Here is a 42,844-nt window from a genome sequence, read left to right as displayed (position 1 = left end):
GGGTCGGGGCGGACCGGGGGGGGCCGGCCGGCGCCCAACCCGGCGCGGCCCCCCCCCCCCCCCCCCCCCCACCCCCGACCCACCACGCGGCGAGCCGCGCGCCGACCGGCCGGTAGAGTGCACCGACCGGCCGGTAGAGTGGCCAGGTCATCACCACGCCCGTACGGGGGGAAGCCGGTGCGAATCCGGCGCTGACCCGCAACCGTAAGCCGCCGTGCCCCACGCGGCGGCGAGCCGGACTGCCCCGTCGGACGTGTGTGGCTCCCGTCGCCGCCCCGGCGACCGGCACCGTCGAGGTAACGGAGCCAGAGCCCGGTGCCTTCGCTGGCCCGTGCCCGGCTCCCCGCAGCAGGAGAGGCACCCGCCCGCATGAACGTTCGCCGCAGCGCCACCGCGCTGGCCGCCACCGCCGTGCTCTGCGCGGCCACCGCCCCGGCCGCCGTCGCCGACGACTCGCCGTCGCCGTCGCCGTCCGTAAGCCTCCCCTCGGGCCTGTACGGCGACCAGGACCCGCAGTACGACGGCGTCTTCCGCCAGTCGTACGCACTGCTCGCGCAGGACGCCGCAGGCGTCAAGCCCGCCGCGAAGGCCGTCGACTGGCTGGCCCGCCAGCAGTGCGGCAGCGGCGGCTTCACCGCGTTCCGCGCCGACCCGACCGAGCCGTGTGACTCCAAGACGGTGCTCAGCGTCGACCAGACCGCCGCCGCGGTCCAGGCGCTGAGCGCGGTCGGCGGCCACGTCGACGCCATAAAGAAGTCCGTGGCCTGGCTGACGACCGTCCAGAACGAGGACGGCGGCTGGGGTTACGCCCCCGGCGAAGCCAGCGACGTGAACACCACCAGCATGGTGGTCGGCGCACTGGCCGCGGACGGCCGGAAGGCGAACACCGTGGCGTCGTCCAAGAGCAAGACGGCGAACGACGCGCTGCTCGCGCTCTCCCTCGACTGCGACAAGGGCGACGGCGCGTTCGGCCTGGCGGACTTCAAGACCGGCGAGCTCGACGCGAACGCGCTCGCCACGGCCGCGGGCGTGCTCGGCGGGCTCGGCAAGGGCCTCGGCGCCGAGGCCGGAGAGCAGCGTTCCGCGCCGAAGTGCGCCAAGGCGGACACCGCGGAGCAGGCCGCCCTGAACGGCGCCGCCTACCTCACCGAGGCGCTCGCCAAGGACGGCCACCTGACGTCGGCCCTCGCGGGCGCCGACGACCAGCCCGACTACGGCACCACGGCGGACGCCGTCGCGGCGCTGGGCGCGGCCGGTCTGGGCGACCAGGTCGAGAAGTCGGTGACCTGGCTGGAGCAGAACGCCGTCTCCTGGGCCAAGGAGTCCGGCCCCGCCGCCTACGCCAAGCTGATCTTCGCCGCGCGAGCGACCGGCGGCGACCCGCGCGACTTCGGCGGCACGGACCTGGTGAGCGCGCTCAACAAGACGGGCCCGGCGCCGCAGGCGGCCGAGGCGACCCCCAAGGACGAGGCGAAGGGCGACGCGAAGGACGACGCGAGCGCCGACGCCAGCGAGGACTCCGACGACTCAAGCTCCGTGTCCACCTGGTGGATCATCGGAGTCGGCCTGATCGCGGGCGTCGGCATCGGCTTCCTGATGAGCTCCCGCAACAAGAAGAAGAAGTAACCGCAGCCGTGAGCCACTCCGCGCCCCGCCCCCCGCGCCGCTCGCGCCACCCGCGCCGACCGGCGCTCGGCGCCGTACTGCTCGGCGTCCTGCTCGCGGTGGTCTGCGCCACCGCGAGCCCCGCGCAGGCGGCCGGGTACCGGTACTGGTCCTTCTGGGACCTGGACGGCGACACCTGGACGTACGCCCAGCAGGGCCCGTCGACCGCGCGGCCCGATGACGGGGACGTACAGGGCTTCCGATTCTCGGTGAGCGAGAACTCGCAGGACGCGGCGAAACCGCGTACCGGATCGGGCCCGGCCGACTTCGCGTCGATCTGCGCGGACACCCCCGCGCGGGACGGCCGCAAGCGGGTGGCGCTGGTGATCGACTTCGGCACGGCGCAGGACGCGCCGGAGGGCGAGGCCCCGCCCCGCCCGCGTACCGTCTGCGCGCGGGTCGCCCCCGACGCGACCACGGCGGAGGCACTCGCGCAGGTCGCGAAGCCGCTGCGCTACAACAGCAGCGCGCTGCTGTGCGCGATCGCGGACTACCCGAAGACAGGCTGCGGCGACAAGGTCACCAGCGACAACACCACCGACGACAGCACCGACAACGCCACCGGCACCGGCACCGGCACCGGCACCGGCACCGGCACCGAAGTCGAAACACCCCCCGCCCCCGACGCCTCATCCGACAGCGGCCCCTCCGCGGGCCTGCTCGCGGGCCTCGCCGCCGTACTCGCCCTGGGCGCGGCCGCCGTCTGGCAGGCTCGCCGCCGCCGCGGCTGACGCCGGGACACGAGATGACCCACGACGGCGAAGACACACCCACCCCACGCGCACCCACACGGGCATCCACACGGGCACCCGCACCCGTGCCCGTGCCCGTGCCCACGCCCGCACCCGTGCCCGCGCCCGCACCCGTGCGCGGCGACGCCCTCCACTCCGGCGCCTGGTGGGTATGGGCGCTGGCCCTCGGCACCGCCGCGTCCCGTACGACCAACCCCCTGCTGCTCGGCCTGCTGATCGGAGTAGCGGGGTACGTGGTCGCGGTACGGCGTACCGACGCGCCCTGGGCCCGCAGCTACGGCGCCTTCGTCAAGCTCGGCCTCGCCGTGATCGCGATCCGGCTCGGCTTCGCGGTCTTCCTCGGCTCGCCGATTCCCGGCACGCACATCCTGTTCACGCTGCCCGAGGTACCCCTGCCCGACTGGGCCAAGGGCGTCCGGATCGGCGGGCGGGTCAGCGCGGAGAGTCTGGTGTTCGCGCTGTACGACGGGCTGAAGCTGGCCACCCTGCTGATCTGCGTGGGCGCGGCGAACGCGCTCGCCAACCCGGTGCGGCTGCTGAAGTCGCTGCCGGGCGCGCTGTACGAGGCGGGCGTCGCCGTGGTCGTAGCCATGACGTTCGCGCCGCAGCTGATCGGTGACGTACAGCGGCTGCGGAAGGCGCGGCGGCTGCGCGGGCGTCCGGACCGCGGCGTACGCGGACTGGCCCAGGTCGGGCTGCCGGTCCTGGAGGGCGCGCTGGAGCGGTCCGTCGCGCTGGCCGCCGCGATGGACGCGCGCGGGTACGGGCGTACCGCCCAGGTGCCCGACGCGGTACGCCGCACCACGGCCGTGCTGACGCTCGGCGGACTGCTCGGCGTGTGCGCCGGAACGTACGGGCTGCTGGCCGCCGAGGGCGCGGGCTTCGGGCTGCCGGTGCTGCTCGGCGGGCTCGCGGCGGCGCTCGGCGGGCTGTGGCTCGGCGGGCGGCGCTGCGTACGCACCCGGTACCGGCCCGACCGCTGGGGCGCGCGGGAGTGGCTGGTGTCGGGGTCCGGGGCGGCCGTGGCGGGGCTGATGATCTGGGCCTCGTCGTACGACCCGGCGGGGCTGCATCCGGGGGTGATCCCGCTGACCGCGCCCGAGCTGCCGCTGTGGCCAGCCCTGTCCGTACTGCTCGGCCTGCTCCCCGCGTGGATCGCGCCCGCACCTCCCCCCGCGCCCGCGCCTCCCCCGGCCCCCACTCCCACTCCCACTCCTGCTCCCGCTCCCGCTCCCGCGTCGAAGGAGACCGAGACCCCGTGATCCGCTTCGAGAACGTCACGGTCACCTACGACGGCGCGGCGGCCCCGACGCTCCGCGGGGTCGACCTGGCCATCCCGGAGGGCGAACTCGCGCTGCTCGTCGGCCCTTCGGGAGTCGGCAAGTCGACCCTGCTGTCCGCCGTGAGCGGCCTCGTCCCGCACTTCACGGGCGGCACCCTGAGCGGCAGGGTCACCGTCTCCGGCCGGGACACCCGTACCCACAAGCCACGTGAGCTGGCGGACGTCGTCGGCACGGTCGGCCAGGACCCGCTCGCGCACTTCGTCACGGACACGGTCGAGGACGAGCTGGCCTACGGCATGGAGTCACTCGGGCTCGCCCCGGACGTGATGCGCCGCCGCGTCGAGGAGACCCTGGATCTGCTGGGCCTGGCGGAGCTCCGCGACCGTCCGATCGCCACGCTGTCCGGCGGCCAGCGGCAGCGCGTGGCGATCGGCTCGGTCCTCACCCCGCACCCGAGCGTCCTGGTGCTCGACGAGCCGACGTCCGCGCTGGACCCGGCGGCGGCCGAGGAGGTGCTCGCCGTACTCCAGCGCCTGGTCCACGACCTCGGCACCACGGTCCTGATGGCCGAGCACCGCCTGGAACGGGTCGTCCAGTACGCGGACCAGGTCGTCCTCCTCCCCGCTCCCGGCGAGCCTCCGGCCATCGGGGCGCCCGCCGACATCATGGCCGTCTCGCCGGTGTACCCGCCGGTGGTCGCCCTGGGCCGCCTCGCCGACTGGTCGCCGCTGCCGCTGTCGGTACGGGACGCGCGCCGCCGGGCCGGGGCCCTCCGGGACCGGCTGGCGGACACGGACGCCCCCACACCTGCCGGTACGGCCACCACCACCGCCACCACCGCCGCCCCACCCACCACCGCCACCACCGCCGCCCCACCCACCACAGCCGTCGAGGCCGCCGAAGACACCGCACGGCGCGACACCCGCCCCACGGCCCGCCCCACGGCCCGCCGCTGGTTCCCCCTCCGGGGCCGCAGGCACCGGCCAGTCCAGGCCGGTACACAACCGACCGACACGCAGCCAGGAGACGACGCCGAGCCCGTCGCCGTCGCCGTCGCCGTCGCCGCCGCCACGGTCGACTCCCTCTCGGTGCGGCGGGGCCGGGTGCAGGCCCTGCGCCGGGTGGACCTGACCGTCGTACCGGGCGAGACCATCGCCCTGATGGGACGCAACGGCGCCGGAAAGTCGACCCTGCTCTCCACGCTGGTCGGCCTGGTCGAACCGGCCGGGGGCTCGGTCCGGGTCGGCGGCGCGGTCCCGCACCGCACCGGGCCGCGCGAGCTGATCCGCCGCGTCGGCCTCGTACCGCAGGAGCCGCGGGACCTGCTGTACGCCGACACGGTGGCCGGTGAGTGCGCGGCCGCCGACCGCGACGCGGACGCCGCGGCGGGCAGCTGCCGCGCCCTGCTGTCCGAGCTGCTGCCAGGCGTCTCGGACGACACCCACCCGCGCGACCTCTCCGAGGGCCAGCGGCTGACCCTCGCCCTGGCCGTCGTCCTCACCGCCCGCCCCCCGCTCCTCCTCCTGGACGAGCCGACCCGCGGCCTGGACTACGCGGCGAAGGCCCGCCTGGCAGCCGTGCTGCGGGGCCTCGCCGCCGAAGGACACGCCATCGTGCTGGCGACCCATGACGTGGAGCTGGCCGCCGAGCTGGCTCACCGGGTGGTGATCCTGGCCGACGGCGAGGTCGTCGCGGACGGCCCGACCCCGGACGTGGTCGTGTCGTCCCCGGCCTTCGCCCCGCAGGTCGCCAAGGTCCTGGCCCCCCTGCCGTGGCTCACCGTGTCCCAGGTACGCACGGCCCTGGCAGGCTCGCGATGACACACACACCGCACACGAAGCAGCCGCCACAACCGCCGCAGGCAGTACGAGCAGTACGCCTAGGACCCCGATCGGTGACCGCACTGGCCCTGGTCAGCGCGATCGGCGTCGTCGCCTTCGGGTGGCCGCTGCTCGCCGAGCAGGGCTCCGGCCTGACCGCGCACGCGCAGGACGCGCCCTGGCTGTTCGCCGCGCTGCTGCCGCTGCTGGTCGGGGTGGTGGCCGCGACCATCGCCGAGAGCGGGCTCGGCGCGAAGGCCGTGGCGATGCTGGGCGTCCTGGCGGCGGTGGGCGCGGCGCTGCGCCCGCTGGGCGCGGGCACCGCGGGCCTGGAACCGATGTTCTTCCTCATGATCCTGGCGGGCCGGGTGCTCGGCCCCGGCTTCGGCTTCGTGCTCGGCTCGGTCACGATGTTCGCGTCCGCGCTGCTGACCGGCGGCGTCGGGCCCTGGATGCCGTTCCAGATGCTGGCGATGGGCTGGGTCGCGATGGGCGCGGGCCTGCTGCCGGGCCCGGAACGGCTGCGCGGCCGCGCCGAGCTCGGGCTGCTCGCGCTGTACGGGGCCGCGGCCTCACTCGCGTACGGCACGGTCATGAACCTGTACGGCTGGACCCTGATCCCCGGACTCGGCTCCGGGATCTCCTTCCAGGCCGGTGACCCGCTGCACGAGAATCTGGTGCGCTTTCTCGCGTACTGCCTGGCCACGTCGCTGGGCTGGGACCTGGGCCGGGCGGCGGTGACCGTGCTGCTGACCGTGGCCGTCGGCGGCACCGTACTGAAGGCGCTGCGCCGCGCCACCCGGCGGGCGGCTTTCGAGGCGCCGGTGGACTTCACCCCCGTGACGGCCGCCACAAAACACCCAACACGACCGTAAAGGGTCACTGGCTGTCCGTTACATCCGGGCCTGTCCGGGGTGAACCGGCCCACAGGACCTTGGTCCTCCACTACCCGGAATAGGAGGCCGCCGGACGGGATCCGCGACCGCGACGGGACGCGGCCGCTCAGGGGCCGTTGGAGGAATCTCCATGGGGGCCGTTCGGTCCCGGTCCGAGGCCGCCTAGTAGAAGGGGTCATTGCGGCGAGGTAACGGCCCTGCTCCACTGGAGTCATCGCAGGGCGCCGCCCGGCCTTCACGGCCGACGGCGCCTCCGCATTGCCCCCGCCGCTCGCTGAGCGGCACCGGCGTGCCCGCGACACCCCCGTCCCCTACGGAAGGTCTTCCGTGCTCGTGTCCGCCCCGTCCGTCTCCCGTCTCCGCCGTATCGCCACCGTCTCGCCGAAGAAGGCCGTCGCCACCGCGACCGTGGGTCTCGCCACCGCCGGCATGCTGTTCGCCGCGGGCCCGGCCGCCCAGGCCGCCACCCCGGCGAGCGCCACCCCGGCGAGCGCCACCGCCGCCGCCCCGACGGCCGTGAAGAGCGTGAAGGCCGCGAAGACGAGCAGCTCGGCCAAGGCGATCGCACGCAAGCTGATCAAGAACGACGCCCAGTTCGCGGCGTTCAGCAAGATCGTCAAGCATGAGAGCGGCTGGGACCACACCGCGACGAACTCCTCCTCCGGCGCCTACGGCCTGGTCCAGGCGCTGCCCGCCACCAAGATGTCCTCGGCGGGCTCGGACTGGAGGACCAACCCCGAGACCCAGATCAAGTGGGGCCTGAACTACATGAACGAGCGCTACGGCAGCCCGGTCCAGGCCTGGAACTTCTGGCAGGCCAACGGCTGGTACTGACCAGCACCGCACTCCCCCGCGCCACCCGAAGGCGGCCCCCGCACAGCGGGCGGCCGCCTTCGCCGCGACCGGGGTCAGGCCCCGGTCGCGGATCCGTCCCCCTCGATCTACGGCCTACGGCAGCAGCGTGAGCGCGGGGACGTGCTTCGGCTTGACGATGGCGAAGTGCCGGTGGTCGATGGTAGCGATCCGGTCGGCTCCGTAGCGTTCGGCGACCGTGACCACGGAGGCGTCGACCGCGCCGAGGGGCAGGTCGGCATACCGGGTGATCAGTTCGCTGACCCTGAGCAGATCCTCCGGGGCTAGGTTGACGAGCTCGAAGGTGCCCTTGGCGACGTGCTCGATGAAAGCGGCCTCAAGGCGCGGCCAGTGCTCCAGCTGCCAGCTCACCTCTGCCAGGACCGTGGAAGGCAGCAGCTTGCGGCCCCTCAGCTGGGAAAAGAATGCGGCACAGCGGGTGTGGTGCTTGTCCTTGGCGTTGAAGAACGCCACCAGCGGGCCGGTGTCGAGGACGGTCGTGATCACTCAGCGGAGCCCCGCTCGCGCTCGCCACGCTCACGGATGTAGTGGTCGTGGTTCTCCGCGTAGTCGGCCGGTGCTTCGATGCTGCCGCACAACGCGAGAAAGCTGTCGGGCAGGAGATCACCCGCGTCCTCCTCCGATGCCGCCTCTCGGTCGGGCAGGGCGTCCGCGAGTTCCTCGTCCTGGCTGATGATCAGCCGCAGCCTCCGCGCCTGCTGCGGGCTGAAGTGCTCCAGCGCGTATCGCAAGTCCTCGAAGTCGTGTGCTGCCGTCATGGCTCAAGTTTGGCATGCCTTCCCGTTGCCGTCCCCCATCCTGGGTCTTCGGCCGTCCGCCCAGGGGCTCGGCCGGGTGCCCGTCGCGAAGGTCCGGGAGACCGAGACCGGGGCCGGGCTCAGGTCTCCCCTCCCCCTCAGCCACACCAAAGGCGACCGCACCACAGCGAGCGGCCGCCTTCGCCGCGATCGGAGTCAGGTCCCGATCGCGGGCAGGGTGGCCCACACCGTCTTGCCCGCGCCGAAGCACCGACCAGCCACCCTCTCGCGCTACGAGGATCGACAGTCACCCGACGCAAAGATGATCACAGCCCCTCGGTTTGGTGCTGCCTGAGCCTGCACCTCCTCCGGGACCGGTCCCACCCCCACAGTGGTTGACCATGAGTCCGCCTCCACGAACGCCACATAGTCCGTCAGCTCACCGTCAACTTTCCAGCCTCGCTTCTGCAGACGGCTGACAGCGAGCCGAAGTTCGGCCTCTCCCGGAACTTCACGCGTAGACACTACGACGCTGACCTGACATGCCGGTGCGCTCACTGGAGTGACCTTCAATTGCCCCATGTCTTCAGCGGCAAAGCGGATGTCTCGGAGCACCTGATCACGGGTGTTCTCAGGAGCCGTCGAGGCCGATGCCGCCGCAGGAGTCGAAGGGGTCGTAGGACCCTGCTCCTTCGCTGCCACTGAAGCGCCCGCGCAGCCGCTGACCAACAGCAACGCCGCCACAACGCCGCCCACCGATGCGAACCCAGGCCCTCGCACCGCCCCACCCCCAGTAGTCATGTCGCCGGCATCGAGAACCAGCTCAGCGGCGAACCCTAACAAGCGAGAGCCGCCGGTCGGCCCGGCCGACTTCCTGCGAGACGTCGCGGCCGGCGTCTACGAGCCGGTACCCGTGACCTCCTCCGGCGTCAGCCGGGCCGCTGACCGCAATACCGTCGAACGGGCGATCAACAAGCTCAAGCAGGCCCAGGCGGTGGCCACTCGCTACGACAAACGTCGCTACGTCTACCTCGGCACCGCCACGGTCGCGGCCCTGACCATCTGGCTCCGCACCTGATGGGTCTGCGGAAGTGCTAGGCGACGCTTTCGGCTGCCAGGACAACACGGGTCCGTTCCAGATCGACGGCGACTATCCGCACCAATATTGTCTGGCCCTCACGGGCACTCTTCGCAATGTCCGCGACCGGCTCGGTGAGCGGAACGAGCCCTTCGACGCAGTCGGCGATGCGCACGAAGAAGCCGATCGACGCGATCTTCGTGACACGTCCGGTGACAGCCTGACCGACACGCTCCTCGAACCGAGGGAGCAAGTCCTCGTGCTCCGCCCGCTCACGGAGCAGGATGCCCACCTGGTGATTGTGCTCGGCATGCCAGACCACCTCGCCGGTGACGAGCTGTCCTACAGGCGGCAGTTCCATGCACCTGGGCATCCTGTCGACTCTGGCCAGGCCAACGGCTTCAGGCCGGCCGTCAACGGAGAGGAAGACACCGAAGGGCTGTCTACCGATGACCTCACCGGTGATCGAGGCACCGACAGGCAGAGAGCGAACCGTCTCAGGCCAGGCCGCGGCGGCACCGGCTGCTCGGCATCTGCCGTTCTCGGAAGGCCACGAGTACTCGCTCATGCGCTGATCATGTCACGCAAAACTGCCTCCCGAACGTGTCGCGAGGCGCCGGTCATGATCGGCCGGACAGTTCCTAGCCGCGAACAGCCTCGGTCCGCCGGAATCGACGGACCGAGGCTCTCCAGTGCCCGTCAGGCCTTGCGCTGGATCACGAATCCCCGCACGGGCCTGGTCTGCCGCGGGTCACGCGATTCCGGCTGCCGCGCACGCTTCCACGCAGCGACCAGTTCCGCGTACCGCGGGTCGATCCACTCGGCCATACGCCACCTCCAGCCCTCAGGCTACGGGCGGCTGGGGGGTCGGCATGGGGCGGATCGTGCACTCCGGCGCGTGCTGGCACTGCGCCGCCACGGAAACGAGTGTCTCGTCTGAGGGCGGCCCCCACAGCTCCGGGTCCGCCACGTACCCCAGCTCCGCGATCTTCTCGCGCGTGCGGTCCAGGATCGGCGGGTCATAGTGTGTCGGATCCCAGCCGGGGTAGTGGTGCACAAAGCAGCCCAGCCGCTCGCATAGCTCGGCATACAGTGCCGTGTGCAGGATCAGGGCGTGCCAGCCCTCGTCGACAATTCGCGACGGGGCCAGGCCCACGCTGGGATTCTTCGCGCAGGCCGCGACGAACTTCAGGCCCTCCTCGACGATCCGGCTGGCCAGCTGCTCGGCCATGCCGGGGTTGGCGTCCATCACGGTCTGGCGGCAGCCGGTGAACTGCTGGTCGGTTAAGAGCAGTCGGGCCATGGCAGGGATGGGACTGCCGGGTGGGTCCGGCGGAGGTACGCTCACGGTGATCTCCTCTACTCGATGGGGATTTGACCCGACCCGGCCGTGGTCCTGCCAGGGGTAACGGTCGGGGCGGGGTCTGTTCGGGGTGTCTGCGTCCCTTGCTCACCGTCACGCAGGCACCCGTCCGAGGCTCGGCCTCGGGGGTTCTGCATCGGTTTCGGGCAGGGGTAGCGGTGGGCGTACACCACCAACGGCACCCCCGTGGCCCGGTCGTGGACGTGACGGTTGTACGCCTCGTCCGGCCTGATGGCGCGGTCACAGCGGCAGCAGATCCTCACGAGACCTCCCCAGCGGCCTGCGCCAGCCAATGGCAGTACCGCGCGAGCTGGTGCACCCGCGTCGCCGCTGACCGGAGCCCGGTACCGAGGTCGCTCTCCAGAGCGTCCCGCGCGCCGTCGAGAACGCTGCGCTGGGTGTACCAGTCGGGTGCGCCGCGCCACAGCGTGTCCACGTGGCGCTGCACGATGGGCACCAGCCGTGTCAGCTCGGCGCGCAGCGCCTTGTCCAGTTCGGCGAGGTGTTCGTACGGGGGGAGGATCCCGGTCGCGTCCAGGCCCTCGGCGATCAGCTCGGACATGCGGGGCGATGTCGTTGATGTGCTGGTGTCGTGGACAGTGGCCATCCGATGCCTCCGCAGGCAGCCGAGGCGTGGTGCGCTACCTGCAACGTCTTGGTGACGGGACAGTCAGATGGTGCTCCGGCGGAAGGGCGACAAGTGACACATCATGTGTCACCCGTCAATCCGGTTCAAACGGCACCGATCCACTCGGCGAAGTTCGTCAGCGACTCGGCGTCGGCGCGCTTCAACCGGCGTAGTGTGGCGGCGTCTTCCCGCGCCCAGGGGTGTTCGCGGGTGTGCTGGGGGGCGATGCCGCGGGCGGCCTTGAGGGACTCGAAGGCGTCGTCCAGCAGTCCTGCCCAGAGCTGGGCGCGGGCGAGTTCGATGGAGAAGCCGGAGCGGCGCTCGGCAGGCATGTCCTTGGACGGCTTCCATTCGCTGGCGACGTCGAGGGCGCGCTGAGCGTGCTCGCTGCCGAGGCTGACGGCGACGGAGACCTCGTGGATACGGACGCTGTCGGGGCCGAACGCGGTGCCCCGGTAAATGCCTTCGGGGATGCGGTCGCCGAGGGCGCGTGCTTCGCCCAGGTGGATGTCGGCTGCCTCTGGATCACCTGCCCGGCCCGCGACGACGGCGGCGCGCATGTGCAGCGCGCCTTTGGCGGCCACGGTCTGCCGACTTACGGGGGCTGGGGCGGCGTCGACGGCCTGTTCGAGGACGCGCAGGCCGTGCGTGTGAGCACGGGCGGCGAAGAACGTCTCGGTGCGGACGTAGGCGACCGTGGCGTCGAGGAGCGGGGCCTCGGCCTGTGGTGCCGCCCAGCGCATGAGTTCGATCAGCCTCGCTGAGAGGTCGCGTGCCCCGCACTTGTAGGCCACGGCATCAGCGGAGCGGTACGCGGTGACGAGGAGGGTGGCGAGTTCGGGCCGCTGGCTGAGGGGCGCGGTGTGGTAGGCGCGGGACAGTTCGGTCAACAGGTTGGGGATGTTGCGGGCGATCTGCGGGTACTGGGCGGCCAGTCGCCACGTGACGGTGTCTGCGACGGCGGAGTGGAGTTCGGTCAGCGGGCGGATGGGACCGTCTTCAGGGAGGTCGTAGATGGCGATGGCGGCGGACAGGTCGGGGAGTGCGTCGCGGACACGGGTGTCGATGCGGGCACGGCCGGTCAGGAACCGGGAGGGGTCGACTCCGAGGGCGGCGGCGACAGCGTCCAGGGTGTCGTCGCTGGGCATGCGGACACCGCGTTCGACAGCGCGGATCATGCTGTGGGAGACGTACGAGGCACGGGCGAGACCGGTCTGGGTCATGCGGCGGGCTCGGCGGGTCGCGGCGATGCGCTGGCCTACCTCGCGCATGGTGTGGGCGGGCATACGGGCTCCGTTCGCGGTGTCCACTCCGAACCGTACCCGCGCGGTAACGCACAGAATGCGCGAACGGCCCCGCCTGCCGAGGCACTTGCAGGTGGGGCCGCCGTAATATCGCTCAGTCAGCGACGAGCGCGGTCAACTCAGCCAGTGAGTCGATTCGCCAGTCCGCCGTGGCCACCACCTCGGGGCTGTCGGCCCACAAGCAGCCCCACGGGCCGCGACGCACATGCGCGACCCGTAGGCCAGCGGCCTTCGCCGGGTAGAGGTCGTTAGCGGGGTGGTCGCCCACGTACACGGTCTCGTGTGGGGCAGCCCGCGCGACCTCAAGGACGCGAGCGAAGAAGCCCGGTTCCGGCTTGGCGACACCCCACTCCCCGGAGGTGGCGATGAGATCGGCGGGAAGGTTCAGGCCGCGTAGCAGCTCGCCCGCTTTGACCGTCTGGTTCCCTGCGATGACGACACGGACGCCGAGCTCGCGCAGGCCCGCGAGCGTGGGCCGCACGTCGTGGTAGAGGTCGCCGTCATCGAGGGTTTCGCCGCGGCCTGCGGCTTCACGCGCCTGGTATTCGGCGCTGATGTCGACGCCGGGTCTGGCGAGGCGGATGGCGTCGGCGTTGTCGCGGCCCTGTGCCACCACGGCACCGACGAGTGCGGACAGGGTGTGGCGGGGGATGTCGAGCCAATCCGCCCAGGATGCCCAGTAGCGGTCGTCACAGGTGAGGGTCTCGCCTACGTCGAAGACAATCGTCTCAATCATCGTGCGAAGCCTACGGACCTCGCCGAACCTGCCGGATGTCAGCTCCGGTGCGGGCTTCGCCTTGAACCGTCACCACGCTGTCGTCGAGGACCGTGTCCGCACGAACAAGGCGATGGGCCTGCACAACCGCCCTCGAATTCCTCGACCGTCAACGCCGACTGGATGCTGGCCTGCAACCTCGCGGCCGACCTGGACGCCTGGCCCCGCCTGCTCGCCTGCCTCACGGGCCGGGTGGCCCCGGTCGCTGGACAGACGTAAAGCCCCTGGCAGAACAGGTCTCACCACAAGATCGTCTGCTGAACCAGAGGCTTCACGTTGGTCATCTACGTTGCCACGCTTGATGTCCCGCGCCATGCTGTGGCGACACCGGCATCTCCCAGGCCACCGGCTAGCGCTACCTCCACGAAGGCATCGACGTTCTCGCCGAGAAGGCCCCGGACCTGCACGAAGTCCTGGACCACCGCCGACGCGAAGGCATCACACGACGCGAAGATTGAGAGCCTACGCTATTGGCACTCCATTGAGACATGAGCCTCTAAACGCAGGAACCTCGATCTCTTCAGGGTCCACACAGAACTCATCCTCTCGCCCTTCCAGGATAAAACCAAAGAATTCCCTCAGGGCTTCATTTCCGAGGTCAATCGGATGAAACGGAAGTGCATAGTTCACGTCGTGACACACTGGCCGATCACCTCCCCAGAATGGAATCTCGAAGGGTAGACGTTCGCCTACATCCTCGATGACCCCGACACCAGGCTTAACACTCAGCGCTCGGACTAGCCCTTCACTTGACCAGACACCAAGAGCAGCCCAGTCCTCAGCACTGTGCATAAATACACCGTAGGCGTTCCGCCCGTCCGCCATACGTGAAATCCATTCGGTCAGAGCGCTGGGGTGCTCCCGCGCAAGTTCGCGGGAGCAGATGACTTGGAAGTCAGAAAAGTGCGCCGCGCACACGATCCCTGCACCGGGCCAAACTGCGAGGTCAAGAGGGAGAGGCGCCAGCTCCTGCACTGAAGCCTTGACGGCCTTCTCAGCCAGAAATCTCGACTTTACGCGATCGGCCCCTGCACCCCCTTGAAACACCCCCCTAGGATCCACGTCGGTGAAGATGACAACAGCCGCTTTCGATCCCATCCGATGCCCCTATACTCTCCAGACTGCGTACGTCACCAAACTTCCGCTATGGATCGCACGCCGGACAGCGCCACAAATCAACTTCTATGCCCATCTTCACCGTAGAACCCTTACTCAGGCCCGGCACCCTGCTGGTATTCAGCACTGCACCGGTGTGACCGAGTTCAGCATACCCCAATTTCTGGTTATCTGTGAGGGATGCACCCTTGCCGGTCTTCACCTCGATTGCCACCCAATTACCTCCGGAATTCTGCGCAACAAAGTCAGCTCGGAATACATCGCCTCTACTGTTCTTGAATCTGACCTCGCTTGTAATATTCGTGTAACCCGCACTTTGAAGCCGTGCGCGTGTAGCAGCTTCACCGAGGGCGCCGTGAGGAAGTCCGTCGACCGGACAGTTTCCGGCATTGTGCACCAATATCGGCGTATACCCCGCCAGCACATAGTACGTGTGGAGGTCGTCGACGGTGAGGTTGTACGTGCGAGCGTGCTTAGTGAAGGGCCTGTTGGCTGTGACGATGACCGTGTCGCCGTCGTCGGTCAGCAGGGTCATGCCTGCTCGGAGATCGTTAGCGTCGATCCAGTCGGCCTTGGATGGGGACCAGAAGGGGTGCTCGTAGGTCGCTGTGAGCTCTTCGACGCCTTCTTTGGTGGCTATGGAGAGTTCGTTGAAGTGCTTGTCATCTTCCGTGACGATGGTTGCTGTGACGTCGCGTTCACTAGTCTCGCCTGTTTCAGGGTCGCTGGCCAGGACCTTGTCGCCGAGTTCGATGTCCTCAATCTTCTTGGTAGTGCCGTCTGCCATGAGGACTTCGGTCCCGGCCAGGAAGCACTTGCAGCCACCGGTTCGAGAACTACGTCCCCCGCGAGCAAACCCCTTTTCCGCCGCACTGACCCCGAAAAGGCCCGCCATGATCGAACCAATCCTGGATCCATCAGGGCAACCACGGCCGTAGACCTCACGGCAGGCATAGTTCCGGGTGGATGCAAGGGTTACCTGGGTACCGGCCATGCTCAGGTCGCCATAGCAGTCCCGATAGTCACTCAGGTAGCAGAGCGTGCTGAGCTTTTCTGTGAAGGCACGGGCGATCGCCTTGGTGTTCTTCCACTTCGCGGGAATGTCCACGCCCTGGATCAGGACCACCCGGCCGTCGCCATTCCGGTCAACGCCGTCCGACTCATCTCGGATGTGCCCGCCGAAAGCGCCAGTCGCCTTACCCGCAGCTACCTTCGCGTCGGCAGCGGCCGCTGCCTTGGTGTAACCGGGTTCATTGCCTCCGTGGGCTCGGTTGTTCTTTGAGCGGGCGCCGCTGGAGTCGGTGACGACGTTGTTGCCGCAGCCCTCCATGGCACCTCCGCGGCCACCACAGGCGAGACCGAGACCGGTGGGGTCGGTGAAGGAGAGGGGGTTTTGGGCAGCGTAAGTGTAGCCATTGAGGGTTTGAGGGTGGATGAGTTCCAGGAGGGGGTCGACCGAGAGGAAGCGACCGGTGGTGGGGTCGTATTCGCGAGCCCCGAGGTGGGTGAGGCCGGTGCTAGCGGTGTCATCGGTGCCGCCGATGAAGCCCTTGGTGCCGGGCCAGGACGCGGGTGCCTTGCCTCGGGTGCCTCCGAAGGGCAGGGTGCGGCGCTGGGTGATGGCCAGGTCAGCCGTGTTGATGGCGAGTTGGCCGGTGCCGTTGGGGTCGGCGAGGGTGAGGCTGACTGTGCCGTCGTCCTCCTTGATGGCCTGGTGGCCGCCGCCGAGCGGGGTGTAGCGGGTGGCCTTGGCTTTGGTGGCGCCCTTGGGGAGGGTGACTTCGGTGTGGCCGAGATAGAGAGTTGTTTCGGTGGGGGTTCGGCTGATCAGGCGGTTACCGGCGGGGTCGTAGAGGTATTCGGTGACCTTGTCCGGCTTGCCCTCGACCGGTTCGGTCACCTTGGCTACGTGGCCTTCGGCGTCCCAAGTCAGGGTCTGGGTAGTGCCGTTCAGGTTGCGGGCAGTGGTGTTGCCCGCCTTGTCGTAGGTATACGAGTCGCGGGTGGTGGTGCCGCCGGGCAGCTGGCTGGTGACCGAGGTCAGGGTGTGCGGCTGCGGCTGGCCGGGCTCGGGGTAGGCGTAGGTTCGTTTGGTGTCCTTGGCGCTGTCTCCACCGAGGTCGTGGAGGGTTTCGGTGAGGCGGTTGCCAACCTTGTCGTAGGTGTAGGAGTGCGAGTACGGGGCTGGGCCGCCGATCTGTGCCCCGGTTTGCGAGTCTGCGCAGGTCTTGTCACCTTCGGTCCAGGCCTGGGTGAGGCGGCGCAGGTGGTCGTAACGGAAGCACTGGGTGTCGGTGCCGGTGCGGGACACGTCCGAAGCTGACAGGACGTTGCCGACCTGGTCGTAGCCGTACGTGGTGTGCTGGTCGACACCGTTCTGCTCTTCGCGGTCGACGCGGGCGGTCTTCAGGCGCTGGGTGCCCCACTCGTAGGTGTTGGTGGCCCAGGTCTTCTTCCCATACGTGGCGCCCAGCTCGTACTGGAGCAGCTTGCCGGTCAGTGAGTACGTGGCGTCCGCGCGCACACCACCGCCGAATACCGCGGTGGGCCGCAGCGTCTCCTTGTCGTACGAGTAGTTGTAACTGCCGCCTGGCAGCGAACCCGCCTTTGAGTAGCTCACCGCGCCGACCAGACCGGAGGGCCGGTAGGCGGTACCGGTCTGGTAGATGCCTGCGAGGGCGCCCTCACTCTCGGGAATCACAACGGCGGTCCTGACCGGCCGGTAGAGGCGGTCGTACTGGGTGACCTTGGAGGTGTAGGCGTTGCCGTCCTGGTAGCGCGTGGATTCGGCGAGCTGGCCCTTGGCTCCATAGATCGTGTCGTAGACCCACTTCGCGCGCAGGGTGCCCGTCTTGCTGTCCTCGCGCAGCTCGGTGGGGCGGCCGAGGTTGTCGTAGACGTGGGCCAGTGTGGTGCCGCGGGCGTCAGTGGTGCTGGTGAGCTGGCCGCGGTCGTCGTAGGTGCTGGTGGTGGTGCCCTTGTCCGGGTCGGTGGCTTTGGTCTGGCGCCCGAGCTGGTCGTACGTGTAGGTCCAGGCGTTGCCCGCCTGGTCGGTTACCTTGGCGAGCTCACCGGCCGTCGTGTAGGCGTACTTGACGGTGTCGTAGGCCGCGGTGACGTTGCGGGAGTGGTGCTGGCGAAGCTCGGTGGTCTGGCCGCGGGCGTCAGTGAGGGTGGTGGTGGCGGTTCCGCCCTCGGGCGGGACGACGGTGGTGCGGTCGCCGCCGTGGATCGTCTTGGTCGTGGCGAGTACGGTGCCGCCGTCGCCGTTTCCGGCGACCTGGCGGGTCTCGGTCTCGCGGCCCAGTCCATCGTAGGTGTGACGAGTCTGGGACTCCACACTCAGCGCGTTGTCCGGCGTGAACAGGTTCCGGCTCGGCGCGCCTTCGGTGTAGTACGGGGCGAATATCTTGGTAGTCAGGCCGCGTTCGTCGTAGAAGACGTCGGTGAGGATACGGCCGCCGTCCGGGCCGGGGGTCTGTGCCTGGCGCTCTCGCAGAAAGCCGTCGTAGAGCGTGTAGGAGGCGATCTGCCCGCCGTTGTTGTTCAGCGTCTGGGTGCGGACTGTGACCGGCTTGCCCTCGTCAACGTAGTAGGCGAACTGGTAGCTGGGCGTCAGGTCGGTCGGGCGGTTGGCGAGCCACACCTTATGCGAACGACCCAGCGCGTCATAGGTGAACGTGGTGCGCTTGTTGTTCGTGTCGACGGTCGCGGTCGGCTGGCCGCGCAGCGGCTCCAGTTCGGTCACCGTCGTCTGGGCGGTGGCGCTGTCGCCGTCCTTGGCGGGCGGGGTGGTTGCCGTGAGCTTGCTCGGGAACCCGGTGGCCGGGCTGTAGGCCGTGGTCGCGGTGCGGCCGTCAGTGCGTGCGGTGCGTACCGGAGTGCCAGTGTTGGTGGCGGTGACGTTCGCGGTGAGATCGGTGGCGGTCAGCACACGGCCGTAAGCGTCGTAGGTCGCGCCGGACTCCAGGTAGGTGCCGGTGGTGCCGTCGTGCTTCTTCAAAGTCGCGGTCGCGGTTACGTCACCTTTGGTGGGGGCGATCCCGTATGCCTTGCTGTCGTAGGCGGTGCGGACATCGGACAGAACGTCCTTGGTCCGGTCGGGGGTATCGGCACACTTGACCGCGACGGTCTCCTCTCGTGCAGGGAAGTTGAGAATGTTCTTGGCGGTGTTCGTGGCGTAGGTGGTGCGGGTGCACCGGTTATCGGCCGCGGTGGCGCTGTCGCCGTAGTCGTCGACCTCAGTGACCCGGCCCGCGACGGTGTCGTGCTTCGTCGCGGTGGAGGTGACGCGCCAGTTGGCACCAGCGCCGTTGTCCAGAGAGGTCCAGGACTTGGTGTGGGATATACCGGTGAAGTTCGCGGTGAGTGTGCCCCAGTCGCGGACCTTCTTCGCGGTTTCATGGTGCCAGGGGCGGTTCACCTGTTTACCGAGGACCTTGCCTCCAGGCTTGTCGTACGTGACGGTCTTGTAGCCGAAACCAGCCGTGGAACGGTGATCGGTGATCGGGTCGCCCTCGCCGCTGCCAAGACTTACCGAGACGGTCTTGGTGCCGCCGGTGGTGTCCTTGCGGTCTCCGTGCATGCCGCGCAGGAAGTAGGAGTCCTGCTGGGACTTCAGTGCAGTCGCGCCGCCCTGGCCACCGCTCTTGACGCGGACGTGGCCGTAGCCGCGCCACTGGGACCAGGTCTTGAACTTCTCCTTGGTCAGGCCGTTGTCATCGTCGTAGTGCCAGGCAGCGCCGCCCTTGTACTCGTAGGCGGTCACGTTGTCCGGAGCTCCGCCGGTGCGGTCGGTGGTGACAGTGGAGGTCACCACGTACTTGTTGAACCACTGCCGCTCCCTGTCCGCCGTGTGGGAACCTCCGATGTATTGGGGGAAGCAGCGGGTGGTGTTCGATTCGGGGGTCGGTAGCGCGTCCCAGGAGCAGGCAGGGGCCGAGTAGTTGACGTCGACCTGGCCGCCTGACTCGTCGGCGATGGTGGACAGGCGGGCCTTGATGAAGGGGGCATATCCGGGCTTGGGGAACATCGGTACAGCGGTTGGCGCTGAGAACGATCATGGACAGTGGGCGGTGGACTTCTAGCACGGGTGGTCTGCTTCCTGGGGCCCTTCGGCCAAAGATCCACGTTCTGTAGCGGCGGGTGGTTGGCTCCGCCTCATGCCGGTGGAATTTCTGACGGATGACCAGGCCGAGGCGTACGGGAAGTTCGTCGAGGAGCCGACGCGTCCGGAGCTGGAGCGCTTCTTCTTCCTGGACGACGTGGACCGCGATCTGATCGCGCTGCGGCGTACGCAGTTCCACCAGCTGGGCTTCGCTCTGCAGATGTGCACGGTGCGCTACATCGGCAGGTTCCTCCCCGACGATCCGTTGAGTGTGCCGTGGCCGGTGCTGGAGCACCTGGCCGAGCAGCTCGGCATCGAGGATGCGTCGGTCGTGAAGCGGTACACCGAGCGGCCGAAGACCGCGTACGAGCACGCGTGGGAGATCCGGGACGCGTACGAGTATCACGAGTACGACGACCCGGAGTGGGGGCGGAAGTTCCGGACGTTCCTGCACGGTCGGGCGTGGACCGCGCATTCGGAGGGGCCGAAGGCTCTGTTCGACTATGCGGTGGGCTGGCTGCGTAAGCACCGGGTGCTGCTGCCCGGGGTGTCGGTGCTGGCGCGGCAGGTGTCCGAGGTCCGCGAGATCGCGGACAAGCGCCTGCACACCACGGTCGCCAGGGCGGCCTGGCGGGCGGACCGATCCCTGCCCGCCGACCTGGTGGCGTTGCTGGAGACGCCGGAGGGCAGGAGGTACTCGTACCTGGAGACCTTCCGTCGGCCGCCGACGAAGACCACGGGCACGGCGATGAAGCGGGCGCTGGAGCGGGTGGATGAGATCGCGGTGTACCGGCTGGGGCGGGTGAAGCTGGACAAGCTCCCGCCGAACCGGCTCGCGGCGCTGGCCCGGTACGGGCTGGGGTCGAAGGCGACGAGCCTGGAGCGGGCGAGCGAGCCGAAGCGCACCGCGATGCTGACCGCGGTGATGCGGCACCTGGAGGCCAAGGCCATCGACGACGCGCTGGAGCTGTTCACGGTGCTGATGGCGACCAAGCTGATCAGCACCGCGAAGCGGCTCACGAACAAGGACCGGCTCTCCACGCTGCCGCAGCTGGAGAAGGCGTCGCGCATCACGGCTCGCATGTCGAAGGTGTTCCTGGAGGAGCTGGAGCACATCGAGGAGAGCGGCAAGGCGGTGGACGCGGCCGCGATGTGGAAGGCCCTGGAGGAGGTCGCGCCGAGGGCCCAGCTGTGGAGCGCGGCCACCACGGTGGCGAGCCTGGTCCCGGAGGACGACGACTCGGCGGAGATCGCGATCCGCGAGGCGCTGACGGGCCGCTACAACACCGTCAAGCCGTTCCTGTCGCTGCTCGGCGACACCAAGATGCTCGGCGCGGCCCCGGCCGGGGAACGGGTCCTGGCCGCGGTCAAGGGCCTGCCCGCACTCAGCCGCCGCCAGGTGACGAAGAAGCCGCTGCTGAAGAGGGAGGTCGACGACAAGGTCGTACCGCCGTACTGGCGCAAGGCGGTGTACGCGAACAAGGACCTGCCGCAGGGCGCGGTGGACCGCGACGCCTACGTGGTGTGCGTGCTGGAACAGCTGTACCGGGCGCTGATCAGCCGCGCCATCTTCGCGTCCCCCTCGCACCGCTTCTCCAACCCGCGCGCCCGTCTGCTGGACGGCAAGCCGTGGCTGGCGGTGCGCGAGGACGTACTGGCCGGCCTGAGCCTGGAGGCGCCCGTCGAGGAGCATCTGGCGGAGCTGGTGCGAGTTCTGGACGCGGCGTGGAAGCAGATGGCCGAACGCCTCGAAGAGGCCGGCGCGGATGCGAAGGTCAGCATCGAGATACCCGAGGGCGGCGGCCGCGCGAAGCTGAACGTCGACAAGCTCGGGGCGCTGGGGGTGCCCAAGTCGCTGGCCTGGCTGCGCAAACGGGTTGAGAAGATGCTCCCGAAGATCGACCTGCCGGACCTGTTGTTCGAGGTGCACTCCTGGACCGGGTTCCTGGACGCCTTCGTGCACCTGGGCGATGGCAAGACCCGCATGAACGACCTGACCACCTCGGTCGTCGCGCTGCTCGTCTCGGAGGCGTGCAACATCGGCATGACCCCGGTGGTCAACCCCGGCCACCAGGCGCTGACCCGCTCGCGCCTGGTCCACGTCGACCAGTACTACCTGCGGGCCGACACTATCGCCGCGGCCAACGCAGCCCTGATCGAGGCCCAGGCGAAGGTGCCGATCGTGGCGCACTGGGGCAACGGGCTGCTCGCCTCGGTCGATGGACTGCGCTTCGTCGTCCCGGTGAAGTCCATCAGCACCGCGCCGAATCCGAAGTACTTCGGCTTCAAACGCGGCATCACCTGGCTGAACGCCGTCAACGACCAGGTCTTCGGCATCGGGCAGATGGTGGTCCCTGGCACCCCGCGCGACTCCCTGCACATCCTGGACGCTCTGCTGAACCTGGACGGCGGGGTCAAGCCGGAGATGCTCACCACCGACAACGCCTCGTACTCGGACATGGTGTTCGGCCTGTTCAAGATCCTGGGCTACAACTTCTCACCCCGGTTCAAGGACCTTACCGACCAGCGGTTCTGGCGGGCGGAGATGGACGGGATCGCCACCGGCGGCTACGGGCCGCTGGCGGATCTGGCCCGCAAGAACAAGGTGAACCTGAAGAAGGTGACCGCGGAGTGGGAGGAGATGCTGAAGGTGGCCGGCTCGCTGGTCACCAACCAGGTGCGGGCCTACGACCTGCTGCGGATGTTCGGCCCCGAGGGACGGCCCACGCCGCTGGGGCAGGCGTTCGCCGAGTACGGCCGCATCGCCAAGACCCTGCACCTGCTCCAGATGGTCGACCCGGTCGATGACACCTACCGGCGGCAGATGGGCAAGCAGCTGTCCGTCCAGGAGTCCCGCCACACCCTCGCCCGCGACATCTGCCACGGCAAGAAGGGCACCATCCACCAGGCATACCGGGACGGAATGGAAGACCAACTCGGGTCACTGGGCCTCGTTTTGAATGCGGTCGTGCTCTGGACGACGAAGTACATCGACGCCGCAGTCGCCCAACTGCGCGCCGAAGGCCACGAGATCAGCGATGAGGACGTCGCCCGCCTGTCCCCGCTGAAGTTCAAGAACCTCAACGTCCTGGGCCGCTACAGCTTCACCCCCACCACCCCGCCCGAGGGCCTGCGCCCGCTGCGCGACCCGGACGCCCCCGACCTCGACGATGACGACGATGGCGAAGAGGACTGGGCTGCGGCCGCGGCGGGAGCAGCGTGATCTGGACGAGGCGGCAGCCAGGGCGCCACTTGTCGGCACTGCCGGATGGTGGCGGCGCGGCGGCAACCTGGGCGGCGGCTGGTCGTTGAGCACGGCATGGCGAGGTGCGGCAAGGACAAGCCCAGCGGCGATGCGGCGATCGATGTGGGGCACGAGCTGGCGATGGCGACGCTCCATCTCCTCGCTGCCAGGAGGTGGCTGAGTGGGGCCGACTCCTGCCGTTCGACCTCCGCTCTGGTCAGCCTGTGTGACCAGGCCCAGGGGTACGTCGGTGAGATCCGTGCGCTGCTGGTGGCCTTGGGGCTGACGGATGAGGACCTTCAGACGCTGCTGAGCGGCCCCCGCGAGTAGCCGCAGCACGCCTTGGTGATCACCGGTCCTGAGAGAGTTTGTACAGCTCGGCGAAGAGCCCGCCACCAAGATCCATCAGGGTCTGGAAGTCGCCTTGTTCTCGTACGCGGCCGCCGTCGAGGACGATGATGCGGTCGGCGATGCGGGCGTTTTCCAGGTTGTGCGTGACGAAGACGGCGGCCTTGCCCGCGGCGAGCTCCTTGAACCGGCTGATCACCAGGTGCTCGGCGCGCGGGTCCATCGCCGAGGTGGGCTCGTCCAGCATGAGCATGGCGGCGTCCCTGTAGAACGCGCGAGCGACCGCGATGCGCTGCCACTGCCCGCCGGACAGGTCGGTGCCGCCCCAGTTCGAGCTCGCCACCAGGGTGTCGAGCCCGTACGGCGCCTTGTTGATGACGCTGTCCGCGCCGGCCGCCTTCGCCGCGTGCAGGAGGAGAGCGTCGTCTTCGGTGCGGGGCTGGCCGAGGTGGATGTTGGCGCGCAGGTCCATCGGCCACCGCGTGTAGTCCTGCGGCACCAGACCGACCCGCGACCACACGCCGTAGGGGTCCGCCCCGGCGAGGTCGGTGCCGTCCCAGGTCACCGTGCCGCCGCCGTTGGCGACGCGCAGCCCGGTGAGCAGGGCTGAGAGCGTGGTCTTGCCGGAGCCGTTCTCGCCGACCAGCGCGATCAGCTCGCCCTTGCGGAGGGTGAGGCTGACGCCGTCGACCGCCGGGGTCTCGGCGCCGGGGTAGGTGTACGTGACGTCCTTCGCCTCGATCACGGCGGGCGCATCGGCCGGGATCGTCTTGGGGCCGCGTACGGCGCGCAGGGCGCTGGCCCGGCGCAGGAACGCCTGCCAGTCCTCCAGGTACAGCGAGGTGCGGAACAACCGCGCCGCCGCCATGACCAGGGAGGTCAGGGCGCCGGTCGAGGTGCGCACCGCGATGACTGCGGTCGCCGCGACCGCCAGATCCATCCGTCCGGTGGCCGCCAGCCAGCCGAGCGCGGCCCAGGTCGCGGCGAGCATCATCCCGCTGACGCCCGCGCCGAGCAGCGTGACCCGCAGGACGCGGGGGGCGGCCTGGCGGTGGGTGGCCTTGATCCGGTCAGTGATCTGCCGGTACCAGGACTGAAGGAAGCCGGACATGGTGGTGGCGCGGACCTCGGCGGCGGTGCGGCGGTCGGTGGAGTAGTACCGCAGCAGGTAGCGCAGGTGGTTGTCGGAGATGTTCTGGTAGTCGGCGCGGTGCTGGATGCGCGCGGTGGTGATGGCGGCGGCGCCCTTGGGCACCACGGCCAGGACGAGCAGCGGCAGCAGCAGCGGGTGCAGCACGGTGAGCACCCCGGCCGCCGCGGTGAGCTGGGCGAGCGCGGAGACCAGGGCCTGGGCGTCGCCGATGAGGTTCTCGGTCGCCTCGGCGCCCTTGCCCGCAGCCTGGAGCCGGTCGGTGAACCCGGGCCGCTCGTAGGCTTCCAGCTCCACTTCGGGGGTCGCCGCGATGATCTGGAGGTCCGCCTCGGTGGCCACCTCCGGGGCCAGGCGGGCGGAGGCGTACACGGCGAGCGCGTCGGCCCCGGCCCGCACGCCACTCGCGACGGCGACCAGGATCAGCGCGGGGGCGGCGGCGCTCACCCGGTCGGCGACCTGCCCGCCGCCCATCAGGTGCGTCATCGCGCCGGGCAGGGCCGCGAGCGCGACGGCCGAGGAGACGGCGACAACCAGCTGGCACAGGCCGAGCCAGAGCATCGCTGCTCGGTCGGCGGCCCACCCGAGCCGTACGGCGGCGCCGAGCGTGCGCGGGAGCCGGGCGGCCATCTGCCACCAGGAGGCGGTCGCGATGTCCTCGAAGTGCGGGTCGCTCTGGTAGCCGACCTGCTGCGGGGAGCCGGAGGTTTTCGGGGCGGGTGAGGACTGCGTCACCCGCCCCATCCTGGCGTGAGTGCCGGGGCGTCAGGGCCCGTTCGGGCCGATGTCGTCCCTGTGGTGGACCCGTGTCTACAGGGCCCGCAGGGCCAGTTCGACGGCGGTGATCAGGAACAGGCCGGTGCGGTACGGTGCGGCCTCCTTGGGCCCGAGGGCGGCTCGCTCGACGGTCTCGGAGAGTACGGCGGCGTCGAGGAATCCCTGGTCGATCAGGTGCAGGTCCTTGCCCCAGCTCCGCAGCAGGCCGGAGGCGTAGGCGTGCACGGCGGTGTTCATCAGGTGCGCGAAGTTCTCCCGCAGGGTGGGGTGCACCACGGCGTCGGGCAGGCCGCGGGTGGCGAACCGCTCGGTCAGCAGCCGCTTGTCCCGCTTCCACTCCACCGGGAGGCGCTGCCCGAACCGGACCAACTCCGGGTCGGTGAACGGTGCGACGGTCCACAGGCCCCGGCGGGCCAGCAGCGGGGTGGCGACCTCCAGGGCGACCAGTGCGGTCTCCGGCGCCACGGTCGCCGGGGCGATGCCGGTGTTGACCTCGCCGAGCAGGTCGCGCACCCGCTGCCCGCACCAGGCCGGCGCCTCGGGAGTACGGGCGGGCCCGCCGCCGGGGCGTCGGACGCGGGCGACTTCGTCGCCGCCGAACCCGGCCACCACGGTGGTCAGGCCGCGCGCCATCAGTGCCTGGGCGAGTGTGTCGGCCGCCTCCAGGTGTGGCTCGTCCAGCGGGCTGATGGCCTGCGGATGCGCTCTGCGCAGGCCGCCCGGGGCGAGCGGCGGGTGCTCGGCGGCGGGCACCGTGATGTCGGGGGTGAAGCCGAAGTGGTCGATGACCAGGCGGCGCCGCTCGGCCTGTTGGGGCCCGGCCTCGCCGCCGATCAGCAGCGCGCACGGCGTGATGACGCCCGGGTGCGCGAGGGCGAGGGAGATCGCGAGGTTGGTGGAGTCCTTCCCGCCGGACAACTGCGCCGCCGTCTGGGCCGGGATGAGCGGGCGGCGAGCGTGGATGTGGTCGACGAGCGCCTCGAACGCCTCGACGAGCTCGGCGCTGCCGGTGTTCTCGGCGAGCTCGGAGGGCTGGGCGTGCTCGGCGGCGGCCGGGTAGACCAGGCGCAGGCCCTCGGCGTTGGCGTACGCCGTCGACCGCTCGGAGAGCCGCTTGATGGTGGTGAACAGGGTGTCGTGCCCGTAGCGGGGGTGCCCGGTCAGCAGCCGCATGACCTCCTTCTCGTCGAGCTTGTCCGCCGCCTGGTGTGCGCGGAGGTCCATCAGCTGCCACGATGCGGCCAACGTTCCCTTGTCGTAGGCGAGGTAGAGCGGGCAGACGCCGCCGAGCCCGGTCTGAAGCCGTAACCCGTCGGGGCCTGCCTCGGTCCAGATGGACTGGAGCGGCCAGGCGCGGCACTCCTCGACGGCGCGGGCGTACACCGCGGCATCCACGCGGACCGGTGCTGTGGAGCGCAGCAGCGAGGCGAGTCCGGCGGCCCGTTCGCGGACCACCATCAGCGTGCGCGTGCCGTCGGTGACCGCCCGCGCTTCCAGCGCGGGGTTGGCCAGCGGCCGGATGCGGTCCCCGCCCCTCACCCAGCAGCCTTCCGTCTGGTCACACCACTGCCACGGCCCCGAACCGGTCCGCAGGTCGACCGACAACGTCAACATCCTTGGCTCTCCCCTCTCGTACGGCTGGCGGGCATGCGACGGGGCCCGCGCGGCGCAGGCCGGGCGCGGGCCCCGGTGGTGCTGGACGGACGGCGGAGCTGGATCAGTCCTCGAACCGGCCCTGATCGGAGCTCTCCTGCGGCTTCTCGTCGAATCGGGCGGTGCCCCTGGGCACGGCGAGTGCGACCGGCCCGGCGAACACGGACTCCCACGGCCGCTTCTGGTCCTTCATCGCGAACCCCTTTCCTACTCGGCCGATCCCGCTGACAGTGCGTCATCGGGCTTTGTGAATGAGTGAACTGGGCAAGGAGGAAGACGGGTACCGTGCCGAGCGCGCCAAGCCGTATATCGGGTATACGAAGGCGGTCACGCCATGACCCAGCGACCCGCGAACCACCAGCTCAAAGCCCTGATCGACGAGTCCGAGCTGCCGTACGAGGCCGTCGCCCGCGCCGTGCGGGCCATTGCCGCCGAGAGCGGACAGGCGCTGGGGACCAACAAGTCGGCCGTCCACCACTGGGTCCTGGGCGCCGAACCGTCCGGGCAGACGCCCGGCTACCTGGCCGAGGCGCTCTCCCGCCGCCTCGGGCGCCGGATCACCCGCGACGACCTCGGACTTGGTTCCCCCTGCGGTGGCGAAGATGAAAGCATCGGCCTGACGCTGGACTGCGACCCGCTGGAGACGCTCATCGCCCTTGGGGAGGCTGATGTGAACCGCCGCCGATTCCTTGCCACCTCCGCGTATTCCATGGCCGCCGCAACCCTCCCCCTGCAGGCCGTCCAGGAGGCCGCCGCCCGCTCCCGCACCATCAGCGGCGGCGCGATTGCCGGGCAGGCCGACGTCGCCGCCGCCCGGGACATGCTCACGTGCTTCATGGACATGGACGAGAAACACGGCGGCCAGTACGGCCAGAAGACCTTCGAGCGCTTCCTGACCACCGAGATCGCCCCGCTGTGCCAGGGCCGGTTCGCCACCGGCGACGTGCGGGCCGAGGCGTTCTCGGTCGCCTCCGCCGCAGCCCACCTGGCGGGCTGGCGGGCGTACGACAGCGGGGAACAGAGCCTGGCCCAGCGGTACTACCTGCAGTCCTTCGCCCTCGCGCGGGAATCCGGCGTCCCCGGCCAGGACGGGTTCGTGATGCGCACGATGTCGCAGCAGGGCATGAAGCTGCACCGGGCCGAGCACTGCCTGGCCCTGGCCGAGACGGGCTGGAGCCGCGCGAAGGGCCGGGTGGATGAACAGGTCGAGGCGCTGTTCGCCATCACCCACGCCCACGCGCTCGCCAAGACCGGCCAGCGCCGACGCGCCGTTGCCGACATGGACCGCGCCCATGCCGCCCTCGCTGCCGGGGCCAGGGCCGGGGACGAGGTGCCGTTCTGGGCGCTGGCCTGGGGCCCGCCCGCGGCCACCGTCCACTCCCGCACCGCGAAGGTCTTCGAGACGCTCGGCGACCGCCCCAACTCCGCCCGCAGTTACGCGACCGCCGCCGCCAGCCGACCCGGCACTACCTACGCGCGGATCATCGCCCTCGACTTGGTCGCCCAGGCCGAACAGCAGGCCAGGCAGGGCCACATCGAGCAAGCCTGTGGCACCTGGGACCGGGCCATCGACACCATGGCCGGGGTCAAGTCCGCCCGCACCCTCAAGGCCGTACGCACCCTGCGCTCCGACCTGCGCCCCTACCGCTCGCGCGGCGTGCGGTGCGCTGCCGAACTCGACGAGCGTGCCCGCCTCTTCCTCGCTCACCACTTCCCTGGCAAGTCAGTGTGTTCAGCCCCGTGGGATCTGGCCTGAACCATTCTTGGCGCGGGCTCGCGCTGTTTACACGCCTTCGGTTTCTGCGAGGTACTGGGCGCCCTGCATCTACGAGGAGTGTGTGTGAGCGAGCTGATCGAAGGCAGCCAGTACCTGATCAAGAACCACAAGACCGGGCTGTACCTGACGGGGAAGCCGACTGCGGACCGTGCGGAGCACGGGATGGTCGAGCTGGAGCCGCTGCGGGAGGGCGAGGAGCGCCAGTCGCAGCTGTGGGAGTTACGCCGGGGCAATGCCCAGGGGCGTTTCATGCTGCGCAATATGCAGCGGCGGCAGTCGTACCTGCACCCCTGGGGGCACAGCGGTAGCAACAGCACCAAGGTGGAGGAGTTCGTCTACGAGCCGGATCACGCCGACAGCTACATGTGGGAGCTGGTCAAGGAGGCCGTCCCGGACGGTGACGCCTGGAAGCTGAAGTGCGTGGTCGGCGGGGCCGACGGGTGGCTCAACATCGTGGGCCACAGCCATGACGCGGGCGCCGCGGCGGAGATCTACGAGGACAAGCAGGAGACCCACGCCTACCGGCTGTGGACGCTGGAGCGGGTTCCCTCGGCCGCGTCCGGGGTGGAGCTGCCGCTGACGTTCTCGGTTCCCCAGGAGTTTGAGTCCCTGGACCTGATGGGCTCCGCGGAGGAGAACACCAACATGCTGCTCGAGCGGCTCGGACAGCTCGAGCCCCAGCCGCCGCAGGAGGAGGTCGCACACGCCGTCCTGGCGCAGCAGACGATGTTCGAGGTGCTGACCGCGGCCGGCGCCGTCTACGCCGGCACGCTGCTGTCGAAGACCCCGGAGAACGCCCCGCCGGAGCAGCAGCGGCTGGCTTCGGCCATGCTGACGGTCATCGCCCGTCCCAGCGAGCTCAACAACGAGGACACCGTTGATCGCCTGGCGCGCATGCTGGGCGCGACCCATTCTGGGGCCGAGGTCGGTGTCACCAGGTTGCCGGACCCCGTCGGGCGGGTGGTGCTGCTGACCCAGGAGAGCAAGGTCGACAAGCCGGTCGGTCTCCTGCAGACCGGTGAACGGCCCACCGTGGTGCGCCAGTTGCATGTCTTCGTGCCGGTCCCGGGCCGGCTGGCGATGGCGGACTTCTCCATCGCCACCGAGAACGTCGACGAGTGGGACCACTACGTCGACATCCTGGCCGGTGTCTGCAACACCATCAAGTTCAGCTGACGCCGCCCGCCGCCACGGACAAAGGACTCCGTCATGATGAAGCCGCTGTACACACTGGAAAGCGAATCCGCCACCAAGCTGGAGCACCTGGGCTACACCGCTGCCGTGCACGACTTGGTCGTGCAGGCCGCCCACACGGAACTCAACCGGTTCCTGCGCGACGAGGGCGAAGCCGTGCATATGTGGGGCTGGGCCCCGGGCTCCCTGCACGACGCGGACCGGTACCGCGTCAGCCAGCTCCTGCGCTCCTTCACCTACCAGGAACAGGTCATGGTCGACGCCCTCAAGCGGCTGGACGAGACCTACCGGGCCTACATCGACGCCTCCCCCGAGAACCGCAAGAAGGCCGAGGAGTTCATCGACTCCCTCAACCAGGCCGCCGCCCGCCGCGCCGTCGACTACACGGTCAGCCAGCTGCGCCTGCCGGAGGGGGTGGGGGCCTGGCTCACGGCCGACAAACGCGACCTTGTGGCCAAGGCCCTGGTGGCCAAGTGGCAGAAGCCGCCCGCCCATGGGGGGCATACGTACGTCTCCATGGCTGACGACGAAATCCAGGCCAAGGAGGGGGGTCTGTACCCGGGGGAACGTGAGGAGATCTGGGAAAGGGCCCGGCAGGAGGGCCAGAAGGAGGCGATGGCGATGGGCCCTCAGCTCGTGGCCGACGCAATCGCCGACCAGCTCAAGGGCGTCCCCGGCCTCGCACAGCTGACCAAGACCTTCGCCCAGGAACTCGCCGCTGCGCAGCCGGGTGAACACTCTCGTATGGAGAGGTATGTGGCACCCCCGTTCCGGCGGGTGTACACGGCACACAGTGTCGTGGATTTCCACGACCCGGAAATCGCCCGTGAACTCGGCAGCCGCGGCTATTCGTACTACTCCTTCAGCCGCAAGGACCGGACCGTGGACACGTCCTTTAAGGGGTCGGGCTTTGACATGGTGCTGTGGCGCCTGAAAGACCACGGCTACCCCACCGAGCGCATCCCCGACGGCCTGCTGTACAACCTGGTGGACACGGCCCTGGCGGTGCAGGCCGAGTACCAGTTGCAGTGCTTCTTCGTGGACCGGGAACTCGCCAAGGTGATCGCGACCCGGGGCGAGGAAGAGCAGTGGCTGTATAAGAAGACCGCGGAGTGGGCCGCCGAGCGGGCCGCGGCGAAGCAGGCGGAGATCGACCGCTGGGGCTTTTGGGGCGACGTCCTGGGCATGGTCAGCGCCGTCGCCGGCGTCCTGGCGTTCATCCCGGGACTGTCCGTGATCGCGGGCCCCGTCGCCATCCTCACCGCGGCCGTGTCGCTCGGCCTGCACGCGAAGGCCATCTCCCTCAAGGACAAGGTGGAGACTGCCGACGGCATCACCATCGCCGCAGATGTGATCTCTGCCATCCCGTTCGTCGGCACCGTGTCCAAGGGCGCGAAGGGCGCCTGGGCCGCGGCCCGCATGAACAAGGTCGCCAACGTGGTCGTCAGCAACAGCGGGCGGGCCTTTGTCGGGGCGATCGCCAGCAAGAGCGCATCCGACGCCAGCCGGGTCTTCGACTACCTCGGCAAGAAGGGGGCCAAGGCGGTCACCGGCACCGCCACCCAGAGCAAGATCCCCGGCAAGGTACTGGAGGGGGCGTTTGCCCTGGCCACTCAGGTGCCCACCGCCGTCGACTGGGCCACTCCGGTGGATCAGTCGGCGAAAGACACGGCCGCCCGCACCGTCCTGAGTGCCAGCATCGGACAGACCGTCGGCGAATGGAACACGGTCGGCGTCTTCACGAAGAAGGCCGGGACCGTCAGCCTCGAACGCTTCAGCAACTTCTTCAAGAAGATCAAGGTGTAACCCCCGGAACCGCGACACCCTGCACGGGAACTCCCAGCGGCCGCCGGGCCTCCACGGCACGGCGGCCGCATCCAGCAACCTCGCCTAACGCTTGAACACGCTCAATCCTCAGGGAACTGGAGAACTGACGCGCCTCGGCGCCGATAGCGTCAGCCGGGCTGGTTTCCGGGGCGGGAGGACCAATCCGTGACGGGCCCGCCCCGGATCTCCCCTTCTGTCCCGGCTGCCGCAGTCGCGCACTACGGTGATCTGCGACCGGACCATCAGGGAGGGCACGGGTGACCGTCGCAGACCCCACGGCGTGGGACGACCTGTTCAGCCGCACGATCGACGGGCTGAGCGCCGACTTCGTCAGACCCGCCGATACCGACGCCGCCGCCTGGGGCATCTACGACAGCGGCCGCTTCTTGGGCATGGTGGTTATGCAGGTGTGAGTGGACGGCCCGCTGTGGCGGATCGGCGCGACCGCTGAGCGGCACCGCGGCCTCGATGATGCCGTGCGCGCCCTGGGCCGCCCGGCCTCCTGGCCGCGCGAGCGCGAGCAGGCCGCCCACTGGGCCCGCCGCCTCCTCGCCGATTCGCGCCTGGTCGCCATCGACGTGGAGAGTACCGGCCTCACGCACGCCTACGCGGTGCAGATCGCCGTCATCGCCTGCGACGGCACCACCCTCTTCGACGAGCTGGTCGACCCGCAGGACGCGATGATCGAGCCCGGCGCCATCACGGTGCACGGCATCACCCCGGACAAGATCCGCAGAGCAGGGGCGGAGACCTTCAGCGCGCTGCTGCCGCGGCTCGCCGAGGTGCTGCACGGCCGCACCGCCGTCACCTACGGCACCCTCGACGGCCCTGTACTCCCGAAGCTACGCCGAAGCGACATGTAACGGTACGTAGTGGTGTGGCGAGGGGTGGCGCCTGTGTGGCGCTTGGGATTTTGGGGTTCTTGAGGGGTGCGCTCCTGTCTCAGGGTGACGGTTGTCACTGATTGTTGAGGCAGGAGGGGTGTATGCGTCAGGAGTGGGAGCCGGAGGATCTGATCGAGGTCTGGACGCTGCTCGAAGACGACATGGCCAAGTTACGGAACAAGTCGGGGGCGAACCGGCTGGGGTTCGCGCTGTTGCTGAAGTTCTTCGAAGTGGAGGCCCGCTTCCCGGAGAGTGCGCGGGAGGTGCCCGAGGCCGCTGTCTCGTACCTGGCCCAGCAGGTGAAGGTGGATGCCGGGCAGTGGGCGGCGTATGACTGGTCGGGGCGGGCGATTCAGCGGCACCGTATGGAGATCCGGGAGGCGTACGGGTTTAGGGAGTGCACCAAGGAAGACCAGGCCCAGCTCGCTGAGTGGCTGGCCGTGAAGTTGCGCCCGGTGGAGCTGTCGCGGGAGCGCTTGGCCGAGGCGGTGGTGGCCCGGTGCCGCAAGACGTTTATGGAGCCGCCGACGCCGCGCCAGGTGGCCCGGCTGGTGGGATCGGCGGTGAACACCTTCGAGAGCCGGTTCTGCGAGACCACCACCGGGCGGTTGTCGGCGGCGACGCGCTCGAGGCTGGACGATCTGGTTGCCGAGGACGACGGCGAGGACGGTGAGGAGAAAGCCAGTGTCGGCGGCGGGCAGACGTTCTTCACCGAGTTGAAGGCGGACCCGGCCGGGCTCGGGCTGGAGTCGCTGCTTGGGGAGATCACCAAGCTGAAGCGGGTGCGGAAACTGCAGATGCCGCCGGAGCTGTTCGCGGACGTCTCGGAGAAGCAGGTGGCCGCCTGGCGGGCCCGCGCGTCGAAGGAGTACCCGTCCGATCTGCGGGCGGCGAAGCCTCCGGTGCGTTACACGCTGCTGGCCACGCTGTGCCATGTGCGGCAGACGGAGATCACGGACACGCTGGTGGACCTGTTCATCCAGCTGGTGCAGAAGATCAACACCCGGGCGGAGAAGAAGGCCGAGGGCGAGTTCGTCAAGGAACTCAAGCGCGTGCGCGGCAAGGAGGGCATGATGCTGCGGGTCGCCGAGGCAGCGCTCGCGGAGCCGGCGGGCACGGTGCGGCGGGTGATCTACCCGGTGGTGGGCGGGGAGAGGACGCTCAGGGCGCTCGCGGCCGAGGCTGCGGCGAACGAGGCCCGCTACAAGGCGAGGGTGCGTACCGTGCTGCGCTCGTCGTACTCGGGGCACTGGCGGCGGATGCTCAAGCCGCTGCTCAGGGCGCTGGAGTTGAAGAGCAACAACACCGTCTACCGGCCGGTGATGGACGCGATCGACCTGCTCAAGCAGTATCTGGACCAGCCGATCAGCGAGGGCGCCTACTTCGACAAGGCGGAGAAGATTCCCCTGGACAAGGTGGTGCCGGACCAGTGGCGCAAGGCCGTGGTCGACGACCAAGACCGGGTCGAGCGCATCCCCTACGAGTTGTGCGTTCTGGTCTCGCTGCGGGACGCGCTGCGGCGGCGGGAGATATGGGTGGTGGGGGCGAACCGGTGGCGTAACCCGGAGGATGATCTGCCGCCGGACTTCGAGGACAACCGGGATGTGCACTACGACGCCATCAGGCAGCCGCTGGATGCGAAGGCGTTCACCGACGGCCTGGAGAAGAAGCTCCGCGATGCGCTGACCCGCTTCGATACCGCGCTCGAACTCGGCACCACGGGCGGGGTGGAGATCACCACCAAGCGCAGCGAGCCCTGGATCAAGGTGTCCCCGCTGGGCAAGCAGGAGGAGCCGGAGAACCTCACCGCGCTGAAGGCGGAGATCGAACGCCGCTGGGGCACCATCGACCTGCTCGACATCCTCAAGGAGGCCGAGTTCGCCACCGACTTCACCGACGAGTTCGTGTCGGTGGCCACGAGGGAGGTCACGCCGAAGGCGGTGCTGCGGCGCCGGCTGTTGTTGGTGCTCTTTGCGCTGGGCACGAACATGGGGATCAAGCGGGTGACGGTGACCGGCAAGCATGGTGAAACGGAGGCGGTCCTGCGGCGGGTGCGGCATCTGTTCGTCAACCGTGCCAATATGCGCTCCGCGCTGGTGAAGCTGGTCAACTCCACCTTCACCGCCCGCGACGAGCAGTGGTGGGGCGAGGGAACCGCGTGTGCAAGTGACAGCAAGAAGTTCGGCCCCTGGTCCAGCAACTTCATGACCGAGTGGCACCAGCGCTACCGGGGCCCCGGGGTCATGATCTATTGGCACGTCGAGCGGAAGTCGGTCTGTGTCTACAGCCAGCTGAAGTCGTGTTCCGCCTCCGAGGTGGCGGCGATGATCGAGGGGGTGCTGCGGCACTGCACTGAGATGGTCGTCGACCGGCAGTACACCGATACGCACGGCGCGTCCATCGTCGGGTTCGCCTTCGCCCACATGCTCGGCTTCAACCTGCTGCCGCGGCTGAAGAACGTCGGCTCCGCCCGCCTGTACCGCCCGGCCACCGGGGAGGATGAGACGTGGCCGCGGCTGGGGCCGGTGCTGTCGAAGAAGACGATCGACTGGGAGCTGATCCGCCAGCAGTACGACCAGATCGTCAAGTACACCACCGCGCTCCGCCTGGGGACCGCGGAGGCTGAGCAGGTCCTGCGGCGCTTCACCCGCGGCGGCCCCAAGCACCCCACCTACCAGGCCATCGAGGAGCTGGGGCGGGCGATACGTACGGCGTTCATCTGCGACTACCTCGCGGATGCCGCACTTCGCCAGGAGATCAACGACGGGCTGCAGGTGGTGGAGAACTGGAACTCCGCCAACCACGATCTGTTCTACGGCAAGGACGGCGACCTGACTGGCGATGACAAGGAGAGCCAGGAGGTCTCCATGCTCGCCCTCCATCTCCTGCAGTCGGCTCTCGTGCACGTCAATACGCTGCTGCTGCAGGAGATCCTGGCCGAGCCGAAGTGGGCGGACAAGCTCACCGACGCCGACCGGCGGGCCCTGTCCCCGCTGTTCTGGACCCATGTGAATCCGTACGGCCGGTTCGAGCTCAACATGAACAACCGGCTCGGCCTCGCCCCGGCGCCCGTGGTGCCCGGCCCGCGCTCCGCCCCTGACACTCAGGCTCCTCAGTCGGCGCCGGACCCTGCGCCCGGGTCGGCATCCTGAAGGTCCGCGCTCTGCACGGTCGGCTACCAGGAACAGTGACCGCCCGATGCTGTTGCCGTGCTCCCGGGCGGGGGCCGTCACTCTCCCCGTCCGGGAGCACGGTGCGTGCGGGCCGTCTCAGGGCCTGGGCAGGGGCAGGCCGGGCAGCTGCGGGTGGCGCAGGTGCTGCCCGCCGCCGTACACGTGCAGAGTGAACGTCTCAGGCCCCGGGCTTTCCGGCCGCCTCGTAGGCGTCCAGGACGCGCTCGATGCGCGCCCATAGCTTGACCGGGCCGCCCTCGCGCACCTGCCAGCCGCCGTCGTGCGGGGTGAGGGTGGCGGCGGAGCCGGTGACGGCGTCGACCAGGTGCATGACCTCGCCGACGTGGGTCATCTGCGCGTCGGGGACGGGGCTTTGGGCGAGGAAGCGCAGGTGGAACGCTTCCTCGGTGGCGGCGGTCAGCCACTCAGGCCCGTGCCGGGCGGGGCGGGTCTTCTCCGGCAGTTCCGCGGCCCAGTGGGCGGGGTTGCCGAAGGCCGGGGCGGCGTGGGTGCGCGCGGACATGAACGAGATGGTGCCGCCCAGCAGCGGGCCCTCGGCGGAACTGGTCAACCCACAAGAGGCCGTGATCGAGCCCGACGCCATCACGGTGCACGGCATCACCCCGGACAAGGTCCGCGCAGCGGAGACCTTCAGCACGCTGCTGCCCCGGCTCACCGACGTGCTGCACGGCCACACCGCCATCACCTACGGCGCCCTCGACCGCGAGGTCTTCCAGCGCGAACTGACCCGCCACTTCGCCTGCCAGGAGCAGGCCGCGGCCTGGATGGAGGCCGTGCGCTGGAGGGACGCGATCGAGCCGTACGCGGTGTTCAAGGGACTCTGGTCCGCACACCGCGGCACCTACCGGTTCCAGAAGCTCGGCGGCCCGCACGACGCCGCCAGTGACGCGCGGCTCCTGATCGAGAAGCTGGACCTCATGGCCGCCGCAATCCCCGCCCAACGCCGGTGACGGGATCGCCTCTTGGCTTGGTGCGGAACGCCTGAACCGGGCGCCGACAGTGCGTAGGCTGGCGCCGCAGGGTGGTCTCGTCGGTTTTCAGGTGACACACGGGGCCACCCTCGTCGTTGGGGCGATCGGTCCCTACAAGCCCGCCTCCGGGTCCGCGTGCGGCTCGCCCTGGTCCGTCTCGCCGGGGGCCAGGTCCTCCTCCTCGTGCGTGCCGAAGGGGCCCGGCTGCCCGGCGGGCACTCCGAGCAGCGGAGCACCACCCTTGGTGCGGTGATACATGGCGAACATCGAACCACCGTACGACGCAAGCCGGACAGGGGCGGGTGGGCGGCCGCTCTCAGCCGAGCGTCACGGCGAGCAGGGCCGCGGCCACCGTCGCGACGGCGATCGCCATCATCAGAATCCGCACACCGCGGGGACGGGGTAGGTACCGCGCGGTCTCGCGCGGGAGCATGTTCATACGGAGGTCAACGAGCGTCCGGTGCCGGCGGTGGCGCGGCGGCGTTCTCACAAATGGTCGTCTCTGCGAGTTCTGCGAGAGGCCCGCAAGCGATCACGTTTCCGCAGGTCGCCGTTCGCAGAAGTCCTCTCACAAGTGACAGGTTGTGCGAGAGGCAATCTGCGAAACTGCCGGGGTGGACCTGACGCCCGATCAAGCCGCCGGCGCGGTCGAACGCAACGACTGCCCCAAGTGCGAAGTACCCGCCGGAAGTCCGTGCCGCACCCGCGGCGGGAAGACCGCCTCGAAGTACCACACCCCGCGCCTCGTCCTCATCACCGCCCTGCGCGAAGAACTCGAAGTCCCCGTCCCCGCCGACCGCGGCCCCGGACGGCCTTGGAAGCAGGGAGCCACGCCCGCCACGATCCCCGCCCAGCGCGCTGGCAAGCCCGTCCGCATCGGATACGCCAGGACATCGACGGCCCGCCAGGAGTTGGCGAGCCAGCTCGAAGCCCTCGCCGCGGCTGACTGCCACAAGGTGTTCTCCGAGCAGATCAGCACCCGAATCAAGGTCCGCCCCGAGCTGGAGGCCGCCCTCAAGCTGGCCCGCGAGTTCAAAGAGGCCGCCCCGGACACGCCGGTCATCTTCACCGTGCACGAGCTGAAGCGGCTCGCGCGCAACGCGGCCGAGCTGATGACGCTCTCCAGCGAACTGCAGGCCGCCGGCATTCAGCTCGAACTCCTCACCGGCCCGCTCACCGGCATCTACGACCCCAACGGCATGGGCGCCATGTTCTTCGCCGTGCTCGCCGTCGCCGGGCAGATCGAGCGCAACTACATCCGCGAGAAGACCCTGGAGGGCCAGGTCGCCGCCGCGAAGAAGGGCAACCACGGCGGACGGCCCAAGGTCATCGACGACGACTCCCTCACCTTCGCCCTGGCGCTCAAGGACAAGGGCGTGCCCGTCCCCGAGATCGCGAAGAAGCTCACCATCAAGACCGGCAAGAACGCGGGCAAGCCGCCCTCGGTCGCCTCGCTGTACCGGGCCTTCGCCGAAGCCGAACAGGAGACGACCGCGTGAGTGCGCCCGTCGGTTGTGCCGGGACACGGTAGTTGGAACCTGGCCACGAGAACTGGAACCGCCGTCGGCACGTCGGCGAGGATGTCTCCGGCCGCGGCTTCCTAAGCAGGTCAGACCTGGTAAGTGCTCCGGGACCGGTGTCAACAAGCGTGGCAATTCGTCACGGGTTCCAACAACGATGTCCCGTCGGCTCCAACTAGCGTGACCCGCCGCCCGAAGAAGTGCAGCTCGATGGGCCGCCATGGTCCCAATACCGTGTCCCGGCACAGGCTGGAAAAGCTGGTCTTCATGGTGTGAGGCACGGTGTTGGTGCCTGCGTCGTCTGGATGCCTGCTGACAGTGCTGCTCTGCCCGGGTTGGACCGGCCGGCCAACCCACGGATCAAGGCGTGGGAGCCCGGCCGGTCCGCGCCGTGCATGTCTTATCCGATGACCTTGGCGACGACCCCGGCACCAACGGTCCTGCCACCCTCGCGGATCGCGAAGTGTAGGCCGTCATCCATAGCGATGGGGTGCACGAGGGTGACTGACATGTTGACGTTGTCGCCGGGCATTACCATCTCGACGCCCTCGGGCAGTTCGATGCCTCCTGTGACATCGGTCGTGTGGAAGTAGAACTGAGGGCGGTCCCCCTTGGAAAAGGGAGTGTGGCGACCGCCCTCGTCCTTGCTGAGGATGTAGACCTCTGCCTCGAATTTCGTGTGCGGACCGATGGTGCCGGGCTTGGCCAGGACTTGGCCCCGTTCGATCTCCTCCGGCTTGATGCCGCGCAGGAGCGCTCCCACGTTCTCGCCGGCCCGGCCTTCGTTGAGTGGTTTGCGGAACATCTCGACCCCCGTGCACGTGCTCTTCACGGTCTCCTTGATACCGACGATCTCCACTTCGTCACCCACCTTGACGATGCCGCGCTCGACCCGTCCGGTGACGACAGCGCCGCGCCCGGAGATGCTGAAAACGTCCTCGATGGGCATCAGGAAGGGCTTGTCGACCGCACGTTCCGGCTCGGGTATGTAGCTGTCCAGGGCCCCCGCCAGTTCGATGATCTTCGCCTCCCACTCAGCCTCCCCTTCCAGCGCCTTGAGAGCGGAGCCACGGATGACGGGCATGTCGTCGCCGGGGAACCCGTACAGGGAGAGCAGTTCACGGACCTCCATCTCCACCAGTTCGAGCGACTCCTCGTCGTCGACCGTGTCGCACTTGTTGAGGAAGACCAGGATGTAGGGCACGCCGGTCTGGCGGGCGAGCAGGATGTGCTCGCGGGTCTGGGGCATCGGGCCGTCGGTCGCGGACACGACGAGGATCGCGCCGTCCATCTGCGCCGCACCCGTGATCATGTTCTTCACGTAGTCTGCGTGGCCGGGGCAGTCGACGTGTGCGTAGTGCCTCGTCGGGGTGTCGTATTCGACGCGGCTGGTGTTGATCGTGATGCCGTGGGACTTCTCCTCGGGAGCGTTGTCGATCTGGTCGAAGGCGCGCGCCGCCCCGCCATATGCCTTCGCGAGCACCGAGGTGATGGCGGCAGTGAGGGTCGTTTTGCCGTGATCGACGTGGCCGATCGTTCCCACGTTCACGTGTGGCTTGGTCCGCTCGAACTTCTCCGTGGACACAGGGCATCCTCTCGTGCGTCGAGTACATAGCCGACGGGTCTAGGCTCAGCTGGCCAAGACCGCAGGGCCGCAGTCGGTTGTCGCCTGGCACCTTCCCCCCGATTAATCACTCCATGTGAACAGGCTCACTTTGAGCCAATTCCTGTCTGGGGTGGATGCAATGAGAGCTGGGCTGCCACGACGCCCGGCAGCCGCTCACGCCTGAACGCGCAGACCCGACCGTGACCGCCGCACGTTTATCCGGGCTGGCTGTGCCGCGACACGGTAGTTGGGACCATGGCGGCCCATCGAGCTGCACTTCTTCGGGCGGCGGGTCACGCTAGTTGGAGCCGACGGGACATCGTTGTTGGAACCCGTGACGAATTGCCACGCTTGTTGACACCGGTCCCGGAGCACTTACCAGGAGTTCTCGTGGCCAGGTTCCAACTACCGTGTCCCGGCACATCGGTACGGACGGCCGCGTGAGCTGGGCCGCCTTCGATCCGAAAGCTACTGGCGGGTTACTTGTCGGTTGGTTCGCCGCTCGTTAAAGGCGCCCCAACTGCACAGACCGAGGGCGCCACCGCCATCGTCATCACGCACGTCATGGTCAATAAGGCGCCAACCATCCACGGTCGCGTCTTTCGGGCCCACGGCCGAGTGACTGCGCAAAACCAGCACCCCTGCCACATCGAAATAGTGGCTGCCGAGGAGCCCGGGGCGGCTTCGTAGAGTCCGCAGCTGCCCGGCCGATCACGAGCGAAGTCACAGACGCACGGCGGCAACGGTCGTCGTACCGTGAAAGACGTACGCTCGTTTGTCATACCTAGTGGCCACGGCCGGGACAGCTTCAGGGCGCCCGCAATGCGCTCAACTGGCTTCCTCGGCCGTGGCTGGCCCCGCGCTTCCGGCCGCAACTGGGCCCGATTGGTTGCCTGTTCAACTCCGGATCGGGATGGCTCCACCGCTGACCAGCACCGCAAATGCGGAGCACGTCTCATTCAGACTCCAGGCGGAGCCACCGATGGCCGGAGAAGTGGGGCCGCCGCACAGAGAAAGCCACTCAACTTCGTTGCGGCGCTTATCGAACCCGGTGATCAACGTCTCGGCGGGCGGCGACCTCCTGCCAGTGTTCACTTGCTTAGAGACGTCCGAGAGAGCACCCCGCCCCACGCGAGTCGGAACGACTCGGTTGTTCGCTGGTCACGCGGCCCATCGGACCCCTCTCATCCTCGGGCACGTGGTCAGGACGGTGGAGACAGTCTGAAATTGCCCGCCTGACGGTCGTTCGCTCTCAGGTCTGGTGGCGAGGGGCGTCCTATCGCTCGCAGTTCTGGGTCTTGCCCGCGCCGATGTTCTGGGTGTTGCAGGTGTCCCTGCCGTTGCTGCCGTCTACGGTTCCGCTGCCGGGGCCGACGACCAGAAGGGTGCCGTCGATCCCGCTGATGGTGTCATCGCCCCAGCCACTGTAGATAAAGCCGGCACCGGTCGCGCCAAGGCTCACAGCCTCGATGTGATCCGCCCCCTCACGGCCCCAGACACGGGCGACGCCACCAATTCCAGCGCCGACGGCACCCATACGGATGGTGTCGTTACCGAAGCCGCCGTCAACACCCCCGTCCATCGTGACGGCGCCGGTGGTGATGGTGTCATCACCAGCGTCACCCCAGATACGGCCGTTGACGAGGACGTCGCCGACGATGGTGATGGTGTCATCGCCGGCGTCACCGGCGACATAGCCCTGGCCGGTGACGTCACCGGTGATGGTGATGATGTCGTCGCCGCCGCGCCCGACGACGGGGAAATCGATGTCGCCGGCGCAGACGATGCGGTCGTTACCGGGACCACCGGTCTTGCCGGGGGTGCCATTGACGGTGCACACGCCTTGGGCGTGAGCGGGGGTGGACAGGGCCAGGGAGGCGGCGGGCAGTAAGAGGGCCGCCAGCAGAGCGACCGGCCCGGTGGCCAGCCCCCGCCCAGTGAGACGAAGCATCGGTCTCCTTCAGCCAGAGTGATCGGACGCCCGCACCCTCCCCCCGTACCGCCCCCGCCAATCGGGCTATCACCTCATCCACTCCTTTGAGTGAGCGCTTTTCCGCCAGCGTCTTCAGTTCCTGGATGAGAGCGGCGCTGTCCCGGCCAGGCGCAAGGCATACCGCACCTACGCCGACCGGATCACCGCGGCCAGGGTGACCGCCGTCACCCTCGCGTCGATCCGGGGCTGAACTTCACTCTCCGTTACTTGTCGCTTCGCGGCAGCTTCGGGAGTACAGGGCCTCGACCGCGAGGTCTTCGAGCGCGAACTCCTCCGCCACTTCGCCGGCCAGGAGCAGGCCGCGGCTTGGCTGAAGGCCGTGCGCTGGAGGGATGCGATCGAGCCGTACGCGGTGTTCAGGGGACTCTGGTCCGCACACCGCGGCACCTACCGCTTCCAGAAGCTCGGCGGCCCCCACGACGCCGCCGGCGACGCGCGGCTCCTGATCGAGAAGCTGGAACTCATGGCCGCCGCCATCCCCGCCCCACGCCGGTGACCACCCTGACCGCGGGCACCTCGGCGCGGGCCGCATCGTTGGCCTGTCCATGAGCAGACGATCTAGGCGGCACCGCCGTCCCGCGCCCGTGCTGGAGGCCGAGCCCGTGATGGAGCCCTTCCCCCTCGACGACCTCAAGCACGTACGCCTCGGTGCCTACCTCGCGGACAACCCGTTCTTCGAGCGCGCCCACGTCCATGAGGCGTACGCCCGCACCGTGCACGTCGGCGCCGGGGTGCTCTTCGTGGCCCATCAGCTCTTCCCCCGCCCGGCCTGGCGACCGTACCTGGCCTACTTCGCCCGGGGAGCGTCCGGCGCCCGCTTCGTGCTGCTGGCGCACGCGAGCGAACACGCCACCGCCGACGCGGCCATCAAGACGAGCGAGGCCCTGGCCGCCCAGATGTCCACCACCTCCTGGCAGCACGCCCTCGGCCTTTTCGCCGCTGCTGTGCCGCGTCAGTCGGCCGCCTGAGCGCGGGCACGGTCGAAGGCGGCGTACGCCTCCTCGACGCCGGGCCGCACCGGTTCGTCCACCTCGGTGGTCTCCGGTTGTGGCCCGGCGGCCTCGGCCGGGGCGGGGCTCGCGCACACGTACGTCAAGGGATCTTCCACGAGCCAGGCATACGCCACGCCCGCTCGCGGCACCCGGACCTCGTAGCGCGTGACCCCAAGGTGCACTCGCAGAACCGTTCCCCGTTGGCCCGCTCGTACGAACAGCAGACAGGCCGCACGCGCGCACCCCGGTTCTCACAAACGTTCCTTTGCCCGAGCAAGATCAAAGATGACGTCCCGGTGATCGCGAACCGGCGGTTC

36 protein-coding genes and 4 pseudogenes are annotated in these 42,844 nt (G+C 69.2%); 21 read left to right on the top strand and 19 right to left on the bottom strand.

Annotated elements, in window-relative coordinates:
• The first annotated feature begins 369 nt into the window (after window positions 1-369).
• From ACX6XY_RS12310 to ACX6XY_RS12285, 6 genes are all read left to right on the top strand, one after another.
• Window positions 370-1,626 carry a prenyltransferase/squalene oxidase repeat-containing protein gene (locus ACX6XY_RS12310; RefSeq protein WP_460329281.1) on the top strand — a complete coding sequence of 419 codons (1,257 nt, stop codon included), beginning with the start codon at window positions 370-372 and terminating at the stop codon, window positions 1,624-1,626.
• A gap of 77 nt (window positions 1,627-1,703) precedes the next feature.
• Complete coding sequence (locus tag ACX6XY_RS12305) at window positions 1,704-2,396, top strand: SCO2322 family protein (RefSeq protein WP_460329293.1); 693 nt, start codon at window positions 1,704-1,706, stop codon at window positions 2,394-2,396.
• A gap of 14 nt (window positions 2,397-2,410) precedes the next feature.
• Window positions 2,411-3,679 carry an energy-coupling factor transporter transmembrane component T gene (locus ACX6XY_RS12300; protein ID WP_460329279.1) on the top strand — a complete coding sequence of 423 codons (1,269 nt, stop codon included), beginning with the start codon at window positions 2,411-2,413 and terminating at the stop codon, window positions 3,677-3,679.
• Window positions 3,676-5,520, top strand: a complete 1,845-nt coding sequence (locus ACX6XY_RS12295; protein ID WP_460329277.1) for an ABC transporter ATP-binding protein — start codon at window positions 3,676-3,678, stop codon at window positions 5,518-5,520. Before ACX6XY_RS12300 ends, ACX6XY_RS12295 begins: the two co-directional genes overlap by 4 nt.
• A complete protein-coding gene (locus ACX6XY_RS12290) occupies window positions 5,517-6,395 on the top strand; it encodes an ECF transporter S component (protein ID WP_460329275.1) in 879 nt (292 codons plus the stop codon). The genes ACX6XY_RS12295 and ACX6XY_RS12290 overlap by 4 nt, the downstream gene beginning before the upstream one ends.
• 354 nt (window positions 6,396-6,749) lie before the next feature.
• Window positions 6,750-7,250, top strand: coding sequence for an aggregation-promoting factor C-terminal-like domain-containing protein (locus ACX6XY_RS12285; RefSeq protein ID WP_460329291.1), 501 nt, complete (start codon window positions 6,750-6,752; stop codon window positions 7,248-7,250).
• A gap of 114 nt (window positions 7,251-7,364) precedes the next feature.
• Here the strand turns inward: ACX6XY_RS12285 and ACX6XY_RS12280 are convergent, their stop codons facing one another.
• Together ACX6XY_RS12280 and ACX6XY_RS12275 are read right to left on the bottom strand one after the other, a co-directional pair.
• Window positions 7,365-7,775 (bottom strand): type II toxin-antitoxin system VapC family toxin, encoded by a 411-nt coding sequence (locus ACX6XY_RS12280; RefSeq protein WP_460329273.1) that lies wholly within the window; start codon window positions 7,773-7,775, stop codon window positions 7,365-7,367.
• On the bottom strand, window positions 7,772-8,047 hold the full coding sequence (locus tag ACX6XY_RS12275; RefSeq protein WP_460329270.1) for a hypothetical protein: 276 nt from the start codon (window positions 8,045-8,047) through the stop codon (window positions 7,772-7,774). Before ACX6XY_RS12275 ends, ACX6XY_RS12280 begins: the two co-directional genes overlap by 4 nt.
• 778 nt (window positions 8,048-8,825) lie before the next feature.
• Here ACX6XY_RS12275 and ACX6XY_RS12270 point away from each other — a divergent pair.
• Complete coding sequence (locus ACX6XY_RS12270) at window positions 8,826-9,104, top strand: hypothetical protein (RefSeq protein ID WP_460329267.1); 279 nt, start codon at window positions 8,826-8,828, stop codon at window positions 9,102-9,104.
• Between the two features lie 16 nt (window positions 9,105-9,120).
• Here ACX6XY_RS12270 and ACX6XY_RS12265 read toward each other — a convergent pair whose 3' ends face one another.
• From ACX6XY_RS12265 to ACX6XY_RS12245, 5 genes are all read right to left on the bottom strand, one after another.
• On the bottom strand, window positions 9,121-9,672 hold the full coding sequence (locus ACX6XY_RS12265; protein ID WP_460329264.1) for a S1 RNA-binding domain-containing protein: 552 nt from the start codon (window positions 9,670-9,672) through the stop codon (window positions 9,121-9,123).
• A 276-nt stretch (window positions 9,673-9,948) separates the two neighbouring features.
• Complete coding sequence (locus ACX6XY_RS12260) at window positions 9,949-10,407, bottom strand: glycine-rich domain-containing protein (RefSeq protein ID WP_460329261.1); 459 nt, start codon at window positions 10,405-10,407, stop codon at window positions 9,949-9,951.
• A 319-nt stretch (window positions 10,408-10,726) separates the two neighbouring features.
• Window positions 10,727-11,074 carry a DUF6415 family natural product biosynthesis protein gene (locus ACX6XY_RS12255; RefSeq protein ID WP_460329259.1) on the bottom strand — a complete coding sequence of 116 codons (348 nt, stop codon included), beginning with the start codon at window positions 11,072-11,074 and terminating at the stop codon, window positions 10,727-10,729.
• A 125-nt stretch (window positions 11,075-11,199) separates the two neighbouring features.
• Window positions 11,200-12,381 (bottom strand): helix-turn-helix domain-containing protein, encoded by a 1,182-nt coding sequence (locus ACX6XY_RS12250; protein ID WP_460329256.1) that lies wholly within the window; start codon window positions 12,379-12,381, stop codon window positions 11,200-11,202.
• Window positions 12,382-12,493: 112 nt separating this feature from the next.
• Window positions 12,494-13,135 (bottom strand): HAD family hydrolase, encoded by a 642-nt coding sequence (locus ACX6XY_RS12245; RefSeq protein ID WP_460329253.1) that lies wholly within the window; start codon window positions 13,133-13,135, stop codon window positions 12,494-12,496.
• A 362-nt stretch (window positions 13,136-13,497) separates the two neighbouring features.
• Between ACX6XY_RS12245 and ACX6XY_RS12240 the strand changes: the two are divergent.
• Window positions 13,498-13,611: pseudogene (locus ACX6XY_RS12240) on the top strand (IS5/IS1182 family transposase); the annotation flags it as partial.
• A 25-nt stretch (window positions 13,612-13,636) separates the two neighbouring features.
• Here ACX6XY_RS12240 and ACX6XY_RS12235 read toward each other — a convergent pair.
• Together ACX6XY_RS12235 and ACX6XY_RS12230 are read right to left on the bottom strand one after the other, a co-directional pair.
• On the bottom strand, window positions 13,637-14,272 hold the full coding sequence (locus ACX6XY_RS12235; protein WP_460329250.1) for a DUF6928 family protein: 636 nt from the start codon (window positions 14,270-14,272) through the stop codon (window positions 13,637-13,639).
• Between the two features lie 46 nt (window positions 14,273-14,318).
• A pseudogene (locus tag ACX6XY_RS12230) lies at window positions 14,319-19,307 on the bottom strand (polymorphic toxin-type HINT domain-containing protein); the annotation flags it as partial.
• A gap of 145 nt (window positions 19,308-19,452) precedes the next feature.
• Between ACX6XY_RS12230 and ACX6XY_RS12225 the strand changes: the two are divergent.
• Both ACX6XY_RS12225 and ACX6XY_RS12220 read left to right on the top strand, forming a co-directional pair.
• Complete coding sequence (locus ACX6XY_RS12225; RefSeq protein WP_460329247.1) at window positions 19,453-22,620, top strand: Tn3 family transposase; 3,168 nt, start codon at window positions 19,453-19,455, stop codon at window positions 22,618-22,620.
• A gap of 96 nt (window positions 22,621-22,716) precedes the next feature.
• A complete protein-coding gene (locus tag ACX6XY_RS12220) occupies window positions 22,717-22,971 on the top strand; it encodes a hypothetical protein (RefSeq protein WP_460329244.1) in 255 nt (84 codons plus the stop codon).
• Between the two features lie 19 nt (window positions 22,972-22,990).
• On the opposite strand, the gene ACX6XY_RS12215 is transcribed toward ACX6XY_RS12220, so the two are convergent.
• From ACX6XY_RS12215 to ACX6XY_RS12205, 3 genes are all read right to left on the bottom strand, one after another.
• A complete protein-coding gene (locus ACX6XY_RS12215; RefSeq protein WP_460329241.1) occupies window positions 22,991-24,883 on the bottom strand; it encodes an ATP-binding cassette domain-containing protein in 1,893 nt (630 codons plus the stop codon).
• Between the two features lie 66 nt (window positions 24,884-24,949).
• Window positions 24,950-26,530 carry an asparagine synthase-related protein gene (locus ACX6XY_RS12210; protein ID WP_460329238.1) on the bottom strand — a complete coding sequence of 527 codons (1,581 nt, stop codon included), beginning with the start codon at window positions 26,528-26,530 and terminating at the stop codon, window positions 24,950-24,952.
• Between the two features lie 103 nt (window positions 26,531-26,633).
• A complete protein-coding gene (locus ACX6XY_RS12205; RefSeq protein ID WP_460329235.1) occupies window positions 26,634-26,762 on the bottom strand; it encodes a hypothetical protein in 129 nt (42 codons plus the stop codon).
• A 141-nt stretch (window positions 26,763-26,903) separates the two neighbouring features.
• On the opposite strand from ACX6XY_RS12205, the gene ACX6XY_RS12200 reads away from it, so the two are divergent.
• The 6 genes from ACX6XY_RS12200 to ACX6XY_RS12175 all read left to right on the top strand — a co-directional run bounded on the left by ACX6XY_RS12200 (window position 26,904) and on the right by ACX6XY_RS12175 (window position 35,403).
• The gene (locus tag ACX6XY_RS12200; protein ID WP_460329232.1) at window positions 26,904-28,325 is read left to right on the top strand and encodes a hypothetical protein; all 1,422 of its coding nucleotides are present in this window, start codon (window positions 26,904-26,906) and stop codon (window positions 28,323-28,325) included.
• A gap of 84 nt (window positions 28,326-28,409) precedes the next feature.
• Window positions 28,410-29,522, top strand: a complete 1,113-nt coding sequence (locus tag ACX6XY_RS12195; RefSeq protein ID WP_460329229.1) for a hypothetical protein — start codon at window positions 28,410-28,412, stop codon at window positions 29,520-29,522.
• Window positions 29,523-29,555: 33 nt separating this feature from the next.
• Window positions 29,556-31,346 carry a hypothetical protein gene (locus tag ACX6XY_RS12190; RefSeq protein ID WP_460329226.1) on the top strand — a complete coding sequence of 597 codons (1,791 nt, stop codon included), beginning with the start codon at window positions 29,556-29,558 and terminating at the stop codon, window positions 31,344-31,346.
• Between the two features lie 278 nt (window positions 31,347-31,624).
• Complete coding sequence (locus ACX6XY_RS12185; RefSeq protein WP_460329223.1) at window positions 31,625-31,780, top strand: hypothetical protein; 156 nt, start codon at window positions 31,625-31,627, stop codon at window positions 31,778-31,780.
• Window positions 31,781-32,230: a 3'-5' exonuclease gene (locus tag ACX6XY_RS12180; protein WP_460329221.1), complete on the top strand. Its 450-nt coding sequence runs from the start codon at window positions 31,781-31,783 to the stop codon at window positions 32,228-32,230.
• Between the two features lie 122 nt (window positions 32,231-32,352).
• Window positions 32,353-35,403, top strand: coding sequence for a Tn3 family transposase (locus tag ACX6XY_RS12175; RefSeq protein WP_460329218.1), 3,051 nt, complete (start codon window positions 32,353-32,355; stop codon window positions 35,401-35,403).
• Window positions 35,404-35,520: 117 nt separating this feature from the next.
• Here the strand turns inward: ACX6XY_RS12175 and ACX6XY_RS12170 are convergent.
• Window positions 35,521-35,986: pseudogene (locus tag ACX6XY_RS12170) on the bottom strand (ATP-grasp peptide maturase system methyltransferase); the annotation flags it as partial.
• Here ACX6XY_RS12170 and ACX6XY_RS12165 point away from each other — a divergent pair.
• A complete protein-coding gene (locus tag ACX6XY_RS12165) occupies window positions 35,946-36,395 on the top strand; it encodes an exonuclease domain-containing protein (RefSeq protein ID WP_460329215.1) in 450 nt (149 codons plus the stop codon). The pseudogene ACX6XY_RS12170 and the gene ACX6XY_RS12165 overlap by 41 nt on opposite strands.
• Window positions 36,396-36,527: 132 nt before the next feature.
• On the opposite strand, the gene ACX6XY_RS12160 is transcribed toward ACX6XY_RS12165, so the two are convergent.
• Together ACX6XY_RS12160 and ACX6XY_RS12155 are read right to left on the bottom strand one after the other, a co-directional pair.
• Entirely contained in the window at window positions 36,528-36,683 is a 156-nt protein-coding gene (locus tag ACX6XY_RS12160; protein ID WP_460329212.1) for a hypothetical protein, read from the bottom strand.
• Between the two features lie 49 nt (window positions 36,684-36,732).
• Window positions 36,733-36,855 carry a hypothetical protein gene (locus tag ACX6XY_RS12155; RefSeq protein ID WP_460329209.1) on the bottom strand — a complete coding sequence of 41 codons (123 nt, stop codon included), beginning with the start codon at window positions 36,853-36,855 and terminating at the stop codon, window positions 36,733-36,735.
• Window positions 36,856-37,030: 175 nt separating this feature from the next.
• Here ACX6XY_RS12155 and ACX6XY_RS12150 point away from each other — a divergent pair, with 175 nt between their 5' ends.
• Complete coding sequence (locus tag ACX6XY_RS12150; RefSeq protein WP_460329207.1) at window positions 37,031-37,915, top strand: recombinase family protein; 885 nt, start codon at window positions 37,031-37,033, stop codon at window positions 37,913-37,915.
• A gap of 421 nt (window positions 37,916-38,336) precedes the next feature.
• Here the strand turns inward: ACX6XY_RS12150 and tuf are convergent, their stop codons facing one another.
• Complete coding sequence (gene tuf, locus ACX6XY_RS12145; RefSeq protein ID WP_460329204.1) at window positions 38,337-39,521, bottom strand: elongation factor Tu; 1,185 nt, start codon at window positions 39,519-39,521, stop codon at window positions 38,337-38,339.
• A gap of 504 nt (window positions 39,522-40,025) precedes the next feature.
• Between tuf and ACX6XY_RS12140 the strand changes: the two genes are divergently transcribed.
• Window positions 40,026-40,232, top strand: a complete 207-nt coding sequence (locus ACX6XY_RS12140; RefSeq protein WP_460329202.1) for an uL22 family ribosomal protein — start codon at window positions 40,026-40,028, stop codon at window positions 40,230-40,232.
• Between the two features lie 33 nt (window positions 40,233-40,265).
• Here ACX6XY_RS12140 and ACX6XY_RS12135 read toward each other — a convergent pair.
• Window positions 40,266-40,384: pseudogene (locus ACX6XY_RS12135) on the bottom strand (IS5/IS1182 family transposase); the annotation flags it as partial.
• 434 nt (window positions 40,385-40,818) lie between these two features.
• Window positions 40,819-41,493, bottom strand: a complete 675-nt coding sequence (locus ACX6XY_RS12130) for a hypothetical protein (RefSeq protein WP_460329200.1) — start codon at window positions 41,491-41,493, stop codon at window positions 40,819-40,821.
• Between the two features lie 361 nt (window positions 41,494-41,854).
• Between ACX6XY_RS12130 and ACX6XY_RS12125 the strand changes: the two genes are divergently transcribed.
• Together ACX6XY_RS12125 and ACX6XY_RS12120 are read left to right on the top strand one after the other, a co-directional pair.
• Window positions 41,855-42,031: a hypothetical protein gene (locus ACX6XY_RS12125; RefSeq protein WP_460329197.1), complete on the top strand. Its 177-nt coding sequence runs from the start codon at window positions 41,855-41,857 to the stop codon at window positions 42,029-42,031.
• A 49-nt stretch (window positions 42,032-42,080) separates the two neighbouring features.
• Window positions 42,081-42,503, top strand: coding sequence for a hypothetical protein (locus ACX6XY_RS12120; RefSeq protein WP_460329195.1), 423 nt, complete (start codon window positions 42,081-42,083; stop codon window positions 42,501-42,503).
• On the opposite strand, the gene ACX6XY_RS12115 is transcribed toward ACX6XY_RS12120, so the two are convergent.
• Window positions 42,488-42,643 carry a hypothetical protein gene (locus ACX6XY_RS12115; RefSeq protein ID WP_460329193.1) on the bottom strand — a complete coding sequence of 52 codons (156 nt, stop codon included), beginning with the start codon at window positions 42,641-42,643 and terminating at the stop codon, window positions 42,488-42,490. The two genes, ACX6XY_RS12120 and ACX6XY_RS12115, sit on opposite strands and share 16 nt — an antisense overlap.
• Window positions 42,644-42,844 lie beyond the last annotated feature (201 nt).

The sequence above is a fragment of the Streptomyces sp. O3 genome, from assembly GCF_054788135.1.
Note: the sequence above shows the minus strand (reverse complement) of the source record. Positions and strands in the feature narration are given on the sequence as shown.

Excerpts from the sequence above, each read along its gene's own strand:
- ACX6XY_RS12310 (WP_460329281.1), top strand. The coding sequence starts at position 370 with ATGAACGTTCGCCGCAGCGCCACCGCGCTGGCCGCCACCGCCGTGCTC.
- ACX6XY_RS12300 (WP_460329279.1), top strand. The coding sequence starts at position 2,411 with ATGACCCACGACGGCGAAGACACACCCACCCCACGCGCACCCACACGG.
- ACX6XY_RS12290 (WP_460329275.1), top strand. The coding sequence starts at position 5,517 with ATGACACACACACCGCACACGAAGCAGCCGCCACAACCGCCGCAGGCA.
- ACX6XY_RS12275 (WP_460329270.1), bottom strand. The coding sequence starts at position 8,047 with ATGACGGCAGCACACGACTTCGAGGACTTGCGATACGCGCTGGAGCAC.
- ACX6XY_RS12270 (WP_460329267.1), top strand. The coding sequence starts at position 8,826 with ATGTCGCCGGCATCGAGAACCAGCTCAGCGGCGAACCCTAACAAGCGA.
- ACX6XY_RS12265 (WP_460329264.1), bottom strand. The coding sequence starts at position 9,672 with ATGAGCGAGTACTCGTGGCCTTCCGAGAACGGCAGATGCCGAGCAGCC.
- ACX6XY_RS12260 (WP_460329261.1), bottom strand. The coding sequence starts at position 10,407 with ATGGCCCGACTGCTCTTAACCGACCAGCAGTTCACCGGCTGCCGCCAG.
- ACX6XY_RS12255 (WP_460329259.1), bottom strand. The coding sequence starts at position 11,074 with ATGGCCACTGTCCACGACACCAGCACATCAACGACATCGCCCCGCATG.
- ACX6XY_RS12250 (WP_460329256.1), bottom strand. The coding sequence starts at position 12,381 with ATGCCCGCCCACACCATGCGCGAGGTAGGCCAGCGCATCGCCGCGACC.
- ACX6XY_RS12245 (WP_460329253.1), bottom strand. The coding sequence starts at position 13,135 with ATGATTGAGACGATTGTCTTCGACGTAGGCGAGACCCTCACCTGTGAC.
- ACX6XY_RS12235 (WP_460329250.1), bottom strand. The coding sequence starts at position 14,272 with ATGGGATCGAAAGCGGCTGTTGTCATCTTCACCGACGTGGATCCTAGG.
- ACX6XY_RS12225 (WP_460329247.1), top strand. The coding sequence starts at position 19,453 with ATGCCGGTGGAATTTCTGACGGATGACCAGGCCGAGGCGTACGGGAAG.
- ACX6XY_RS12220 (WP_460329244.1), top strand. The coding sequence starts at position 22,717 with ATGGCGAGGTGCGGCAAGGACAAGCCCAGCGGCGATGCGGCGATCGAT.
- ACX6XY_RS12215 (WP_460329241.1), bottom strand. The coding sequence starts at position 24,883 with ATGGGGCGGGTGACGCAGTCCTCACCCGCCCCGAAAACCTCCGGCTCC.
- ACX6XY_RS12210 (WP_460329238.1), bottom strand. The coding sequence starts at position 26,530 with ATGTTGACGTTGTCGGTCGACCTGCGGACCGGTTCGGGGCCGTGGCAG.
- ACX6XY_RS12205 (WP_460329235.1), bottom strand. The coding sequence starts at position 26,762 with ATGAAGGACCAGAAGCGGCCGTGGGAGTCCGTGTTCGCCGGGCCGGTC.
- ACX6XY_RS12200 (WP_460329232.1), top strand. The coding sequence starts at position 26,904 with ATGACCCAGCGACCCGCGAACCACCAGCTCAAAGCCCTGATCGACGAG.
- ACX6XY_RS12190 (WP_460329226.1), top strand. The coding sequence starts at position 29,556 with ATGATGAAGCCGCTGTACACACTGGAAAGCGAATCCGCCACCAAGCTG.
- ACX6XY_RS12175 (WP_460329218.1), top strand. The coding sequence starts at position 32,353 with ATGCGTCAGGAGTGGGAGCCGGAGGATCTGATCGAGGTCTGGACGCTG.
- ACX6XY_RS12165 (WP_460329215.1), top strand. The coding sequence starts at position 35,946 with ATGAACGAGATGGTGCCGCCCAGCAGCGGGCCCTCGGCGGAACTGGTC.
- ACX6XY_RS12160 (WP_460329212.1), bottom strand. The coding sequence starts at position 36,683 with ATGTTCGCCATGTATCACCGCACCAAGGGTGGTGCTCCGCTGCTCGGA.
- ACX6XY_RS12155 (WP_460329209.1), bottom strand. The coding sequence starts at position 36,855 with ATGAACATGCTCCCGCGCGAGACCGCGCGGTACCTACCCCGTCCCCGC.
- ACX6XY_RS12130 (WP_460329200.1), bottom strand. The coding sequence starts at position 41,493 with ATGCTTCGTCTCACTGGGCGGGGGCTGGCCACCGGGCCGGTCGCTCTG.
- ACX6XY_RS12120 (WP_460329195.1), top strand. The coding sequence starts at position 42,081 with ATGAGCAGACGATCTAGGCGGCACCGCCGTCCCGCGCCCGTGCTGGAG.